Origin of the sequence: Gilliamella sp. Pra-s52 (assembly GCF_009795805.1) — a bacterium.
GTDB lineage: Bacteria > Pseudomonadota > Gammaproteobacteria > Enterobacterales > Orbaceae > Gilliamella.
In genome coordinates this window covers 57,672-110,262 of record NZ_WTEY01000007.1, presented here as the reverse complement: position 1 = coordinate 110,262, position 52,591 = coordinate 57,672, and the positions used below count along the sequence as shown (strand labels likewise).

Here is a 52,591-nt window from a genome sequence, read left to right as displayed (position 1 = left end):
CGAACTCAGAAGTGAAACGCCGTAGTGCCGATGGTAGTGTGGGTATTACCCATGTGAGAGTAGGGTGCCGCCAGACTTTTAAATATAGATAAACACACCAAATACGGTGGAGCGGTAGTTCAGTTGGTTAGAATACCTGCCTGTCACGCAGGGGGTCGCGGGTTCGAGCCCCGTCCGTTCCGCCACCTTATTTAGGGGCGTAGTTCAATTGGTAGAGCACCGGTCTCCAAAACCGGGTGTTGGGAGTTCGAGACTCTCCGCCCCTGCCAAAAAATAGCTATTTTGATTCAATTTTGTTCGCTTGATTACTTTTATTTATATAAATAAAAAATTTTTGTTTACAGATTGACTTAGTTAATTATAATTCCCGCCAACTAATTTTAAAACTAAAGGGGATAAAGCATGACTGATAGTTTTGTGAGCCAACAACGATTTTTTGATAATAAAAATTATCCAAGAGGGTTCTCTCGTCATGGGGATTTTACCATTAAAGAAGCACTTATTTTAGAAAAACATGGTTGTGCTTTTAGAGATCTTGATACAGAAGTAAAAAAACCAGCTACAGCTGAAGAAAAATCATTTTTAGCAGTTTGTAGAGGAAAAAAACAGGCATCGACCGATTTTGAAAAAACATGGTTAAAGTACCTTTCCCGAATAAATAAGCCAAAACGTTTTCATACATTATCAGGCGGAAAACCACAAGTTGATGTAATTGATGATTTTGTTGACACTGATGACTAATTCGTTAACCAATATTTTTGTGTAATTGAATTAGTAATCTATCCATAGAACGATAACTTAATGCTTCTGAGATATGTTTTCGTTCTATATTATTTGAGCTATCTAAATCCGCAATTGTCCTTGATACTTTTAATATTCGATGCCATGCTCTAGCAGATAAGCCCAATTTAATCAATGCCTGCTCTAGGTATTCACTATCTTCATTTGATAATTTACAATGGCATTGAATTTCTTTTGCACTTAATTGACTATTTAGTTTATTATTTCTTTTAAATTGAATATTTCTTGCTTGTAGAACTCGTTGTTTTATTGTTTCAGTTGATTCTGCTGTAATTGCTTTTTGACTTAATGTTCCTTTGGGTAATAATGGGACTTCAATGGAAATATCAAACCTGTCAAGAAATGGTCCTGATAATCGATTTAAATATCGAATAGTTTGTTGTGGAGTCGTTCTATTATGAGTCCCTTGATAATGCCCTGTTGGACTTGGATTCATAGCAGCTATTAGTTGGAACTTTGCTGGAAATTTTATTTTTGCATTGGCTCTCGAAATAATAATTTCACCTGATTCAATTGGTTCTCTTAAAGCGTCTAATACTTTTCTATTGAACTCAGGCAATTCATCTAAAAACAATATCCCATTATGAGCTAGTGAAATCTCTCCTGGTTTAGGGATTGTTCCTCCGCCAACTAGCGCTGCTGCTGATGTGCTATGGTGTGGCGATCTAAAAGGCCTCTTACGCCAGTTCTTAATTGTGCCATTTGGACTAACTAGACTTGTTATTGCTGCACTTTCAAGTGCTTCTTCATCTGATAATTGTGGTAATAAAGATGTTAAACGAGTAGCTAACATTGTTTTACCTGTTCCTGGGGGGCCAATTAATAATAAATTGTGTCCTCCTGCTGCCGCAATTTCTAATGCTCTTTTGGCGTGTTCTTGTCCGATTATATCTTGTAGACAGGCCAAGTTATTATCAACATCTTGATATTCACGATATTGAACACTTGGTAAATTAATCTGATTATATAAATATTGGCATAATTCTAATAAGTTGCTAGTAACCAATGTATTATTTTCGTGAATCAAAGAAATTTCAGATTGGTTTTCAGCTGAAATAATTAAGGTACGTTTATTCTTTTTAGAAGAAATAGCAGCAGGAATAGCCCCTTTTACTGCCCTGATATTTCCAGACAGAGCTAATTCACCTAAAAATTCATAATGTAATAAATTTTCTGTTGGAATTTGTTCCGTTGCGGCAAGAATAGCAATAGCTATAGGTAAATCGAAACGGCTTCCTTCTTTTGGTAGATCTGCTGGAGATAAGTTTACTGTTATTTTTTTAGTTGGAAAAGTAAAACCGCTATTAATAATAGCACTTCTAACTCGATCTTTAGCTTCTTTAACAGTTGCTTCAGGTAGTCCAACTAAAACAAAGCCAGGCAAGCCATTACTAATATGAACTTCAACGTTTATTAAAGGAGCCTGTATTCCAATAGATGCCCGAGTATAAATAGTTGCAAGAGACATAATTTTCAATCATTAACTAGTTTAATAGTATAATTATGATATTAGAAAATATCTATTAAACTATTAAATCATCTAATTAATGGGAGCTACCACACAATAAATGATTTGATTTTGTAATAATTTCAAATCTTTTTATTTAAAATCAGCTTTGAAATAAATAATGATATAAAAAATATGCAAGTATTACTTAATACTATTGATGGTCCTGTTGGTGTGTCATAAATAAATGAAAATATTAGTCCAGAAATAACTGATAACATACCTATTATTATTGCGATTAAAGCCATTGCTTCAGGATTCTTTGAATAATATTTTGCAGCAGCAGCTGGGATGATAAGCAAAGATGTTATAATCAATGACCCAACAAATTTCATTGCTAAACCTATTGTTAATGCTAATAGTAGTGTTAAAAGTAATTTTATGAGCTTTAAATTGACACCATGAGTGAAAGCTAATTCTTCGCTCACAGTAATAAATAAAATATTATTCCATTGCCAAAATAGCAAAGCGCCAATAAATATCACACAAACAGTAATTTGATAAAAATCTGAATATGTTACTGATAAAAGATCACCAAATAAGTATCCAATTAAATCAATACGAATATTTTTCATTAGGCTAATTACTACTAAGCCAAGTGATAATGCGCTGTGGGCTAAGATACCTAATAAAGTATCAATTGGAAGTTGTTTTTGAGTTTCTAACCACAGTAACCCTAAAGCTAATAAAATTGTCACAAAAATGACAGCATAAAATAAATTGATTTTTAATAAAAAACCAAATGTTATTCCCAGCAAAGCTGCGTGTGATAATGTGTCGCCAAAATAAGACATCTTTCGCCAAACAACAAAAGTACCTAAAGGCCCTGTTATACAGGATAGACATAACCCTGTTAATAAAGACGGTAATAATAATTCAATCATTATTTTTTCCATAGCTAGGCAGAATAGTTCGCCTTTTATTGTTTAATAGACGTTTTACAACAATCATGTTGGTGATTATGATGATGTTTATAGACAGCAATTTGTGGTGTTCCATGTTGGCCAAAAAGTGAAATAAATTCTGGGGCATTAGAAACGATAGCTGGTGTACCAGAACAACAGATGTGATGGTTTAAGCAAATTACCTCGTCCGTTTTTGCCATTACTAAATGAAGATCGTGAGAAACCATTAAAACACCACAATTAAACTCTTGTTTTGCATCAACGATTAAATCATATAATAACTCTTGTCCATTAACATCCACTCCTTGAGTCGGCTCATCAAGAATTAATAATTGAGGCCGCTTTGCCAGGGCTTGTGCTAATAATACACGTTGTAATTCACCACCTGATAATTGATGCATCGATTTATTGAGCAAATAGTCAGCTTTTACCATTAATAATGTGCTGAGAATATCTTCGTTATTTAATTGCCTATTTAAGCGCATAAAGCGTTCTACGGTAATAGGAAGCGTTGAGTTTAAATTGATTGATTGTGGTACATAACCAATCGTTAAATTAGGTGTACGCGTTATTGTTCCTGATGTATATGGAATCAACCCCAAAATAACTTTCACAAGGGTTGATTTACCTGCACCATTAGGTCCTAGTAATGTAATAATTTGATTAAGATAGATTGCTAAGGAAATATCATATAATATTTTTTGATGGTTAATTTCCACCGAAACTTTATGTAGTGAAATTAGTGGAGTCATATTATTGAGAACCTTGCTTACAAATATGTTATGTTATATTATAACAATAAAATAATTGTATTCTATCATAATTTATAAATTATAGGATAATGGTGTGAAAAAAAATATTCTACGAAATAATAGGCGAACTTCCTTATTCTTTATAATATTGGGTTTGTTAGTGTGTATTCAGTGTATAACTAATTATGCTAACGCAAAAGTTATTTCGTCTGTAAAACCAATAGGATTTATAGTAGAAGCAATCGCTTCAGGCGTTACAGATACAGATGTTTTACTTCCTGATGGTGCATCTCCACATACTTATTCTTTAAAACCGTCTGATCTGGTTAAGCTTAAATCAGCGGAGCTTGTGATTTGGGTTGGTGAGGATATGGAAAATTTTATGCCAACAATATTGAAAAGTATTGATAAAGAAAAACAAATTGAATTAATGGCGATACCAGAAATTAAAGGACTACTTAGAACTAGTCATGATACTCATGAGCATGAAGATCTTCAAGCTCATGATGCGCCTGATCAAGATCATCATGGTGAATATGATGAGCATATTTGGCTTTCACCTAAAATTGCTAAGGTTATTGCACATTCGATCCACGACAGACTTATTACCTTGTATCCAAATAAAAGAGCGTTGATTGATGAAAATATAGCCGAATTCATCATTAAGCTTGAAGAAACAGAACAAAACATTGCAAAAAAAATAATTACCGTACAAAATAGAGGGTATTTTGTGTTTCATGATGCCTATGGGTATTTTGAGACTCAGTTCGGATTGAAAAAACTAGGCAGTTTTACTATAAATCCAGCAGTTCAACCAGGTGTTCAGAAAGTTTATGCTATTCAGCAAGAGCTCAAAGAACACCAAGCAGTATGTATATTTAGAGAACCACAGTTTAGCCCTGCTGTTATTGAAAAATTAGTGAATGGAACAGATGTACGAGTTGGAGAATTGAATCCATTAGGAACGGGTATTGCTCTTTCCAAAGATGCATATTCACAATTTTTATTAAAATTAACAAAGCAACTGTTGGATTGTTTAGATAAAAACTAGTTTTAGTAATAAATAGTTAAGGTTAATTTTGGCAAGAAAAATAAAATCCTCTGATATTGAAAAAAGTAGTTTTAAATTTCCCTATTTTTCAGTATCGGGAGGACTTTTTATTGTTATCTTATTTTCTGTTTTGTGGCGTCCACTCAATTTGGATAGAACAGTTTATGTTCCTTTAACACCTCAAGCTGAAACTACGGTCAATAACAATACACAATCCTCTGCTACAGATGATGAAAAAGTTGAGATAGTAAATGGAAAGCCAGTTGTTGTTACTGAATCATCAGATGATCCTGAAGATGAAATCGCTAAAGACGAATTAGATGACATTGTTGATGATAAAGATAACTCTGTACAATATACTATTGTGCGTGGTGATACCCTGCATGATATCTTACTTCGTTATAATGTTAATCGAAATGATATCTATCAGTTAACGACAAAATTTAAGCAACTTGCAAATTTAAGAATAGGTCAGCAGGTTAGTTGGACAACTGATGATAATCATAATTTGCAAACATTTAGTTGGACAATCTCAAGTAATAACATTCGGATTTATGAAAAATCGGGAGATAAATTTGTAGAAAGCTCGGAGACAGTGGAGGCAGTCCCACAAGATATTGTTATAAAAGGTGAAATAAAGAATAGTTTTGTTTCTGATGCTCGAAAAAGCGGGCTAACAAGTAATGAAATAGCTATTATAACTCGTGCTTTGCAGTGGCGCTTAGATTTTCGTCGATTACAAATTGGGGATAAGTTTTCAGTTGTTTTAACACGAGAAATGCATGGTAAAAGTTTATCCAATAGTCAGTTGCTAGGTGTTCGTATTAAGAATGGAACTAAAGATTATTATGCTATTTTAGCTGATGATGGTAAATATTATGACATCAATGCTAATAGCTTATCCCAAAGTTTTTTCCGTTACCCTTTAGCAAAAAAAGCGCGTGTATCTTCTGGATTTAACCCTCGCCGTTTACACCCAGTTACAGGGCAAATAGCCCCACATAATGGTGTTGATTTTGCGGTATCGCGTGGTACACCTGTATTATCGGTTGGTAATGGTGAAGTAGTAATTGCAAAGTATAGTGGTTCAGCGGGTAACTATATTGCTATCCGGCATGGACGCCAATATATGACAACTTATATGCATTTGGATAAAATCTTAGTCAAACCAGGCCAACAGGTTAAGCAAGGTGATAAAATCGGATTATCAGGAAACACAGGCCGTTCTACTGGGCCTCATTTGCACTTTGAATTACACATTAATAATAAACCAGTTAATCCTTTAACGGCAAGCTTACCTATTTCGGAAGGATTAACTGGTAAGTCGAAGAAAGCATTTTTATCAAAAGCTAAAAATATTAGCTCACAGTTAACATTTTAAATTTATGTACTTTTTTATAATTAAATGTGCAATTTCCTGAGCTTTTTTACCAAAATAAGGGCAAGGTATCCCTAAAAAATTGTGTTATTATAGGCTAATTATTATTGAATAATAAATGTTAGGTGCAGTTTGAACACATCAACTAAAACAACAAAAAAACGATCTTCAAAAAAAACTAAAAAAAATAAAAATTCTACACTTTGGCGAAGATTTTTAGCATTACTATTTAAGTTATTTCTTGTCTTAACCTCTGTAGCTATTATTTATGGTATTTATCTCGATCAACAAATCAAAGAGCGAATCGACGGAGATGTTTGGGAATTACCTGCAGCAATTTACGGACAAATTATTGATCTTGAACCTGATAGTGAATATAGCCTAAACGATGTAGTTACAATATTGATTGGTGCACAATATCGCCAACAAGAAGCTAAAGCTACTCGTCCTGGTGAATTTATTGTAAGTAATGATGCAGTGGAAATTTATCGTCGTCCTTTTACCTTTCCTGATGGAGAAGAACAAGCATTTCGTGTCAAAATTACGTTTTATGACAATCGTATAGATCGTATCACCAATCTAGATACCGGACGCGATTTCGGATTGCTTAAAATTGATCCAAAATTAATTACTATGATGCGCTCGCCACATGGTGAACAGCGTTTATTTGTACCATTAAAAGAATTTCCTCATTCATTGTTACAAACATTGGTAGCAACAGAAGATAAGCGGTTTTACGAACATCATGGCGTAAGTTTATATTCTATTGGTCGTGCTATTTTTGTTAATTTAACAACAGGTCGTACCGAAGGAGGTAGTACCTTAACTCAACAAACAGTTAAAAACCTTTTTTTAACTAACGAACGCAGTTTAAGCCGTAAAATACGTGAAGCCTATATGGCACTAATTTTGGATGCTCGCTATAGCAAAGAACGTATTTTAGAACTTTATTTAAACGAAGTTTATTTTGGACAAGCAGGTAGTGAAGAAATTCATGGCTTTCCATTAGCAAGTCTTTACTATTTTGGTCGTCCAGTTAATGAGCTTACATTAGATCAGCAAGCAGTACTTGTAGGTATGGTTAAAGGTGCTTCATTATATAATCCTTGGACACAACCACAACAAGTTATTGAGCGCCGTAATGTGGTTTTAAAACTTGCACAGCAACAAGGTATTATTGATGATGAGTTGTATAACTTATTAAGTCAGCGCCCACTATCAGTTTTACCCAAAGGGGGCGTGATTTCGCCACAACCAGCATTTATGCAAGTTGTTCGTAATGAGCTTAGAAAACAATTAGGAAGCAAAGCGGATCACTTGTCAGGTATGAAAATTTTTACTACCTTTGATCCGGTTGCTCAATCTTCTGCAGAGCAGGCAGTAACCAATCAAATTGAAAATCTTCGAAAATCAACTAATAAAGAACTACAAGCTGCAATGGTTATTGTTAGTCGAGAAACAGGGGAAATTCGTTCAATTATAGGTAGTGCTGAACCTCGTTATCCTGGTTATAACCGTGCTTGGTTAATGCAGCGTGCAATTGGTTCATTAGCTAAGCCATCAACTTATTTAACCGCTCTTGGACAGCCGGATCATTACCAACTTAATACATGGCTTAATGATAACCCGTTATCTATTAAGCTTGATGGTGGGAAATACTGGGAACCTAAAAATTATGATCGTAAATTCCGCGATCGTGTTATGTTAGTGGATGCTTTAGCGCTTTCACTTAATGTCCCTACTGTTAATTTAGGTATGGAATTGGGGCTTGATGCAACAAAGAATACTTTACAATCGTTAGGAATACCTTCAGATCGTATACCGAACTTACCATCAAGATTACTTGGTGCTTTAGAATTAACACCGCTAGAAACTGCGCAGATGTTCCAAACGATAGCTAATAATGGTCAACGTTCTCCACTTTCTATTTTAAGATATGTATTGACAGATAAAGGAGAGTTAGTTTATCAAAGCTACCCACAACAGCTTCAGGCAGTATCTCAACAATCGGCTTATTTAACAACTTATGCTATGCAACAAGTGGTTAATTCAGGAACATCTCGTTCATTAAAAGCTAAATACGGCTCGTTTAATTTAGCTGCTAAAACTGGTACAAGTAATGACTCTCGTGATAGTTGGTTTACCGGAATTGACGGTAAAAATGTTGCTGTTATTTGGGTTGGTTTAGATGATCATTCTCCTATGAAATTAACAGGAGCAACTGGAGCCTTAAAAATTTATAGTGAATATCTACAAAATAACCCGCCCAAAAAATTGATATTACCATTACCTCAAAATATATTTATGGCGCCTATTGGTAGTGATGGGCAGTGGCAATGTGATGGGAGTGGTGTTCGCTCTTTACCTGTATGGACAATTAACCCTCAAAGTCTATGTGCTGGCAATAATCAATTAATGCCTGCTCAGCAAGCGCCAACTTGGGTTACTGACCTATTAAATAACTAGGTGAAACAATATGCCTGAATTACCAGAAGTTGAAACAAGTCGCCGAGGTATTTTGCCGTATTTAAAGGGACAGATTATCGACAAAATTATTGTTCGACAGCCTAAATTACGTTGGCCTGTTGATAGCGCTATAAGTAATGTGAACGGGCAAGTTATTTTAGATATCAAACGTCGTGCAAAATATTTATTATTACAGTTACCCAACAATTGGATAGTGATTCATCTTGGAATGTCTGGTAGTTTACGTATTTTACAGGCTCCACAAAAAGCAGAAAAACATGATCATATTGATTTAGTTTTAGAAAATGGCGTCATTCTACGTTACACCGATCCTAGGCGTTTTGGTTCTTGGCTTTGGGCAAATTCACTCGACGAAATACCTCAGTTACAACATTTGGGTCCAGAGCCTTTAAGTAATGAATTTTCTGCCGATTATTTATTTGAAAAAGCCCGAAATAGACGAATTCCTGTTAAAAGTTGGATTATGGATAACCACATTGTGGTTGGGGTTGGCAATATTTATGCTTCTGAATCGCTATTTATGGCAAAAATCAATCCAAATCGAAAAGTCAACTCTCTGAAATTAAAGGAATTTGGAAAGCTTATTGCCTCTATTAAACAAGTGTTGACCAAATCAATTGAGCAAGGGGGAACAACACTCAAGGATTTTCTTCAATCAGATGGCAAACCAGGATATTTTGCACAGAAACTACAAGTTTATGGTCGGGCTGGCGAACAATGCTTTATCTGCGGTACAGAAATAAAATCACAAAAGATTGGACAGCGTAACACTTTCTATTGTGAATATTGCCAAAAATAGACATATTCATTTTAATTTTAAATAAATCATTTCTTTTTTGTATAAAAATATCTTTTAAAACTCTTTAAACCTTATTTAAATAGGATTAGTATATTCAAATACAAAGAATAATTATGTAGTATAATAAAACAACTAATCTTATATCTTATAGAAATTTTTTATTTTAAATACTATAGACTTGTTGCCAGATATCGGCTATCTTGCCGTTGAAATTTGATATTTAGGGTTGATTAGGGATAATTATTAATTAGGTTTATATTCTTTTTATTGGTTTTTATTTAATTTAACTCAATGTATATTGTTTTTATTAAGGAATTTAAGATGATCAAATTTGCTTCTCGCTTTTTGACAACTTGCTTTTTTTTATTTTTTGCTACGATAGCTAATTCGGAAGTCAGAATTATTATTACCGATGGTATAAGTTCAGCTAAACCCATAGCTGTTGTCCCGTTTAAATGGATTGGAAATGGAGAACCTCCACAAATCATTGAAGATATTATAGCTTCTGACTTGCGCAACAGCGGTAAGTTTAATCCTATTGACGTTAATCGGATGCCCCAAAAACCAACAAAAGCTTCAGAAGTTACTTCTGCAGAATGGAATAGTCTTGGTGTTTCGGCGGTTGTAGTGGGAACGATTCAACCAGATGCATCAGGAAAATACCTTATAAATTATCAATTAGTAGATACAGTTAACCGTCCAGGTACTGTTTTGGCTCAAGACCAATTTTCTATTGAAAAACGTTGGGTTCGTTATGCTGCTCATACTGCTAGTGATGAAATTTTTGAATCCCTAACAGGTATCAAAGGAGCATTTAGAACTCGAATTGCTTATGTTGTTAAAACAACTAAAGGGCCTTTTTCTCACGAATTAAGAGTATCTGATTATGATGGATATGATCAAATAACTATTCATCGTTCTAAAGAACCTTTAATGTCGCCTACATGGTCACCAGATGGTAAAAAAATAGCTTATGTAACTTTTGAGGGTGGGCATTCTTCATTAGTTTTAAAAACATTGGACAGTGGTACTGTTCAAACAATTGCTTCTTTCCCTCAACACAATGGTGCACCCGCATTTTCCCCTGATGGTAGCAAATTAGCATTTGCGTTATCTAAAAGCGGTAGCTTAAATTTATATGTGATGAACTTAAGTAATAAAAAAATCACGCAAATTACTTCTGGGCGTAGCAATGATACAGAACCATCTTGGATGCCAGATAATGAAACTATTGTTTATACTTCTGACCAAGCAGGTCGTCCTCAACTATATAGCATCAACATCAATAATGGTTCGTCTGAAAGGTTGACTTGGGATAATACACAAAATCAGAATGCTCGCGTATCACCTGACGGCTCTTTTATTGCTATGATATCAACTAATAATGGTGAGCAGCATATTACTCGATACGATATGGACACAAAAACATATCAACGCTTAACTGACACTTTTTTAGATGAAACGCCGAGTATTGCACCAAATGGTACAATGATTATCTATAGTTCATCACAAGGATTAGGAACAATTTTAAATCTGGTTTCTACAGATGGTAATTTCAAAGCAAATTTACCTGCAACCGATGGGCAAGTAAAATTCCCAGCATGGTCGCCATATTTATAAGAGTGGATTAAAAAACACACAATATTGCAATTATTAAAATTGTGTAAAGTTTCAGGTCGTTATAATATATATTCCTAATCTTTCAGATTAGTGACTGTTATTACTTGGAATTTGGTTAGATATAAGTAATAATTTATTAAAATAAAGGAGTTAATACAATGCAATTTTCTAAATTTCTTAAAGTAACTGCAATAAGTTTACCATTAATTGTTGTCACTGCATGTTCATCTAATAGCAGTAATAACGCAGGTGGTAATTTAAACGGTACTTTGTCAAAAGAAGCTTTAGAGCAACTTCAAAAATTAGAGCAAATCAATACTGTATATTTTGATTTTGATAAATATAATGTTAAATCTGAATACACAACATTATTAAATGCACACGCTGTATTTATTCGTGCAAATAATATAAAAGTTGTTATCGAAGGTCATGCTGATGAACGCGGTACTCCAGAATATAACATCGCATTAGGTGAACGCCGTGCCGCTGCAGTAAAATCATACTTACAAGGTAATGGTGCTTCTGCAAGCCAAATGGAAATTGTTTCTTATGGTAAAGAAAAACCAGCGGTATTAGGTCATGACGAAGCTGCTTATGCTAAAAATCGTCGTGCTGTAGTAACTTATGCTGGATATTAATAGCATCTTGTAACGGCTGATTATTCAGCCGTTTTTATTTTCTAAGTTCACGCCGAGTTTAATAATATGCATAAAAAAATACTCATATTGTTCTTATTTCTTTTATTCACAGGTTATGGTTGTGCTACAGGGAGTTCTGATGTAGAGCGAACTATTCAATCTCAAGGGCAATTATTGATTCAAAATCAACAAGAAATTAGTGATTTACAGGCAGATGTAGATACATTACGCGGTCAGTTGGAAGAAACAAAATATCAACTTAATCAAATAATTGAACGCCAAAAAATGATTTTACAACAAATGTCCAATGGTTCTGGATTTTCATTAAATTCTAATTCTGACTCACAAGATAGTACTCCATTGCCATCTTCTGACTCGATTTCAGCAATATCTTCTTCGTCAGATTTATCAGGGTGGATAACTTCAGGTGATGACAAAGCTGATTATAATTTTATTATACAGTTTGTTAATGATGATAAACAAAATAATGAAGCTACTGCTGCATTTCAAAAATATTTAAAAGCTTACCCAAAGTCTAGTTACCGAGCCAACGTTAATTATTGGCTTGGTCAACTTTCGTATAAACAAAGCAAAAAAGATGATGCTTCATATTATTATGCAACTGTGGTAAAAGATTTTCCGTCTTCTCCAAAAGCAGCAAACAGTCTTTATAAAGTAGGATTAATTTTACTTGATAAAGGTGATACTAAAAATGCTAAAGCTGTTTTTCAACAAGTGGTAAATAAATATCCAAAGGATAAAAATGCTGTTGCGCTTGCAAATAAAAAGTTAGCATCACTAAAATAAAATGTATAAATAAAAAGCGGTTGAATAAAAATAGCAATAAAAGGGTTGCGTAGCATTATGATTATAAGTATTATAGCAACCCGAAATTACTTGAAAGATTCTTAATTAATGCCAAAGTAATTTTTTTCAAAATGGGTCGTTAGCTCAGTCGGTAGAGCAGCGGACTTTTAATCCGTTGGTCGAGCGTTCGAATCGCTCACGACCCACCATTTAGTTACACTATCTAGTTACATTCTTTAGTTATAATCCACAAGCAAATCATATTGCTATAACTACGCAAAGAAACACGATAAAAACGCTAGTGCCCGACAAATTTGTATGGAAAAATTAAAACAACATGCCGTGTTGGAAACTAAATTTTAAAATACTCAATCCTCGATCCACTAACAACCAAAATATTATACTCAATTCACTTTTCATAATTTATTCATCTTTTATTAATTGCATCGACTTTTCATAAATAATACAAACTATCAATAGAGTATCAAAAGCATTAAGTAAAATTGGTTAAAAAATATAAAATAAGTTGATAATGAAAATGATAACTATTATCATATGAGTGGCATAAAATTAAATAACACACCCCATAAGACAATAGGATAAACAATGAAATTAGTTAATCAATTAACCATATTGAGCTTATTAAGTACAGTTCCTTTTGTTACTCTCGCAAAAGAAGAAAAAGATGATACTGATATTGAAACTATGAAGGTTGTTGCAACCATTAAGGACAATAATGATCAACGAATAAAAAAATCATCAACCGCAACTAAAATATCTTTTGATATTAAAGATATTCCGCAAACAATTAATTCTGTTAATCTAGAACAAGAAAAAATATACGGAAAGAATGATCTTAATGTAATAGTCAACAAAATACCTGGAGTCGATGCGACCTATGATATGCGTGATGAAGGTATAAAAATTCGTGGTTTTTCTGCTAGTTCTGGAGATATCTATCGTGATGGTGTTCGTGCAAGTGGTCAGGTTAGGCAAAGCACAGCAAATATCGAACGCATTGAAATATTAAAAGGTCCTGCATCGGTGCTTTATGGGCGAGGTTCTGGCGGAGGAATCATTAATATGATTAGTAAACAAGCCAATTTTGATGCACCAACAACTTTAAGTTTACGAAGTGGTTCGTGGGATAAATATGGTGGTATGCTTGATATCAATCATATTTTACATGATAAACTTGCGATGCGTATGACGATTGATCACCAATCGGATCGTAGTTTTCGCAAAGGAATTAAACAAAGAGATACAATGATTTCACCAAGTATACTTTATGATAATTTGGATGGATTTAATTGGTTAGTACAATATACTCATGATAATTTGTGGCGTAGACCAGATAGAGCACCTGCTTATTATGAGCTACCTAAAGGTGTATCATTAAAAACGGCATATGCTCATCCAGATGACTATGTAAAAGATAAGTTTAAATCATTACGTTCGGTCATGGGATTTGAATTTAATTATGACTGGTCAATTAAACTAACCAATTTGTATCGTAAAGCTACTCAAAACTTTGATCATATTTATGCTGGTAGCTATTGTGATTCAAATGGTAAACTTAGCAATGGTAAAGTATGCAATTATCAAGGAAAATTGCAATTCCGACGTGCTTGGCAAGAAACCGCCAATATGACTTATAGTAATACAATTGACTTAATGGGTAAATTTAATACAGCAAATATTGCTCATGATATGTTAGTCGGTATTGAATATAACATAGAAAAACGTCAACCAAGATTAGCTTTGACTAGTGCTTATCCCGAATTGGTTGATCCATTTCACCCCCGTTGGCACACTAAAAAGCCACATTATAATAAATTAAATACTAAAACCAACCATAAAGCGACATCCCAAGGAATTTATTGGCAAGATTTAATCAGTTTTACAAAACAATGGAAAATGTTAACAGGGTTACGTTACGATAATTATAAATTTGCATCAAATGATAAATTAAAACATCAACATCGATCTTACGATGGTCACTCATTAAGCCCTAGAATAGGTTTAATCTGGCAACCTCTAGAGTCACAAAGCATCTATGCTTCTTACAGTAAAAATTTTTCTCCTTATGGTGGACGAGGACTTATTACACTTTCTACAGATTCAAAAACAGTCTATGACAATAAACCTCAATATTCACGACAATATGAGGTTGGTATCAAAAGTGATTGGTTAAATGATAAGTTTTCTTCGCAAATTGCTGTTTATGATCTTGAATTATACAATGTTCGCTACCAACCTGATTCAGTTAACGATCCTTATAATTGGCAGGTTAGAGGAAGTGATCGTAGTCAAGGTATTGAATTAAGTGTTATTGGTGAGTTGATGCCAAAATGGTATATTAATAGCGGCATTGGCTATCAACAAGCTAAAGTTCATAAAGATAAAAAATTACCCGCTAATAAAGGAAAATATTTACCTAATACAGCCAAAAATAGTGGTTATTTTAGTGTCCGTTACTTGCCTTATGCAAATTGGTTTACAGAACTAGAAATCAATTATAAAGGCTCAATGTATAATGATGATAAAAATCGACATAAACGTTCGGGATATGCTGTTTGGAATAGTGCGGTTGGTTATCAAACAAAATCTTATGATATAACGCTATCATTCACTAATTTATTAGGAAAAGAATATTGGCGTTCAAATAGCATGCCAGGCACACCAAGAGCCTTTTTGTTGACGGCAAGTTATAAATTATAGCCAAAAATAAAAAGAGGGAGTTTTCTCCCTCTTACTTTCAAAAAGATTATTGACCTTTAGCCGAAAGCTCAATAATTTTCATCGTAACTTCAAATGATTTCAGGAATGAAGATAATGGTAAAAACTCAAAGCAAGAATGGAAGTTGTGAGCACCAGTAAAGTAATTTGGTGTTGTAAGCCCTCTTGCTGAAAGTGCAGAACCATCTGTTCCACCACGCATAGCGATTGTTTTTGGTTGAATATCAAGAAGCTCAAATGATTGATAAATTAAATCAATACAGCGACGATTGTCACCTAAATAATTAGCAATATTGCTATAAGTATCGCTAATTTTACATTCAATTTTAGCTCTTGGATATTTAAGACTAATAAGATCGACGACTTGTTGAATATAAGCTTTACGTGATTCATATTTAGCTAAATCAAAATCACGAATACTCATTTTTAATGTTGTTGTGCTTTGATTACCCACAATATCATTAAACCAAAAATAACCCTCTTTACCCTCAGTATGTTCTGGTGTTTCAAAGCTATCAAAACAGTTGATAATATCGTTAGCGACACGAATAGGATTGATTAACACATTTTTAGCAGACATTGGATGAGCAGAAACACCCGCAATATCAATAGTGACAGAGCCTGCATTAAACGTCTCATACACAACCTCGCCCAGCTCACAACAATCAATAGTATAAGCAAAATCAGGTTTAAAACGGTTTAAATCAAGTTTTTTAGCGCCATTTAAGCCGACTTCTTCATCTGGAACAAAAGCCACATAGATATCACCATGAGAACAATTTTGTTGTTGTAACTGATCCAACATGGTCATTACGACAGCAATGGCCGCTTTATTATCTGCACCAAGTACACTAGTACCGTCTGTTACAATCAATTCATCATTTAGATATTTATTCAGTTCAGGATGTTCATCAACTTTAAACCAAATATTCTTTTCTTTATTTAAAAGAATATCTTGCCCAGTAAATATAACACGTTGAGGATTGATCTTATCTGATAAAGCAACATCGACAGTATCAAGATGAGCAACATAACCAATTTTTGGCGCATTAGGATTATTGCCCGGTAATTTTGCTGTAACAATGCTATGCTCATCAAGGTGAACATCTTGTAGATTAAGAGCGATCAATTCTTGTTGAAGTTGCTTAGCTAATTCAGTTTGTCCGGGCGTAGAAGGCACATGAGCACAGCCAAAAGTACTTTGGCTTGGTATACTGACATAACGCAAAAAACGCTCAACTAATTGTTCTTTAATATTCATCGTATTTGACTCCTTATGGTACTAATTACTTGCTGGTGGATAGACATAACCGCTGTCAAAACCAATTGGTAGACCAAGGAACCAAAAGAGTAGCAAGTTTATTGTTAATGCAATGAGTAGTGCTGCGGTATAAGGTATCATCATCGAACTTAATGTTCCTACTCCGGTATTTTTGCAGTATTGTTGGCAATAAGCAATAATCAACGGATAAAAAGCAAACATAGGCGTACTGACATTAACCGCCGAGCTGATACGATAAGCTGCTTGGGTTAATTCAGGTGAGATACCAACCGACATCAGCATTGGTACAAAAATTGGTGCTAAAATAGCCCACTTAGACGATGCAGAGGTAATTAACACATTTAACATACTTGTTAAAATTATTACCCCAAAGATTGTCACGACCGAAGGCAAGTGCAGTGCTTTTAAAAACTCAGCCCCACCAATAGCAATTAATGTCCCAATTTGTGAGTGAGAAAAAACATAAAGAAATTGTGCACAAAAGAAAGCAAAAACAATAAATGGAATAAGCGATTTGGTGATATTTTCCATTGCTTTTACAATATCGCGGGACGATTTAAACGTACCAGTAATAAAGCCATGAATTAAGCCTGGAATTGCAAAAAACACAAATAATAGTGGCACAATGATTTGCATAATAGGTGCTTTATTACTCGTCATACTTCCGTCAGGAGCACGTAATAAAGAGTTTTCTGGTAATAATAATAAAACTAAACCAATCGCAATAGCTAAAAAAACAATTGAAGCAATTTTAAAAGCACGGTTTTCAATAGGTGTAATTTCAGGTGAATTGGTAATATTGTCTGATTCTAGATCATTATTTAAAGGCATGGTCGCCTTTAAACGGGGCTCGACAATTTTATCGGTAACAAACCAGCAAGCAAGTAAAACAAAAAAAGTACCACCAAAACTCAAAAAGTAGTTACAAAGCACATTAACTTGATAAGAAGGATCGATAATTTGGGCAGAACTTTGAGTAAATCCTTGCATAATTGGATCGATAATTGACGGTGTATAACTTGAACTAAATCCACCAGCTAGCCCCGCAAATGACGCAGCAATCCCTGCTAGCGGATGACGACCAATAGCGTAAAACATCATCGCAGATACAGGCATTAAAATCACATAAGCCGAATCAGCCGCAATATGACAAACCATACTAACAAAAATAACTGACGGTGTGACTAATTTTTTAGGTGTAACAGCCAATAACTTCTTAAGCAGCACATGAATATAACCACTACTTTCAGCAATACCAATACCTAATGTTGCAACGATTGTAATGCCAAGTGGCGGAAAGGTAACAAAATTAGGTACCATCTTAGTAAAAAAGGTGACTAAATTCTCAGGCGCCAACATATTGACGACAACGAGTTTGTTTTGCGTGACTGGATTAATGTAATCAAAGTTTACAAAAGAAAGTAATAAAGAGGCAACAAAACAAATGACTAAAGCATAGAAAAACAATGTTGTGACATCAGGGATTTTGTTTCCAATTCGTTCAATAGTATTTAAAAAACCACCTGTTTTTATTGGTGATGAATTTGTTTTTTGGTTCATAAAAAATAAGATTAAATATTATTCGGATTGTTAATTTAACATATCTTTATTGTGTAGGTAAATAACATCATTAACTCTATTTTATAGTTAACCGTATATTTATCTAAAACTTTTTTATATTGTGATTGTTCACATAATTTTAAACTAAAGTTAATAACGCTAATATAATTGCTAATCAATATACTGCTTACTTACTTTATATATTATTGAGCAACTATTAAAATAGATATTAATAACATATTAATTTTATAAAAATTGCCATAAATTGGCTGGTAACATTCAGCGATTGCGCATGTTTTAAAAACCAAGTTTATTAAAAAAGCATGGTGATTTAAAGTAATAGTTTGTAGACTATGCATCATTATCCGTTTTAGGTTGTATACATAGTATATAAATCAGATATGAATCTTTTAAAATCTTTAGCGACTGTAAGTTCAATGACGATGGTTTCGCGCGTATTAGGTTTTGTGCGTGATGCCATTATTGCGCGCTTTTTTGGTGCGGGCATGGCAACGGATGCATTTTTTGTTGCTTTTAAACTTCCTAACTTACTACGGCGTATTTTTGCCGAGGGGGCGTTTTCGCAAGCATTTGTGCCAATTTTAGCCGAATATAAAAATCAACAAGGTATCGAAGCAACTCGCACATTTGTTGCCTATATTGCAGGTTTATTAACCTTAGTATTAGCGATTGTCACCTTAATTGGTGTTGTCACCGCTCCTTTTGTTATCATGCTCACCGCACCGGGGTTTATGCAAGAATCAACTGAAAAGTTTGAATTAGCAACCACCATGTTGCGCATAACCTTTCCTTACATCTTTTTTATATCGCTAGCCTCATTGGTTGGTGCAATATTAAATACTTGGAATCGGTTTTCTGTACCGGCATTTGTGCCAACTTTGCTGAATATCAGCATGATTATATTCACACTTTTTTTTACGCCTTACTTTAACCCACCAGTATTAGCACTGGCGGTATCGGTTGGTGTTGGTGGCATTTTACAATTACTCTATCAACTACCTTATTTAAAAAAGATTGGCATGTTAGTACTGCCTCGTATAAGTTTAAAAGATAGCGGTGTCTGGCGGGTATTAAAACAGATGGGGCCTGCAATTTTAGGGGTATCGGTTGGGCAAATATCTTTAATTATTAATACAATTTTTGCCTCGTTTCTTGTTTCAGGATCGGTTTCTTGGATGTATTATGCCGATCGATTAATGGAATTCCCTGCGGGGGTGCTGGGTGTGGCATTGGGTACTATTTTATTGCCATCGTTAGCCAAAAGCTTTTCAAAAGGCGATCATAAGCAATATTCAGAATTATTAGATTGGGGATTACGCCTCTGCTTTTTATTGGCCTTACCAAGCACGATTGCATTGGGGGTTATTTCGCGACCATTGATATCAACACTATTTGAATATGGACAATTTACCTTAAATGACACCTTAATGACACAGCGAGCATTAGTTGCTTACTCTATAGGACTACTTGGATTGATATTGATTAAAGTTTTAGCGCCAGCCTTTTATTCACGTCAGGACATAAAAACGCCCGTCAAAATTGCCATTATTACGCTAATTTTAACACAGCTAATGAACCTTGCTTTTATTGCCCCACTACAACACGCAGGTCTATCATTATCCATTGGCTTAGCCGCCTGCTTTAATGCTGGGTTATTGTATTGGCAGTTGCGTAAAAAGCAACTTTATCAACCGCAACCCGGTTGGTATGGATTTTTAATCAAAATCATCATAGCGGTAATTTTAATGTCTGCGGCATTATGGTTTGGTTCGCAATTATTACCCGACTGGTCAACAGGCTCAATGTTGGCTCGTATTGGACGATTATTTTTATTGGTCGTGGTTGGGATTGTTATCTATTTTGCGGCATTGATTGCCATGGGATTTAAGATAAAGCACTTTATTAAACGAATTGATTAATAAAAACGAATAAAGATCAATTAGAATAAAAATCATTAATTATAAAACTAATAAGGAAATAGGATGAATAACGTTTCTTTCTTTACACTACCCATTATAGGTAGTGCAGTTTATTTTTTATTGAGTTGTTTTTTTCACTGTGTTTCACATTTGTGTATTACCATTACGAATTTTCTTTTGACTCATTTTTGTTATTCTTCTCTAATATTTCATTTTATTTCTTTCAAGATATATTAGTAAACGCATTATGGATTTTTGGGGTGTTGTCGATTACTCTTCATTATGCCAATATTCATATTGTTAATAAAATCAATACAATAATCTTTATTTTTATGATGATTGTTTTTTCGACAATTGCTGCATTTATTCAACAAAGCATCATTATTTATTTCTACGATACACCTATTTTTCCAGTAATAATAATCGTTATCTCAACAACAATTTTTTGTCCTTTGCTATACAGCTTATTAAGTTACTATTTAACCAATTTCTTCAAAAGATACTTTATAAAAAGCAAACAGCCATTTGCAATTACAGCAACTAATAGCCCAAATATTCACTTTATTTTATTTTCAACGTTTATTTGTTTTATCTTGATTAAAGGATATTGGTTAATTGCTGATGCTTTTGGTTTTTCGCTTAGTTATGTTCAAGATTTTTTGTATCTTAGCGCAATATTGCTTGGGCTGTTTTTGTCTAAAAACTGTTTTAAAAAGCCCTTTAATAAAATTCAATCAGAACGGCTTATTAAAAGCATTTTTGTATCTGCCATAATGATTTTTATTTGTGTGATTTTTTATTTTGCCTCTATATACCATATGCCAATAAGGTTTTATATTAACGCCACTACCCTGATTCGTGTAGGTCGTAGCTTGCTCTTGTTGATATTACTTATTATGCTAATTGGTTTGATTCTTAATAAAGTGACTAACTATTATTTTTTAAAACAAAAATAATAAAAACACACCGTAACAAAATTTACCCTCTTTTCTTTTAAAAAGAGGGATAACATAAAATCAATGATTTAATGGTTTTGTATCATTTTTACAAAACCATTAAGCAACAAATTGAACACTAAATCTCAAAAATGTTAGTCAAAAATAGGTCAGGAAAGGTATTGATTTTATTGAAGTTTTTTAATAAGCTAGAAAATAAAAACTTTAATAAAATCAATATCTTTCCTGAATATCTTTTCTAGAATCTCATTCCCCCTATATTGTTATAATTAATGAACATCAATTGCTATTTTGCTGTTACCTAAAGTGGGTTATTTTAGGTATGCTTAGTTAAAAAATCCCTAATGCCTTGTTGTGATTTGAGTGTTCTTATATTTTGTAAAAGTTCCGACGCCTCGGCATAGTGCTGTTTTAAGTAAGCCAACCACTGCTTGATGCGTGCGGAGTGATACAAAGGTTTAACATCATCAATCGATGAAGCTGCATAGCGGATTAATATCGCCATTACTTGTTGCCAATTTAATACGGGTTGTTTAGTTCGAATCATGTTGGCCAAATTGGGAATGGTTAAAATGCCTCGCCCTAGCATAATGTCGTTAGTTTGGCTTTGGTTTATGCAATTTTTTGCATCTTCAATAGTAAAAATTTCGCCATTGGCTATAACGGGAATGTTTAATTGCTGTTTGATTTGGCCAATTGTTTGCCAGTCTATTTTTTCGGCTTTGTAGCCGTCTTCTTTGGTTCTGCCGTGAATCACGATTTCATTGGCGCCTGCATGTTCAATTGCGCTTGCAATGTCGTGACAATGCGCTTTGTTATTCCAGCCTAAGCGAATTTTGACTGATAATTGGTGTGATTTTCCGATTGCTTGCCTGACTTGGCTGACAATATTAAATATCTGTTCGGGATACTGTAATAAATAAGCACCACCGTGATTGCCGACCACCGTTTTGGCTGGGCAACCAAAATTGATGTCGATACCGTAAGAGCCTAATTCAATGGCTTTAATGGCGTTTTCTGCCATCCATTCGGGTGATTGTCCTAAAATTTGGACACGAACAGGTGTGCCTGATTGGGTTTTCCCATTATGGTAAAGTTCAGGGCATAGGCGGTAAAAAGTTCGATTAGATAATTTGTGATGTGTCACTCTAACAAATTCAGTCACACAATAATCAAATGAGTTAATTTCGGTTAATAGTTGCCTTACTTGATAATCAAGTACGCCTTCCATGGGCGCTAAAATAATTCGATTAATTTTCATTGAGAAACCTGATTGGTATTACCATTGCTACAAACACGGCAGTTAGGTTGTTTGGTTATTTTGATTTGGTTAAATTCCATTGTCATTGTGTCAATCATTAATAGACGTCCAATTAGGGGCTTTCCATATTGAGTGAGCACTTTTATGGCTTCTAAGGCTTGCATTGAGCCAAACATGCCAACCAGTGGCGCCATGACGCCTGTTTCAACGCAAGTAAGCTGATCTTTACCAAATAAGTGGCTTAGACAATGATAACAGGGTTCATCGGGTTGGTAAGTAAATACGCTTAGTAATCCTTCCATACGGATTGCCGCTCCAGAAACTAGCGGTTTTTTTACTTGAAAACAGCAACGGTTAATTTGTTCTCGGGTTGCTAAGTTATCGGTACAGTCGATGATAATGTCATGCTGTTTGATAAGCGATATGAGGTTGTTATCGTCGAGTTGCTTATTTACTGTGTCAATCAATATGTTGGTATTAATATTGACTAAGGTTTGTTTTGCAACGTCGACTTTGTATTGATTGATGGCATTTTCAGTATATAAAATCTGTCGATTTAAGTTAGATTTTGATACGGTGTCAAAATCCACTAACGTTAATTTGCCTACCCCCGAAGCGGCTAAATAAAGCGATGCCCCACAGCCAAGTCCACCTAAACCAATGATCAGGGCGGAACTGTTTTTTAATATTTGTTGTTTATCAATGTCAAAACCGTGTAATGTGATTTGTCTATCATAACGAAACAATTCTTGATCAGTGAGCTGTTGCATATGGTGTGATGATTGTTGTGAATATAAGTCGCATTATAACAGCTTGGCACGACAATATGCCAAGCTGTTAAGATTATTTGTCAAAACCTGATAAGAATTTTAAATATTCTTCTTTGGTCATAAGTGGAGTGTAGTTTGACATGAGTGTTTGTGCTGGCTGTGCGTCATCATAAAGTAAGTCGATGATTGTGCAGGCCATCATTTGGGCTGGGCGGATGTAAGCCATTTCTTCATCAAATACGGTGTAGTCTTTACCATGTAAAACCCCACGAACCGAACCAATCCATGGGTGGCTAACTGGCATAATGTGCGATAAATCGCCCGTATCGGTACTGCCTGTCATGTGGGGCGCAACCCAAACATTATCAGCACCAATAAGATCTTGTGCATTGCTTTGTAAAAAGTCATTCAGTGTTGGGTTGTTTTGTAAAGGTAAATAACCCGGTAGGTCTTTAATTTCACACGTTGCCCCAACCGCCATTGCGCCTGCTTTTAGTGCTTGGTTTATTCGTTCGTTCGCATCGATCATGGCAGGTACATTGCCTGCGCGCACATAGCTTTCCATTCTGACATCGCTTGGAATTACATTAACTAAATCACCGCCTTGGGTTATAATTGGGTGGAATCTAATGTAGTCTTTTTCTTGAAATGTTTCGCGAATGGCGTGTACGCCCATCATTCCCATCATTGCAGCATTTAAGGCGTTGACACCTGCGTGTGGTGCAGCCGCCGCGTGTGATGCTTCGCCTTTGTATTTAATTAATTTACCGATAAAACCATTGCTGGTTGTTGATATTTCAATAAATCCATTTTGGCGATCGTTAGGTACGCTAGTTAAATGTATTTGTAGTGCCATATCAACATCATCAAATTCACCACGCGAAATCAATTCTGGCTTGCCACCGATATAGTTGATTTTGCCTTCTTCAATTAGGCGATTACGATAAGTGATTTCAACATATTCTTCTGCAGGTACTGCAAATGGCACAACATCGCCCGCTAAAAATTGCATTGCACCCGAATCAATCAGCCCCATTGTTACGGCCATCATATTGGCAATTTGGGCATTGTGACCACAACAGTGCGCAGCGCCCGATGTTTCGTCAGCAGCAGGGTGATCGGCACAGATAATGGCATCAAGCTCGCCAATAATAGCAATACTGTATTTACTGCCTTTTCCCCCTTTTAAGCGTCCTTTAACGCCTGTTAGTGCTAATTTGTTTTTAAATGGAACACCCAGTTTTTCAAACGTTTCTTCGACTTTTTTGGCTGTTTTGTGTTCTTTATAACCAAGTTCAGGTTCTGCCCAAATTGATTCGGCAATTGCTTTGATATCGGCTTTGCGGTTTGCAATGGCGTTACAAACCTTTTTTTTAAGTTCTTCTTTTGTCATGATAAATCCTAATCTGAATTAGATCACACCTTCCCAATGCAAGGTGATTTGTGCAATGATTGCGGCAAAAATAAAAGTGCCTGAAAATACGGCTAATGATACAGGAATGATTCGCCATGAGATGTTTTTAAATAGTGCTAAATCTTTACCAATAGCTAGTCCAGCATAAGCTAGCACTGGAGTACAAACCGCCAATAATGAAACCTGATCAGTAATTGAAACAACTTGTTCATGATAAGGAAATATTGGCGATGAAGCCACTGCGGCTACGACTGATACCCATAAAATAACTGGAAATTTGTTTAATAATGGAACTTTGCCAACAAAATATCCGACTATTGATATCGCAACTAAGATTGATAATGCTTGTAATGACAGCATAAAATCAACTTTGTAACCTACAGTATTCCCAGCAGCCATAATAATGGCAACTAAGATCAGTAAAAATATTGTTTCTAACGTTTTCATTATAACGCTCCTTTTTTGTTACGTCGTAAGCGGGCAAATAGGTTATATAAGAAAGAGGCGAAAGGTAACGAAAATAGTGTATAAATATAAATGCCAACAATACTTGACATTAAGTTTGCGGTTGTTGCATAGGCTTTGATTTCACTAGCTATTTCTGGATAAAGGTCACTTATTGGTGCGAGTGATGCGGCCATCATACTGCCACTTCCAACTCCTGCACCCATAGCCAACGCATAAGGATGGAGGATATCTAATTTTGCCATTACACTAGCAAGTATGCTCATCCAAATAGCACCATAAAGTGTGCCACAAACATACATCGCCATAACGCCTCGACCTTCTGCTGAATCTAATCCATATTTGTCGGCAACAATGGCGATATTGGGTTCACGCGCGACAGAATAAGTTGCACCCACCGCTTCGCGTTTCATGCCTAGTAGCATGGCTAGTGGTAAACCTAATAAAATCGTGCCAGCAAAATGACCTAACTCTTGAAAAATTAATGCTAATTTTGCATCTTTTAAGATCATATCAATTTTAGGACCAACAGCAACCCCAAGTTTTGCGATAAGTAACATTAATGTCACTATCATGATGGCGCTGGCATTATTCATATTTTTTAGTTTTAATATTTTTAGTTTGGGAAGGCTAATTATTCCGCCAATAATCATGGCATATAACATTGGGTACACGGCAATAGTCCAGATAGATTGCCTACCGATGAACTCACATATTAAAACAACGACTAATGCTAGTAAATGTACTTTATAGTCTCGTAAAACATCCATTCTTACTCCTTAATTTATTTTTAAAATTTTTAAATTATTGTTGCCCCTAAGGTATTTTTAAAATGATTTAATGCCCATTGATGGCCGATTGGATCAAAACTAGCAACAGCATTTTGATGAATGAATATTTTATATCCTAAATTATAGGCATCTACCGCTGTATGCAATATGCAAATATCAGTACACACACCCGTTAAATGGACGTGTTTGATGTTTCTTTCACGTAGCCGCAAATCAAGGTCTGTTCCACAAAATGCTGAGTAGTGGCGTTTATTGATCCAATAAACATGATCAGTATCTTTATATTGTTGATAAAGTTTATTTAAACGACCAAATAGTTGTTGTCCTAAAGTGCCGATAATATTATGAGGAGGAAAGAGAGAATCTTCAGGATGAAATTTATCAGAAGGATCATGGGCATCGATAGCAAAAACGACAAAATCATCATTTTTTATAAATGATTCTGTTATGTTTAACATTTCTGTTTCAATTTTTTGACCAACCAGACCTGTTGTTAACGTTCCGTTATCAGCAACAAAATCATTCGTATAATCAATTGAAATTAAAGCCTTCATATCAAATATGATTAATTTATTAAATAATGTTAAAGCTTATTAATAAATACTTGATATGACAAGTTATTTTCAATGAGTAATTTGATTCTATGTTTTTACATAATTAAGATGTAATTAGTATCTTTTTGAATTTAATCTATTTTATAAAAACTTTTATAAAGTAAATTTATTTTCAAAAACTAGCTATAAATAAATTAAATGATAATTATTTTAAATCATGGTCTTTATACCCTGATAAATTGCTCTATAATAATTATCATTTTGTTAATAGTTTACAGGATATTTTAATGAGAACAATTTATTGCGGACAACTCAATGCAAGTCATATTAATCAAGAAGTTAATCTATGTGGCTGGGTTAATAAACGTCGAGACTTAGGTGGTATGATTTTTATTGATATGCGTGATCGTGAAGGTATTGTACAAGTTTTTTTCGATCCTGATTATCAACAAGCATATCAACTTGCTGGTGAACTTCGTAATGAATTTTGTATCCAAATTAAAGGTAAAGTAAGAGCCCGTCCCGAAGGTCAAATCAATAAAGATATGGCCACAGGCGAGGTTGAAGTGTTGGCGACAGAATTAACGATATTTAATCGTAGCGATGTTTTACCACTTGATTTCAATCAAAACAATAGCGAAGAACAGCGTCTAAAATATCGTTATATCGATTTACGTCGTCCTGAGATGTCAGCTATTTTTAAAACTCGGGCTAAAATTACTGCATTTGTGCGTTCGTTTATGAACGAACATGGCTTTTTAGATATTGAAACCCCTATGTTAACCAAAGCAACGCCTGAAGGCGCTCGAGATTACTTAGTTCCAAGCCGAATTCACAAGGGCGAGTTTTATGCCCTTCCACAATCACCACAGTTATTTAAGCAATTGTTAATGATGTCAGGTTTTGACCGTTATTATCAAATTGTGAAATGTTTTCGTGATGAAGATTTGCGAGCCGATCGTCAACCTGAATTTACTCAAATTGATGTCGAAACGTCATTTATGACAGCCGAGCAAGTGCGCGAGGTTATGGAACAGATGATTCGTGAACTTTGGTTACATGTTAAAAATGTGGATTTAGGTAAGTTTCCTATTATGACTTTTGCCGAAGCGATGCGTCGTTATGGTAGTGATAAACCAGATTTGCGTAATCCGCTCGAAATTATTGATGTAGCTGATTTAGTTAAAGATGTTGATTTTAAAGTGTTTTCAACACCAGCAAATGATCCGAAAGGACGTGTAGCATTACTTTGCGTTCCAAATGGTGCTCAATTAACGCGTAAACAATTGGATGAATATACGCAGTTTATTTCCGTGTATGGTGCTAAAGGTATGGCATGGATTAAAGTAAACGAACGTAGTAAAGGGTTAGAGGGTGTTCAAAGTCCTGTTGCAAAATTCTTTAATGAGTCGCAAATGGAAGCGTTGCTTGATCGTGCTAATGCAAAAGATGGCGATATCTTATTATTTGGCGCAGATAGCTATAAAGTTGTTAGTGATGCGTTAGGTGCATTACGTTTAAAAGTTGGTAAAGATTTAGGCTTAACTGACGAAAGTAAATGGGCAGTACTTTGGGTTGTCGATTTCCCTATGTTTGAAGAAACTGACGAAGGGCTAAGTGCTATGCATCATCCATTTACTTCGCCAAAAGACTTTACGCCAGAAGAGCTTATCAATAATCCTGAAAATGCAGTTGCAAATGCCTATGATATGGTGATTAATGGTTATGAAGTTGGTGGTGGTTCTGTCCGTATTCACCGTAGCGAAATGCAACAAGCTGTCTTTTCTATTTTAGGGATTAATGAACACGAACAACGTGAAAAGTTTGGTTTTTTACTTGATGCATTAAAATATGGTACGCCACCACATGCAGGACTGGCATTCGGTTTAGATAGATTAACAATGCTGTTAACCGGTACTGATAATATTCGTGATGTGATTGCATTTCCGAAAACAACAGCCGCAACGTGTTTACTTACTGATGCACCAAGTCCAGCCAATGTCGCTGCATTAACTGAACTTGGTATTGAAGTGAGTAAAAAGCAGTAATATTTAATGAAAAAATTCAAAAATCCTGAATCTGTTCTGGTAGTAATCTACTGCCAGACAACAAAGCGTTGTCTTATGTTACAGCGGCAAGATGACCCTAATTTTTGGCAATCAGTGACAGGTAGTATGGAAGCTGACGAGTTACCAAAAGAAACAGCGATTCGTGAAGTTTTTGAAGAAACTGGTATTAATATTATTGAACAAAACCTTGAGTTAATTGATGCAAAACGTACCATTGAGTTTGACATTTTTCCACAATTTAGACATAAATATGCGCCAGAAGTTAAGGTAAATAAAGAGCATTGGTTTTATCTGCCACTTATTAATGAGATAACGCCTATACTTACTGAACATTTAGCTTATCAGTGGCTAACGATTGATGATGCTGCCAAGCTTACTTTATCACCCAATAATAGTGAGGCTATTGGTAAAATCTATAATTTGATTAAATCTAATTAAGAGGCTGAAAATGAAATTGAGTCTATCTGCGGTTGTGTTGTCTTGTTTATGTTGTTTTGTTTTAACCAGTCATGCTGAAATAAATATAAAAAAATGCCAACCTAATCAAAATGACTATATTATTTTTGATGATTACGATTCAAATATAGCTGAAAAAATAATTGATTTTAAATTACATAATCAACCAGAAAAGCGGGAAAGCAGTATCATTAAGATATTTGCTAATGAAAATAACGATGATCGAAATGATTGGATAGCTTCTTTTTTATTTGATGATCAATCTGAGCAATATCTATTTTATCAAGTTGATCAGGATAACTTTGTTGAGGTTGACAAAAAACAATTTGAGGCTTTATTACCGAAAATCGTTGAGTGTAATTTAAATAAGCAAGTACCTATATATAGCGAAAATTTTGATGAAGATTAGTTAAATTCAAAGATATGTTAATAGTAAAGTAAAAAATATTTTTGGATAGGTTAACTGAGAATGAGTCAGTAACAGGGAGTAATGTTAGATGAATTTTTCAAATTTTAGAGATTTTTTAGATTATCTTGAGCAGCAAGGTGAATTAAAAAGAATTTCTTTCCCTGTTAATCCTTATCTTGAAATGACAGAAATTGCGGATCGTGTTTTACGTAATGAAGGTCCGGCCTTATTATTTGAGAATCCAATTGGTTATGATATGCCTGTTTTATGCAATTTGTTTGGTACAGCTAAACGTGTTGCGATGGGAATGGGACGTGAGGATACTTCTGCTTTACGTGAAATTGGTGAGTTATTGGCATTTTTACGTGAACCTGAACCCCCAAAAGGTATAAAACAATTTTTTAATGTATTACCTAAATATAAACAAGTCTTAAATATGCCGGTTAAACATCGTTCATCAGCACCCTGCCAAGAGATGATTTTTAAAGATGATGAAGTGGATTTGACTCGTTTACCTATTATGCATTGCTGGCCCGATGATGTAGCACCACTGTTATCTTGGGGGCTAACAATAACCAAAGGTCCTTATAAAGAACGGCAAAATTTAGGTATTTATCGTTTGCAGTGTTTAGGGAAAAATAAATTAATCATGCGTTGGCTTTCTCATCGTGGTGGTGCACTTGATTTTGCCGAATGGCAACAGGTTCATCCTAATGAAAGATTTCCTGTTAGTGTTGCTATTGGCGCTGATCCCGCAACTATTTTAGGTGCAGTGACACCAGTGCCTGATACGTTACCTGAATATGCTTTTTCTGGGTTATTAAGAGGTAGCCGAACAGAAGTGGTTAAATCGTTATCCAATGATTTAGAGGTTCCAGCTAGTGCAGAAATAGTTCTTGAGGGTTACATTGATCCTAATGAATTGGCATCAGAAGGTCCATATGGTGATCACACGGGTTATTATAATGAAATTGAACAATTTCCTGTATTTACTGTGACGCACTTAACTCGTCGTAAAGATGCGATTTATCATTCTACTTATACCGGTAGGCCACCAGATGAGCCTGCAGTTATGGGGCTTGCTTTAAATGAAGTGTTTATCCCCATTTTACAAAAACAATTTCCTGAAATTGTGGATTTTTATTTGCCACCTGAAGGGTGTTCATATCGTATTGCGATTGTTACAATTAAAAAACAGTACCCTGGTCATGCTAAACGTGTCATGATGGGGGTTTGGTCTTATTTACGGCAATTTATGTATACCAAGTTTGTCATTGTTTGTGATGATGATATTAATGCGCGTGATTGGAAGGATGTGATGTGGGCTATTTCAACTCGTATGGATCCTCATCGAGACACCACATTTATTGATAATACTCCAATAGATTATTTGGATTTTGCTTCACCTATTTCGGGATTAGGATCTAAAATGGGGCTAGATGCTACCAATAAATGGGCTGGTGAAACTAATCGAGAATGGGGAAAATTAATTAAAAAAGATCCAAAAATCGTCGCTCGTATTGATGAGATTTGGGATAAATTAGGTTTGTAGTATTTTGTTTATTAAAAGAATAAATTACTAAGCTTGATATAAAATATAATTTTAAAAAAGGATAGCGATTAAACAAAACTATTTCCTTTTGTTGTATTTATGTATAATTATTACTAATGTCATTATATTTAAATAAATATGAAAAAAATCAAAATTTTATTGGTAGTATTGTTATCCATTCCTTATGGTGTAATGGCTGCAGGTTATAAAACACAATCGAACAGCACGCAATTAAAGTTGCAAGAGACAGAGTCATTGCTCCCTTCTTTACGTTTGTCTGCAGAAAAAGGAAACGCGGAAGCGCAGTATTCATTAGGAGGTATCTATAAACAAGGTGCAGGTGTTGAAGCAAGTGATGTTCGTGCCTTTTTTTGGTATAAAAAAGCCGCTGAGCAAGGGTTAGCTAAAGCACAAAATAACTTAGCATTTATGTATCAAAGTGGTCTAGGGACTAAACGTGATTTAAATGCGGCATTTAAATATTTTAAATTAGCCGCAGATCAAAATTATGCATTGGCTAAATATAATCTGGCTTTAATGTATAAAGAAGGGGAAGGTGTCGAAAAAAACACATCAACTGCAGTTGATTACTTTTCACAAGCTGGTGATGCTGGTATTTATGACGCTTATCTAAACCTTGGTATTATGTATTTTTTTGGTGATGGCGTAACAAAAGATCGTATGACTGCCGCTGATTGGTTTAGTAAAGCAGCTAAAAATAATATTTCCGAAGCACAATATTATTTAGGGCTAATGTCTGAAAATGGCGACGGCTTAACCCAAGATTATGTGGCTGCTAACTATTTTTATACACAAGCGGCCGAACATGGACATGTGCTAGCTATGTATAATTTAGCTATTATGTATGCAACAGGCACGGGTTCTAAACCCGACAATACGCAAGCGGCATATTGGTTTACCAAGGCTGCCGAAGCAGGCAATGCTGATGCCCAATACAACATTGGCGTAATGTATGATGTAGGTGGCGGTGTTGATAAAGACGAGCAAAAAGCCGTTGAATGGTATTTAAAAGCAGCAGATCAAGGCAGTGTTGATGCTCAGTATAATTTAGGTATTAAATATCTAGAAGGCGAGGGAGTTGATAAAGATCTGGAACGCGCCATCTATTGGTTTACTAAAGCTAGTGAGCAAGGCGACCAAGACGCTAAAGCTTATTTAGATAATTTATTACCTAAAAAATAAAAAAGGCTAGTGCCTTTTTTATTTTTTAACCCGAGTTTCGCATACCTGCCGCAATCCCTGAAATAGTAATCATAAGTCCTTGCTCTACTATAACGTTTTGATGTTCACCGTGTGTGCGTGAACGACTCAATAACTCTGCTTGTAGCAGATTTAATGGTTCAATATAAGTATTTCGCAAAGCCACTGATTCTGCAATCCAAGGTAGATCAGACATTAAACTGATATCATCTGTAATGGTTAGTACAGTATTGATATCCTGAGTCAATAAATTCCTTAATTCTTCTCCTAATGGCCATAAGGCTTGATCGACTAAACGCTGTTCGTAATATTCGTGTATATTTGGTGCGGCTTTGGCGTAAACCATTTCAAGCATACCTAAACGAGCATTAAAGAAAGGCCAATTGTCATACATTTCTTTAAGAAGATCTTTTTTACCTCTCTCAATAACTGCTCTAAGAGCGTTACCTGCACCAAGCCAAGATGGCACCATTAAACGGTTTTGTGTCCAAGCAAAAATCCATGGAATAGCACGTAAACTTTCTATCCCTCCACCTGTTCGACGTTTTTGCGGTCTTGAACCTAGTGGTAACCTACCTAATTCAGCCTCAGGAGTTACTGCTCTAAAATAATCAACAAATTCAGTTCGTTCACGTACATAACTACGATAACAGTTGCATGAAATTTCAGACATTTCGTCCATGATATCGCGCCATGCTTGCTTAGGTGCAGGTGGTGGCAATAAATTAGCTTGTAAAATTGCTGATGTATAAAGCATTAAACTACTGAGAGCAACTTCAGGTAGACCAAGTTTAAAACGAATCATTTCGCCTTGCTCTGTAACTCTAAGTCCACCTTTTAATGAACCTGGTGGTTGTGAAAGTAGCGCAGCATGAGCAGGTGCTCCTCCTCGACCAATTGAACCTCCTCGTCCATGGAATAGCACCAAATTAGTATTATATTTCTCAAATAAGTTAACTAGTTCTTCTTGTGAGCGATACTGTGCCCAAGATGCCGCAAGTGTACCGGCATCTTTAGCCGAATCAGAATAGCCTATCATCACCATCTGTTTGCCGCGAATTTTATCGCGATACCAAGGAATATCCAGTAATTTTTGCATAACCAATTTAGCATTGTTTAAGTCTTCTAATGTTTCAAATAATGGTGCAACTGGAATATTTTTTTGGCAATCAACGATTTTCAATAATAAGTAAACGGCTAAAACATCAGAAGGCGCTTTAGCCATTGATATTACATAAGAAGCGATTGATTCTTCTCCTGCTTTTTTGATAACACGACAAGTATCTAAAACTTCTTGAACCATTTCAGTTGGTTGCCAGTTATATGGGAGCAATGGTCGATTAGACTGTAACTCAGTTAATAAAAAGGTTTGTTTTTCTTCTTCTGACCATTGGGCATAGCGACCTAAATTAAGTTCTTTGGTTAATGCGTCTAAGGCTTCTGTGTGGACTGAACTGTCTTGACGGATATCTAATCTAACTAATTGTAAGCCAAAACTTTTTATACGTCGTAATGTATCAAGTAATGGTCCATGGGCTATGGTTGACATGCCATTATCAATTAATGATTCATAACAGATATAAAGTGGTGTCCATAGTTGTTGATTTTTAATTAAAATATTACTAGGCGGTAATACTCGTTCATTATTTAGCAATGCTTCAATATAATTGTGAGTTTTAATTAAGCGTACTCGTAATTGTTTCATTACTGCGCGATAAGGTTCTGAAACAGTCCTATTACTTTCATCTAATAGTTCAATAACTGATTCGTTGCATTCTGTCATCGAAAGTTCACGAACAAGTATTTGAATATCGGCTAAAAATAATTCAATAGCTTTTAATCTAGCTTGTAGCATTACTTTTTCTGTGACTTTTGCTGTTACATTAGGGTTTCCATCACGATCTCCGCCCATCCATGAGGTGAATTTGACTGGCACATGATCAACCGATAATTGTTCATCAAAAGCATCAACTAACTGGTCATTGAGTTCTCGCAAAAATAGGGGCACACCTTCCCATAAGCTATCTTCAATGACTGAAAATCCCCATTTTGCTTCATCAATTGGCGTTGGGCGTTTTTTTCGGATTTCATCGGTATACCATGCCTGACAAACTAGCTGTTTTAAGCGACGCATGATCCGTTCTATTTCATAGTCGGCTAAATCATTATGATCGAGTTGGGATAAACAACTGTTAATAGCCGTATAAGTATTTATCATTGTTCGGCGATTGATTTCTGTTGGATGAGCTGTCAATACTAATTCAATGGATAGTTCGTTAATTGCGTTTGTAATCGTTTCTTTGGAAAAGTTAAGGTTTTTTAGTGTACTGAATAATTCAGTCATTTTTTTAGGACTACTAGATGCTTCACCATGGGGCGAAATACCATAATACTCAGCAGCCGTATTGACTAAATTCAAAAACTGATTAAATGCGCGAGCAACATGCAATAAATCATCATCATTGAGATTTTCAATTAAATTGAGTAGTTCATGATGTGCTTGTGTATTTCCTTTTTGAGCCAACTTCGATAATTTTCTTATTTTTTCAACTAAATCAAAGGTCTCATTACCAGTGGCACGTTTGATTGCATTGCCTAATAAAGTACCTAGCATATTGACATTACTTCGCATTGAGGAGTATTGGTTATTCATGATTTTCTCATCTTAGATTTTATTATCCCTAAGTACTTAAGCTGTATGGCTCAAATGACAACTTAACAAAATAGGTATAATCATTAGTTAATTTGATTAGGTTATATACTTTATAACAATGTTGCTTTGAATTTAAATAATAAAATTTTATGGTTTTTATTTTTTTTAGTTGTTTTAATTATATTGACCACAAAAGATCGACAAATAAAAAGCGCTATTTAATTTTGTTGTGGTCATCGAAATACCACTTAAAAAGTCTATTTTCAATGAATACGGTGTGGCAAACTGTATCTTGATATGATTTGGGTATATACTAACGCCATATATTAATACATATTGGATTATTTAATGATCGCTGTTTTTTATATCGCATCGATTATTGCTGTCGTTGCCAGTGTAAAAGTGATTAGTAGCTTACGGATAGATAAAGCAATTTTATATCTTGTTATTTCACTTTTTGCTTCATCCTTCATATTTATTCAACTTGGCGCCTATTTTTCTGCCATTTTGTATATCCTGCTATTTATTGGTGGTTCGGTAACACTTTTTTTACTTGTTGCTTCAATTTTGAAAATTAGCGTTGATAATGTAGAAAATAATAAACACGGTATTAGTCCTAAAATTTGGTTAGGACCATTAATCTTAGCTTTCATTTTACTCGTTGTCCTTATTTATGGTGTAGTAAATGCTAATTATTCAGAACTAAAAGAATCTCATGACTTAATGCATGAAATGTCTATGTATGCATATATTTTGATGGCTGAATTAGCCGTATTTTTATTATTTGGTGCAGCCGTCATTGCTTATCATTTTACGCATCGGCTTATGTCGGAGAAATAATATGATTCCACTTACGTATTGCCTTATTTTTGCTTCTATTTTATTTGTTATCGGACTATTAGGCGTCATGATTCGGCGTGACTTTTATTTTTTATTGCTAAGCCTTATCATTATGAATAATGGTGCAATAGTTGCATTGTTTGCAGCGAGTTGTTATTGGCAACAATTTGATGGGCAATTACTTGCTATATTGGCGGTAATTACAACCTTATCTGAAGTTTGTGTCGGCCTTGCATTAATGATCAAACTATTCTACCGTCGAAAAATATTTAATATTGATTCATTGAGTGAAATGAAAGGATGAATTTACTTTATTTAACTATTATTGTTCCCTTGCTCTCTTTTCTAATATTAGTTTGTTTAGGGAGACATATTCGAACCATTGATGTAATGATTATAGGCATTATATCAATGCTAATTATTGCAATAATTACTGTATTTTCTTGTATCGATTTTGCTTCAAATACAGTACCTGATATGGTCTTAATTTATACCAGAACATTGTGGAATTGGTTTGCTGTAGGTGATTTCATAGTACCTATTTCTTTAACGTTGGATGGGTTATCGCTAACTTTTTTAGTTTTAATCTCATTTTTGGGCTTCTTGATTTACTTCTTTGCAGCTTGTTATTTGACGTCAAGCAAAGATATTTATAATTTTTATGCTTATAGTAATTTATTAATTGCCAGTATATTAACTATCGTATTAGTTGATAATCTATTTGTTATGTTAATTGGCTGGGAAGGCGTGAGTATAAGTACTTACTTACTTATTGGTATCTATTATAAACAAGCTCGTAATGGTTATGCAGCAGTAAAGGCATTTATCCTTATGCATTTAACTGATATCTTTTTAATTATTGGCATATTTTTACTGTATCAAACAGTTGAAACATTCAATATCCATGATGTTTTGAATCAGGTGCATGAGAACTTAGCCGTAGATTCAGATATTATATTTTGGATAACTTTCATGCTGTTCCTTGGGGCCATGAGTAAGTCAGCACTATTTCCTATGCATTCATGGTTTGTTCAAACAACGTTAGCTCCAATGCCTGCAGTAGCTTTATTACAATCTTCAACGGTGATTTTAGCTGGAGTGTATTTAGTTTTAAGGCTAAGTAGCTTATTTATGATGTCGAGTGATGTACTTGCTATTATATCGATGATTTCATCGTTGACTATCTTATTTGCTAGTTCTATTGCTTTAGTGCAATATGATATTAAAAGAATTATCACCTATATCAATTTATCGCAAATTAGCTATCTATTCTATGCTTTTTCAACGCAGAGTTGGAATTTGTCTCTTAGTTGCTTAATTAATTATGTTGTAACAAGCACATTACTAATTTTATCTTCATCAATTTTAATTAAAAAATGTCAAGGTGAACGTGATATAAGTAAGCTTGGTGGGTTAATTAAATCGTTTCCAATGCTGTATGCGGTATTTTTATTTATCATGTTATCTCTTAGTGCTATGCCTTGGATTTCATCGTCATTTTATATCAAGGGAGACATTATATTGGGCTTAATGGCTCAAGATAAATTAATATCTGGAACCATTGGTTTATTAGGTATTTTACTTTCTAGTTTGAATATTTGGCGTTTAATTTCAATGGTCTTTTATCACAAACAAAAACAGCATCATTTTGCAATAACCAAATGGATAATCTATTGTCCAATTTTTATATTATTGGTATTCCCTACTGCTTTATTTATTTATTTTCCATTACCCGTTCAAGGTATAGTGCCAATAGCTGAGTTAGACACAGATGGACAGTTGTCTTTCCAGATACTGTTAGCCGCGGTGACGGGGTTAAGTATTTTGATCGCTTATGTTTTATATGTGCGCCCAAATAGCGAAGTAAAAGAAGTGCTACATACACCAATGATTAAGTTCTTTTTACGATTATGTAATAGCGACTGGCATTATGATTATGCATTGCATACGCTATTTGTTAAACCTTATATCTATTTAGCTAACTTGTTAAAAAAAGATCCGTTAGCTTTGTGGGATGGTTGGGTTATGTGGAGCATTAGGAAAGTAAACGCATTTATCGTTGACCTAGAAAATGGACAAATTCGGTGGTATATGCTGTCAATGGTTATAGGTAGCATTATCATATTAATGTTACTGATTTTTATTTAAAAAAGGTGTAATCATTCATGTTATTATGGCTTGTCTTTTTACCTGTAATAGGCGGATTTATTGGTTGGTTATGCCACGTATGTTTACAAAGAGGTGTTGTTTCTACCAATGTACAAATGCGTTGGTCAAAATTACCAATCATTGTGGCATTTATTACTATTTTTCTCACATTATCAATGACAATAATATTATGGATAGATGCTATAAATGTATTAGATCAAGGTGAAAACTGGACAAAAGAAGTGAATCTAGAATGGATCCCCTTGTTAGGTATTCATTTTCATCTTGTTTTAGATGGCCTATCTACAGTTGTTATCACTTCAACCCTATTTATTGTACTATTGACGATTGTCTATTCTAGTAAAGAAAGTCTAAACAATCTTGGCTTATTTTATTTCTGTTTATTGTTTATGACATCAGCTATTATGATACTGTTTGTCATCACTGACTTATTTCTTATGTTTTTATTTTGGGAAGCTGTGGCAATTCCCATCTATTTTTTAATTTCTTTATGGGGACGACGAGACTCAAGCTCACAATTACGTTTTAATGGTACTAGCAAATTTTTGATCTATACCCAACTAAGCAGTCTAATCATGCTAATCTCAATTGTTTCATTAGCCTTGATCAACTGGAACTTAACCGGGCATTGGACGTTTGATTATCAAGTATTAATCAAAACTCCAATTTCAAGTTATACCGAATTTTTACTTATGTTAGGATTTTTGGTTGCTTTTATTGTACGTATTCCTTTTGTTCCTTTTCATAGCTGGTTTATTGAAACCCATATTGAATCTTCAACCACAGGCTCAATGATGGTTAGTGGATTATTACTAAATACAGCTTCGTTTGGTTTATTACGATTTGTTATACCATTATTTCCTAATGCTTCAGTCACGATTATGCCACCGATGTTAGTTTTTGCTTTAATTACAGTTGTTTATGCGGCCTTACTTGCATTTAATCAAACCGATATTAAAAAACTTATTGCTTATATTCATATCGCATTGATGGGGTTTGTTACGGCAATTATTTATAGTGGTTCTGTGATTGCTTATCAAGGGGTTGTTATACAAATGATAGCCGTCAATTTAGCCATCGTTGGTATGTTTATAATTAGTGGATTATTAGTTGAAAGTTATTCCACCAGAAATATAAACCAATTTGTTGGGCTTAAAGAGCGAGTACCTTACCTATCTTCGTTTACTTTATATTTTATTTTGGCTGTATTAGGTATTCCTGGTACGGCGAATTTTGTGGGTAATTATATGATGCTACTTGGTAGTTATAACACCTTCTCTTTTTATACAATTTTGTTAGTAATTGGCTTATTATTGGTATCTATTTCATTTATTGTTCGCATGCAGCCAATTTTTTATGGTTCTGTTGATAAAGTACCTACAGCAAAGCATCTACTTAGTAAAAAAGATGTTTTATTATTATCAAGCGTTTTAATTGCCCTTATATTTATAGGCTTGTATCCTCAAGTGGTCTTAGACAGGTCTTATTCTGTTGTGAATCAAACACAACAATATATAGCCACAGAGCGAGTGGGAGAATAATTACTTATGATAGCTTTGTCACCGATTTTTGTATTAAGTTTTGCCATCATTGCTTTATTATTCTCATTATTTATTTTTAAAATAAATACCAAATGTTGCACCATTTTAACCGTATGCGGATTATCCTGTGCCTTGATGTGTTCTGTAACAATTGGTTATAAAATTTCGTTTAGTACTCAAGTTATTACTGATATCAGCAGTGATAATATGCAAATATCGGTACCTGCTTCAGAGCCTATTAAAGAACCTAATTCATCAAGTGAAGAAACAATTGCAATTGATACAGTACCAAGTGAAGAGAGTGGATCAGCGAATGGAAATGAGAGCATAAATATTAACGATAATATCGATAATAACAATAATTCTAATAATAACAATACGGATACTGACACAGCTACAGATATTGAAACTAATGCTAATTCTAGCATTGATGATAATTCAACAAATGAGTGGAGAGCACATCATATCACTGCGCTTTTTACCTGTGATGGCTATGGGTTACTTTATACCAGTTTGATTTTAATGATATCTATTGCGGTTGCATGTTTTGCTTATCGTTGGTTTAAGCAAGAGCAAAAACATCATGGGTTATTTTATTTAATTTTACTTTTTATGACATTAGGTGGTGTAACGCTCGTATACTCAAGCCATTTAATTGCATTTTTTATTGGTATTGAACTGTTATCGATCCCATTTGTAGGATTAATTGGTTACCAATATACGCAAACACATTCATTAGAGGCGGCTGTTAAATACATGATATTATCGGCTGTTGCGAGTGTATTTTTATTGATGGGAATAGCCTTTTATTATGCAATGACAGGGGAACTAACTTTTAGTGGATTAAGTTATCAGCTTTCAACGATGTCTTACCCAAGCACATTATTACTGATAGGTGTTTGCTTAATGCTAGTGGGTATTGGTTTTAAATTGTCACTCGTCCCATTTCAACTTTGGTTACCAGATGTTTATCAAGGCGCTCCAACAGTTGTCGCTTTATTATTATCAACAGTTGGGAAAGTTGCCGTTTTTTGTGCTATAGCAAGACTGTTTTTATTGGCACCTATTGTTAACAATGAAACCATCCGTATTATTTTAGTCGTTATGGCTTTTTGCTCTATTTTGTGGGGTAATTTGTTGGCGCTAATGCAAAGTAGCTTAAAGCGATTACTTGCTTATTCATCAATAGCACATTTTGGTTATTTATTAACAGCACTTATTGCAGTGCAATATCAAGTACTTGCATTAGAAACTATTGGTGTTTACCTAATTGGATATATTTTAGCTAATATCTGTATTTTAGGCGCGATCAGTTTAGATTCTCATTCTGATGAACTTCAAGATCATGAAAACGAAATTGAGCTATCAGGACTTTTTTGGCGAAGACCTATTCTCGCATTAGCCATGGGCGTAGGATTTTTATCTCTAGCTGGTGCTCCGCTAACGGCTGGATTCATTGGGCGATTTTTACTGGTGTTATTAGGCGTAACCGCAGAATTATGGTGGTTAGTTGCTGCTATTGTTATTGGTAGTACATTGGGACTTTACTTTTATGCTCGCTTAATCATCAATCTTTATATCAGACCAGTTAGCCGTGATGGGCAAATATTAAGTGGCTCTTCAATTAAATTAAAATGGACGAATATTCGAATCAGTGAATTAATTATTGTTCTATGCGCTTTATTAACAATGCTATGTGGCATTTATCCTAAATGGTTATTTAACTTAGTGAGTATTGCGCAATATTTAACGACATAATTAACATTTATTTGCTATCATCATGCTGTTGGAGGGTAGATGTTAATCAAAATACCAAAATGCCTGGCTTTATGTTAAACACGATTTTTTCTGAAGCTTTTTGATAAGAAATAGTTAATAATAGATTTATTTATTGTGTTATAATTCCGAACTTTAATATTTTATTTAAATCAAGAGGACCTATATGGACTTTTTAATTTCTAATGCTTATGCCGCAGATGGTAGCCAACCTGGTGGTGATTATTTTCTTCCGATTATGTTAGTTGTGTTTGGTCTATTTTTCTATTTTATGATTATGCGCCCACAACAAAAACGCGCCAAAGCACATCGTGATTTAATGGCGTCAATCTCAAAAGGTGATGAAGTATTGACCAGTGGTGGGATTATTGGTCGCGTGTCAAAAGTTAACGACAACGGTTACATCGCATTAGAATTAAATGATACAACTGAAATTGTGATCAAACGTGACTTTATCACATCAGTTTTACCAAAAGGAACAATGAAATCACTATAATAGAGATTTATCTATTATGTTCATTGTGTTAATTACCTAATCCTACAAGAGAATATGTCGTGTTAAATCGCTATCCTTTGTGGAAATACATTATGTTGGTCGTTGTCATTTGCCTCGGCCTTCTGTATGCACTTCCAAATATTTATGGTGAAGATCCCGCTATACAAATTTCAGGCTCAAATACTGCTGAAATCAATGTCACTACACAAGATAAAGTCAAAAAAGTTTTGAGTGATAATGATATTAAAATTAAATCAATAGTTTATGAAAATAAATCGATTTTAATTCGTGTTAGTGATAACGATACACAGCTTAAAGCTAAAGAGCTTATATCTCAAGCGTTAGGTGAAGAGTATATTGTTGCATTAAATTTAGCGCCAGCAACACCCAAATGGCTTACAATGCTAGGTGCTGAACCAATGAAACTAGGGCTTGATTTGCGTGGTGGTGTTCATTTCTTAATGGAAGTTGATATGACAACTGCATTAAGTAAACTTACAGAACAATCTATTGAAAACATAAAAGCTGAATTTACAGCTAGCAAATTAAATTATAAAGCGATCAATAAAGACCGTAATGAGCAAATTATAATACAATTTGATAATACTGAAGATCGTAATAAAGCTATTGCTAAAATCAATAGTTTACAAGATTTCAAGGTTATTTCTCAAAGTGACAGCAGCATCATTATTAACATCAGTGAAAGACGGTTACAACAAGCAAAAAATGATGCTGTACAACAAAACACAACCATTTTACGCAATCGCGTTAACCAACTAGGTGTTGCCGAACCGATTGTACAACGCCAAGGCGCGGATCGGATAGTGGTAGAATTACCGGGCATACAAGACACCGCGTTAGCCAAGCGTATTTTGGGTGCGACAGCGACACTTGAGTTTAGACAAGTTAACGAAGATAGCACTCCTGATCTGCCAGCTATTCTAAATGGTGATATGCGCATTCCGTATGGTTCCGAAATAAAATATATGGAAAGCGGTCGCCCAGTGTTACTTTATAAACGAATTGTACTAACAGGGGATCATATTACTGATTCATCATTTCGCACAAGCCAATATGGTCAACCTGAAGTTGCTATTACACTTGATGGTTCAGGCGGTAAAAAAATGTTGAGTTTTACCCAAAAGAATCTTAATAAAGCGATGGCAACCTTATTTGTTGAATACAAAGACACAGGGAAACGTGATGAAAATGGCAAACCAATTCTTGAAAAACAAGAGCGTGTTATCAACGTAGCAACAATTCAAGGTATTTTTAGTGACCGTTTCCAAGTAACGGGTATTGGCAGTATTGATGAAGCCAAAAATTTATCGTTATTATTACGAGCAGGAGCTTTAATTGCGCCAATTCAAATTATTGAAGAGCGCACTGTTGGACCATCAATGGGGCAAGAAAACATAACCCAAGGTCTCGAATCTTGTGTATGGGGCTTGGCGGTTTCAGTCATCTTTATGTTAGTGATGTATCGCCTATTTGGTCTATTTGCAAGCCTTGCATTGGTTGCTAATTTAATTTTAATTGTTGGTGCCATGTCCTTACTTCCTGGCGCAACGCTCAGTATGCCGGGTATTGCGGGTATTGTATTAACCGTTGGTATGGCTGTTGATGCCAATGTGCTAATCAATGAACGGATAAAAGAAGAGCTCAGTAATGGACGAGGAGTACAGCATGCGATTAATGAAGGGTATTCAGGAGCGTGGAGTAGTATTTTTGACGCCAACCTAACCACATTAATTACAGCAGTTATTCTTTATGCTGTTGGTACAGGCTCAATTAAAGGCTTTGCCATTACATTAGGTATCGGTATCGTAACATCAATGTTTACATCGATTGTTGGTACTCGTGCATTAGCCAATCTTATTTATGGCGGACGCCGTGTTAATAAGTTATCAATTTAGAGGTTTATTGTGAGTATTAATAAAAAAGAAAATCATGATGTTAGAGAATTAAATCATGGTCGCAGAGTCCTCGACTTTTTAAAATTTGGCTTTATTGCTTTTGTCATTTCAATGCTATTAGTGGTAGCTTCTTTTGTGATTATTTTTGTTAAAGGATTTAATCTAGGACAAGATTTCACGGGTGGCACCACAGTAGAGCTTACCGTAACAAAAGTGGTTAATCTTGATGATCTTCGTAATAGCTTACGCAATGCTGGTTATCATGAACCGATAGTACAATATTACGGTAGCAGTAAGGATATCATTATTAGGTTACCTTCGGCCAAGCAAGAAGATGATAGTACCTCATCGGTGATTGATAATGCATTAGGTGCGAAAATTTCTAACTTAATACATAAAGATATTGATACTGATGCTCAAATTAAACGTATTGAGTTTGTCGGTCCAACAGTGGGTGCAGAACTTGCGCAAGATGGTATATTGGCAATTTGTGCCGCATTAGTGTGTATTTTAATCTATATTGCCTTCCGTTTTGAATGGCGGTTTGGTACCGGTGCCGTAGTTGCTTTAGCGCATGATGTCATCATTACAGCAGGTTACTTATCACTATTTGAGCGCGAATTAGATTTAACGATCATCGCTGCAATGTTATCGATTATTGGTTATTCACTTAACGATACTATTGTTGTCTTCGACCGAATTCGTGAGAATTTTAGAAAGATTCGACGTGCAGAGCCTTACGATGTTATCAACATCTCGTTAACCCAAACATTGCACCGAACGCTAATGACATCAGGTACAACACTTGTTGTTGTCATTATCCTGTATATCTTTGGCGGTTCAATGTTAAAAGGCTTTTCTGAAACATTAGGTGTAGGTATTGTACTTGGTACAATCTCATCAATTTATGTGGCTGCGTATATGTCACTTAAATTGGGCGTAAAACGTGAACATTTTATGCCACCTAAAATTGAAGCAGAAGGTGCAGATCAACCTTCAATATTGCGTTAATTATATTAACTCTGCCATTGATTGGCAGAGTTTTATTAGCCTGTTTTTCAAACAAATAACATCAAATCGATTGACACTTATTATTTAGTTGCATATTATTAGCGACAGTTTTATCCCTTTCTATTTGGGGCCATAGCTCAGCTGGGAGAGCGCAACGCTGGCAGCGTTGAGGTCAGGGGTTCGATCCCCCTTGGCTCCACCAATTCAATATCCGGTAAGATTCTTTTAACTAACTCAAAAACAATGCAAAACCTCCAAAAAATCGGTCAGGAAAGCCATTGATTTTATTGAAGTTTTTTGTTTTTCTGTTTCTAAATAAAATCAAATAGTTAGATAAATATTGTTGAACGCTGACAATTAACAATAAAAAAGCCCGCTTAAAAAGCGGGCTTCCACACAGTTAATTTGATTTTAATTCAAATTCTAATGACCTTTAAACTTCCAAATAATTCAAAATACCTTCAGCCGCTTTGCGCCCCTCACTAATTGCCGTTACCACTAAATCTGACCCTCGAACGGCATCGCCTCCGGCAAAAATTTTAGCATTAGTGGTTTGGTAGCCGTTGGTTTCTGGGGCGATGATTCGGCCTTGTGCATCAAAATCAACACCGTGCTCTACTAACCAAGGCATGGCGTGGGGTTTAAATCCAAATGCCATTACAACCGCATCAGCAGGTAAGACAAATTCTGAACCTGCAATCACCATCGGTGAACGTCGACCTTTTGCATCGGGTTCGCCGAGTTCTGTTCGAACCATTTTTATACCCGTGACTTGTCCTGTACTATTAATTTCAATACTGAGTGGCTGTACGTTAAATTGGAACTGTGCGCCTTCTTCTTTGGCGTTTTTCACTTCGCGCTTTGAGCCGGGCATGTTGGCTTCGTCTCGACGATAGGCACAGGTCACTTCAGTTGCACCTTGGCGAATGGAGGTGCGTACACAGTCCATTGCCGTATCACCACCGCCAAGTACAACAACACGCTTATTTTTCATGTCAATGTAAGGTGTATCTTGGCTTTGCTGATGTTGCATAATGTGCTTGGTATTGGCAATTAAAAACGGTAAGGCATCATAAACGCCGTTGGCGTTTTCGTTTTCAAGCCCTGCTCGCATTGATTGGTAGGTACCTGTGCCAACAAATACGGCATCGAATTCATTGATTAAGTCGGCTAATTGTACGGTTTTGCCCACTTCGGTATTTAGTCTGAATTCTATGCCCATTTCGGTAAAAATATGGCGTCGGTTAATAAGGACTTCTTTGTCTAATTTGAATGCAGGGATGCCAAATGTTAATAGTCCGCCAATTTCGGGATGGCGATCAAACACCACTGGCGTTACACCATTGCGAACTAAGACATCGGCGCAAGCAAGACCAGCGGGTCCTGCGCCAATAATGGCAACTTTTAAGCCTGTTTGTTCTACATTATTGAGGTTTGGCTTCCAGCCCATTTTGAATGCTTCATCAGTGATATAGCGTTCAATATTACCAATGGTGACAGCGCCAAATTCAGCATTTAAGGTGCAAGAGCCTTCACAAAGGCGATCTTGTGGGCAGACGCGACCACAAACTTCAGGCAGGCTGTTGGTTTGGTGTGAAAGTTCAACCGCTTCTAATATTTTGCCTTCGTTAACCAGTTTTAACCAATTGGGAATATAGTTATGTACAGGGCATTTCCATTCACAATATGGGTTGCCACAAGCAAGGCAACGATCGGCCTGCGCTTGTGATTGTGAGGCTGAAAATCCTTCGTAAATTTCAACAAATTCAATTTTGCGAATGTTTAACGATTTTTTAGGCGGATCAACACGTTGTAAATCGATAAACTGATAAACATTTTGACTCATTTTCGTGTTCTCCTTATTGTGCCTGAACACGCAGTTCTGCCGATGAGCGACTGCGGTGCCCAAGTAATGCTGTTACATCACTGGATTTTGGTTTGACTAATACAAATTGTTTAGAATAATCATTCCAATTTGCCAAAATTTCTTCTGCGCGTGATGAATGGGTAAGTTGAGCATGCTCCATAATTAGACCACGAAGGTGTTCTTCGTGAATGGCGTAATCTGCCACATTTAACATTTCAACTAGCTCTTTATTAATGCGGTTGTGCAGTTCGCCGTCAGCATCTAAGATATAAGCAAACCCACCAGTCATACCCGCACCAAAGTTAACGCCAGTTTTACCCAGTACGCAAACAATGCCGCCTGTCATATATTCACAGCCGTTATCGCCAATGCCTTCAACAACGCTAATTGCGCCAGAGTTGCGGACAGCAAAACGTTCGCCTGCTCGCCCTGCGGCAAATAATTTACCGCCTGTTGCTCCATATAAGCAGGTGTTGCCTGCGATAGTGGCTTCATGACTTAAAAATGCCGACCCTTGTGGTGGGCGAATGACAATGCGTCCGCCAGCCATGCCTTTACCAACATAGTCATTGGCATCGCCTGTTAGGGTTAAGTTTACGCCACCGGCATTCCATACGCCAAAACTTTGCCCCGCTGTGCCGTTAAAGTTTAGCAAAATTGGGTCGGTGACTAAGCCTTGATCGCCATATTTTTGGGCAATGTAGCCAGATAGGCTTGTGCCCACCGAGCGATCGGTGTTTTGTATATCAAAATAGAAGCTTTTGCTTTGGCGTTCATCCACCGATTGTTGGGCTTGGGTGATGATTTCTTTGTTTAGCACGCCTTTGTCAAATGGCTTGTTATCTTCAATACAGTAAACTGGTTTGCCTTCAAGTGGAGTTGCTGTTTGAAGCAGTCCTGATAAATCCAGTTTTTGTTGTTTAGCGGTTATACCATCAAGCTCTAAGAGTAAGTCAGTTCGCCCAATTAAATCGACAATTCGACTTACGCCAAGTTCAGCCATGACTTCACGTGTATTGCGAGCAATAAAGCGGAAGTAGTTGATAGCCTTTTCTGGTAGGCCATGATAGTGGTGGCTACGCAATTTTTCGTCTTGGGTTGCAACGCCCGTTGCACAGTTATTTAGGTGGCAAATACGTAGGTATTTACAACCTAAGGCAACCATTGGGCCTGTTCCAAAACCAAAACTTTCAGCACCTAATATCGCGGCTTTGACAATGTCAGTACCGGTTTTTAAACCACCGTCGACCTGTAGGCGTATTTTGTGTCGTAAGCCATTGGCAACAAGAGATTGTTGGGTTTCAACCAAGCCAAGTTCCCATGGTGAGCCAGCATATTTGACCGATGTTAACGGGCTAGCACCCGTTCCACCATCGTAACCCGAAATGGTGATTAAATCGGCATAGGCTTTTGCAACGCCTGTTGCGATAGTACCAACACCCGGTTCAGAAACTAATTTGACCGAAATCATGGCATTTGGGTTGATCTGTTTTAAATCAAAGATTAATTGCGCTAAATCTTCAATCGAGTAAATATCGTGATGAGGCGGTGGCGAAATGAGTGTGACACCCGGTACAGAAAACCGTAATTTGGCAATATAAGGGGTGACTTTGTCGCCCGGTAGTTGTCCACCTTCACCCGGTTTCGCTCCTTGGGCAACTTTGATCTGAATTACATCAGCACTCATCAAATAGCTTGGTGTTACCCCAAAGCGTCCTGATGCAACTTGTTTAATTCGGGAAACTTTTATGGTGTTATAACGAGCAGGATCTTCACCCCCTTCGCCAGAATTTGAGTAGCCACCTAATGTGTTCATGGCTTGGGCAAGCGATTCGTGTGCTTCTGGACTGAGCGCACCAATTGACATAGCGGCCGAGTCAAAGCGTTTAAATAACGATTCTTCGGGTTCGACTTGTTCAAGTGGAATGGCGGCGTTTTCAGGCGGGTTGAGCTTTAATAGATCACGTAATGTAGCCGCTGGGCGGTTATTTACAATATCAGTATAACGTTTGTAATCTTCATAACTGCCATTATTGACTGCTTTTTGCAGTGATTGTACAACATCAGGGTTATAAGCGTGATATTCGCCACCGTGAACAAATTTTAGTAATCCCCCTTGGTCTAATGGTTTACGACGTAACCATGCCTGTTTGGATAAATTGAATTGATCTTGCGCAAAATCATCAAAATTCGCACCACTAATACGGTTAGTTACCCCTTGGAAACAAAGCTCAACGACCTCTTTGTGTAGTCCTACCGCTTCGAACAATTTTGAACAGCGATAAGAAGCAATAGTCGAAATGCCCATTTTAGACATAATTTTGTATAAGCCTTTATTAATTCCATTGCGGTAATTGGTTATTACTTGACGGTGAGTTTTGTTGATTGTGCCATTATCAACCATTTGTGCTAAGGTTTCGTAAGCTAAGTAAGGATAAATGGCTGTGGCACCAAAACCAAGCAGTACGGCAAATTGATGTGGGTCACGGCAACTTGCTGTTTCTACAATGATATTGGCATCGCAACGTAAATTCTTTTCAACCAAACGTTGTTGTACCGCACCCACTGCCATTGGTGCTGGAATTGGCAGGCGATCGGCTGCGATGTTTTTATCTGATAATATGAGTAATACGGTTCCATTACGCACTTTTGCTTCGGCATCGCCACATAACTGTTCAATGGCATCGCGCAGGCTACCGTCAATTTCATAGGTGATATCTAATGTTTCTGATTTGTAGTAGCGTGATTCTAATGCAGTTAATTGTTTAAAATCAGAATAAACTAAAATAGGAGATTTGAACGCAACACGGTGAGCTTGTCCTTCGGCTTCGGCAAAGACGTTCATTTCTCGACCAATGCTGGTGGATAGCGACATAACATGTGCTTCACGTAATGGGTCAATGGGTGGATTTGTGACTTGTGCAAATTTTTGGCGGAAATAGTCATAGATTAGACGAGGTCGGCTTGATAATACCGCAAACGGTGTATCATCACCCATTGAGCCTGTAGCTTCTTGTCCGTTTTCACCAAGTACTCGAATGCATTGGTCGAGTTCCTCGGCGTTGTAACCAAATTGTTTTTGGTAGGTTGCTAGTAAGGTATCGTCATAATCACGCGATCCGATATTATCGTCAGACAAGCTTTCAAAAGGAATAAGTCGTTTGACGTTTTTTTCCATCCATTCTTTATAAGGATGGCGTTTTTGTAAGTCGTTGTCTGTTTCTGACGATTGTAAAATGCGACCTTCTTCGGTGTCGATAACTAACAATTCCCCCGGACCAACACGCCCTTTGGTGACCACTTCGTCTGGTTGATAGTCCCAAATACCGATTTCAGAAGCGCAGGTAATGAGTTTGTCAGTGGTAATAACATAACGAGCAGGACGAAGTCCATTACGGTCTAAGTTACAGGCGGCATAACGACCATCAGACATGACAATTCCTGCTGGGCCATCCCATGGTTCCATATGCATTGAGTTGAAATCAAAGAAGGCTTTGAGATCTTCGTTCATGTCAGGATTATTTTGCCATGCGGGTGGCACAAGTAAGCGCATGGCTCGCACAATGTCCATGCCACCAACTAAAAACAGTTCAAGCATATTATCTAATGAGCTTGAATCAGACCCCGTTACATTGACAAACGGTGCTGCATTTTGTAAGTCTGGAATGAGTGGCGTTTTAAATTTATACGATCTGGCTTGCGCCCATTGACGGTTGCCTTCAATGGTGTTGATTTCGCCATTGTGAGCAAGGTGTCGAAAAGGTTGCGCTAAAGGCCAACGGGGTACAGTGTTGGTTGAAAATCGTTGATGGAATAAGCATATTGCTGTTTCCATGCGGATATCGGCTAAATCTAAATAGAATCGAGGTAAATCTTTTGGCATACATAAGCCTTTATAGATATTGACCTGATTCGAGAAGCTACAAACGTAAAAGGTGTCGTCTTGAACTCGCTTTTCAATACGACGGCGTACCATATATAAGCGACGCTCTAAATCAATTTTTGTCCAACCCGCTGGAGCGTTGACAAATACTTGTTCGATTTTTGGTAGTGATGATAATGCTATTTCGCCAAGTACGCTTTTATCAATCGGTACTTCACGCCAACCTAGGATTGATAGGGTTTCCTCAGCAAGCTCTTGTTCTACTATATCACGACTAGCTTGTGCTTCAGCTTCGTTTTGACTTAAAAATAGCATACCAACGGCGTAATTGGTCGCTAATCGCCAGCCTGCTTCTTGGGCGACGACTCTAAAAAAACGGTCGGGTTTTTGTAATAAAAGCCCACAGCCATCGCCGGTTTTTCCGTCAGATAAAATTGCGCCACGGTGTTGCATTCTGGCCAAGCCGTGAATTGCTGTACGCACCACTTTGTGACTTGGTTGCCCTTCAATATGTGCAATTAAACCAAATCCGCAGTTATCTTTTTCATGATGCTGGTTATATAACATATCATTGCCTCTAATTCATCGCTTTTGTCATTTTGAGAAGGTATAGGCATTAATCCCATATTGGCTACAAAATTAAAGAAAAATAGTATTTTGGTCAAATAAATATTACTTATAAGTCAACCTTTTAATAACTAATATGGACGTTATTAATAAAGCTAATAATTGTATTTATCGTAATGATTTTTAACGTTTTTATTATTTAAAGCCATGTTTTAGTAATCTGTGGAGATATTTTTGATATAAGTTGTTTTTCTTTTTGTTAAGAGGTTTAAGGTAATTATCACGTTTCTGTAAAAAAGTTAGAACAGGCTTAACGACTAAATGTGAGTTATGTTTATTAGTTATATTACTGTATATTTTATGATTTTAATGTATGGCAAAAATAAATTATAACGATAAATTGAAAATATTTTTACTAAATCCTTGCTAATATGTTTAATTAGGTGTTTAATTATTACTCAAATTACTATGGGCATACTGTTGAAGGAGTTAGTTCTTTAATAGTGATGCTAATTAATTGATTGATGATTAACGTCAAATAAATCTAAAAATTACCTTACCATTAGTGATGCTTATAGGTGAGGTATTCGTACTGAAATTTATCATTTATTTATTATGATTGGCTAATAAAATTGTCCATGTTCTATTTTTGTAGAGGTAATAGGGATGGTGCATTATAGCTTAATTTGTGCAAAACAAATTAAAATATCTATTTACGAATAAATTGAGTAATAATAACTATATTCAAATAATAAAGAAATTTAGGAAAATCGCTATGAAATATTTTGCTTGGTGCATTTCGCTCTTAGTGGGATTAATGAGCTTAGGTCAAGAAATGCTGTGGTTTAGAATCATTAGCTTTAAGATGGGGGGGGCACCTTATGCTTTTGCTTTGGTACTATTCTTTTTTCTATTAGGTATTGCTTTTGGTGCAAATCGAGGTAAAGCAATTTGTTCACGTTATTCAAACCTACTATTGGCTGGTGGGTTGGTGCTAATTTTTGCCGGCGTTATTGATATATTGATTCCATTTATTATTCAAAAAATAAATCAACCACATGATTTTGCTCTATGTCTAGGTATATGTTGTGTTTTAATATTTGTCGTTGCGGCTTTAAAGGCAATATTATTTCCAATCGTACACCATTTAGGTACAAATATTACCAATGGTAACGTTGGCGCTTCTGTATCTAAAGTCTATTTTTTTAACATTATTGGCTCAACGCTTGGTAGTTTATTAATCGGGGGGGTTCTCCTCGATTATATCTCTATTTCATCAATGTTTATTCTAATCGGTATTGTTTGTATCTTATTAGGTAGCTTGATGATGATTAAAAAATCAGTATTTTCTGTTATCGCTGCTGCTATAATTGGTATTGGTTGCTTTTATTTTGTAGATAAACATGTTGATTATATTTTCAGTAATACCTTCCAACAAGATATATCTGTCAATTCTTATATTGAAAATCGCTATGGCATAATTCATGTTGTCAATGACAACAAAGATGGAAGAAAAAATATTGTGCTAGGAAATAATATCTATGATGGTATCATAAATATAGATCCTGATAATGATATAAATGACCTAAATCGACTTTATTTATTAGCGGCAGCTCATCCAAATCCTAAAAAAATCCTTGTTATTGGTGTGAGTGCGGGAGCTTGGACTCGAGCCTTATCAAGTTTTC

Annotated in this window: 39 protein-coding genes and 4 tRNA genes (1 of these 43 running past the window's edge); 29 read left to right on the top strand and 14 right to left on the bottom strand. The window is 35.6% G+C overall.

The features are described 5' to 3' along the window. Positions 1 to 108 precede the first annotated feature (108 nt). The 3 genes from GQ594_RS07050 to GQ594_RS07040 all read left to right on the top strand — a co-directional run bounded on the left by GQ594_RS07050 (position 109) and on the right by GQ594_RS07040 (position 741). Positions 109 to 185, top strand: a tRNA-Asp gene (locus tag GQ594_RS07050). A gap of 8 nt (positions 186 to 193) precedes the next feature. Then, positions 194 to 269 (top strand) — tRNA-Trp (locus GQ594_RS07045). Positions 270 to 402: 133 nt separating this feature from the next. Beyond that, positions 403 to 741: a DUF413 domain-containing protein gene (locus GQ594_RS07040; protein ID WP_160401023.1), complete on the top strand. Its 339-nt coding sequence runs from the start codon at positions 403 to 405 to the stop codon at positions 739 to 741. Positions 742 to 745: 4 nt separating this feature from the next. Here the strand turns inward: GQ594_RS07040 and GQ594_RS07035 are convergent, their stop codons facing one another. The 3 genes from GQ594_RS07035 to znuC form a co-directional block, all read right to left on the bottom strand. Beyond that, positions 746 to 2,269 carry a YifB family Mg chelatase-like AAA ATPase gene (locus tag GQ594_RS07035; RefSeq protein ID WP_160411878.1) on the bottom strand — a complete coding sequence of 508 codons (1,524 nt, stop codon included), beginning with the start codon at positions 2,267 to 2,269 and terminating at the stop codon, positions 746 to 748. Between the two features lie 122 nt (positions 2,270 to 2,391). Continuing rightward, the gene (znuB, locus tag GQ594_RS07030) at positions 2,392 to 3,192 is read right to left on the bottom strand and encodes a zinc ABC transporter permease subunit ZnuB (RefSeq protein ID WP_160401025.1); all 801 of its coding nucleotides are present in this window, start codon (positions 3,190 to 3,192) and stop codon (positions 2,392 to 2,394) included. A 35-nt stretch (positions 3,193 to 3,227) separates the two neighbouring features. Continuing rightward, a complete protein-coding gene (znuC, locus tag GQ594_RS07025) occupies positions 3,228 to 3,965 on the bottom strand; it encodes a zinc ABC transporter ATP-binding protein ZnuC (protein ID WP_160411879.1) in 738 nt (245 codons plus the stop codon). Between the two features lie 160 nt (positions 3,966 to 4,125). Between znuC and znuA the strand changes: the two genes are divergently transcribed. The 9 genes from znuA to GQ594_RS06980 all read left to right on the top strand — a co-directional run bounded on the left by znuA (position 4,126) and on the right by GQ594_RS06980 (position 15,466). Continuing rightward, on the top strand, positions 4,126 to 5,016 hold the full coding sequence (znuA, locus tag GQ594_RS07020; RefSeq protein WP_202112503.1) for a zinc ABC transporter substrate-binding protein ZnuA: 891 nt from the start codon (positions 4,126 to 4,128) through the stop codon (positions 5,014 to 5,016). Positions 5,017 to 5,044: 28 nt separating this feature from the next. Then, complete coding sequence (gene mepM / locus GQ594_RS07015) at positions 5,045 to 6,397, top strand: murein DD-endopeptidase MepM (protein ID WP_160411880.1); 1,353 nt, start codon at positions 5,045 to 5,047, stop codon at positions 6,395 to 6,397. A gap of 129 nt (positions 6,398 to 6,526) precedes the next feature. Next, positions 6,527 to 8,860 (top strand): bifunctional glycosyl transferase/transpeptidase, encoded by a 2,334-nt coding sequence (gene mrcB / locus GQ594_RS07010; RefSeq protein WP_202112504.1) that lies wholly within the window; start codon positions 6,527 to 6,529, stop codon positions 8,858 to 8,860. Between the two features lie 10 nt (positions 8,861 to 8,870). After that, complete coding sequence (mutM, locus tag GQ594_RS07005; protein WP_160411881.1) at positions 8,871 to 9,680, top strand: bifunctional DNA-formamidopyrimidine glycosylase/DNA-(apurinic or apyrimidinic site) lyase; 810 nt, start codon at positions 8,871 to 8,873, stop codon at positions 9,678 to 9,680. Positions 9,681 to 10,004: 324 nt separating this feature from the next. Next, on the top strand, positions 10,005 to 11,300 hold the full coding sequence (gene tolB / locus GQ594_RS07000) for a Tol-Pal system beta propeller repeat protein TolB (protein ID WP_442903532.1): 1,296 nt from the start codon (positions 10,005 to 10,007) through the stop codon (positions 11,298 to 11,300). A 158-nt stretch (positions 11,301 to 11,458) separates the two neighbouring features. Further along, positions 11,459 to 11,938, top strand: coding sequence for a peptidoglycan-associated lipoprotein Pal (gene pal, locus GQ594_RS06995; RefSeq protein WP_160411883.1), 480 nt, complete (start codon positions 11,459 to 11,461; stop codon positions 11,936 to 11,938). 66 nt (positions 11,939 to 12,004) lie between these two features. Further along, complete coding sequence (gene ybgF, locus GQ594_RS06990) at positions 12,005 to 12,745, top strand: tol-pal system protein YbgF (protein WP_160411884.1); 741 nt, start codon at positions 12,005 to 12,007, stop codon at positions 12,743 to 12,745. Positions 12,746 to 12,878: 133 nt separating this feature from the next. Then, positions 12,879 to 12,954 (top strand) — tRNA-Lys (locus GQ594_RS06985). A 397-nt stretch (positions 12,955 to 13,351) separates the two neighbouring features. Beyond that, positions 13,352 to 15,466, top strand: a complete 2,115-nt coding sequence (locus tag GQ594_RS06980) for a TonB-dependent receptor (RefSeq protein WP_160411885.1) — start codon at positions 13,352 to 13,354, stop codon at positions 15,464 to 15,466. A 46-nt stretch (positions 15,467 to 15,512) separates the two neighbouring features. Here the strand turns inward: GQ594_RS06980 and pepT are convergent, their stop codons facing one another. Together pepT and GQ594_RS06970 are read right to left on the bottom strand one after the other, a co-directional pair. Then, positions 15,513 to 16,745, bottom strand: a complete 1,233-nt coding sequence (gene pepT / locus GQ594_RS06975) for a peptidase T (protein WP_160411886.1) — start codon at positions 16,743 to 16,745, stop codon at positions 15,513 to 15,515. Positions 16,746 to 16,766: 21 nt separating this feature from the next. Further along, entirely contained in the window at positions 16,767 to 18,326 is a 1,560-nt protein-coding gene (locus GQ594_RS06970) for an AbgT family transporter (protein WP_160411887.1), read from the bottom strand. A gap of 401 nt (positions 18,327 to 18,727) precedes the next feature. On the opposite strand from GQ594_RS06970, the gene murJ reads away from it, so the two are divergent. Together murJ and GQ594_RS06960 are read left to right on the top strand one after the other, a co-directional pair. Continuing rightward, on the top strand, positions 18,728 to 20,266 hold the full coding sequence (murJ, locus tag GQ594_RS06965; RefSeq protein WP_160401034.1) for a murein biosynthesis integral membrane protein MurJ: 1,539 nt from the start codon (positions 18,728 to 18,730) through the stop codon (positions 20,264 to 20,266). A gap of 260 nt (positions 20,267 to 20,526) precedes the next feature. Next, the gene (locus GQ594_RS06960) at positions 20,527 to 21,222 is read left to right on the top strand and encodes a hypothetical protein (RefSeq protein ID WP_160411888.1); all 696 of its coding nucleotides are present in this window, start codon (positions 20,527 to 20,529) and stop codon (positions 21,220 to 21,222) included. A gap of 316 nt (positions 21,223 to 21,538) precedes the next feature. On the opposite strand, the gene dusC is transcribed toward GQ594_RS06960, so the two are convergent. From dusC to GQ594_RS06930, 6 genes are all read right to left on the bottom strand, one after another. Then, a complete protein-coding gene (dusC, locus tag GQ594_RS06955; RefSeq protein WP_160411889.1) occupies positions 21,539 to 22,483 on the bottom strand; it encodes a tRNA dihydrouridine(16) synthase DusC in 945 nt (314 codons plus the stop codon). Next, the gene (locus GQ594_RS06950) at positions 22,480 to 23,253 is read right to left on the bottom strand and encodes a molybdopterin-synthase adenylyltransferase MoeB (protein ID WP_160411890.1); all 774 of its coding nucleotides are present in this window, start codon (positions 23,251 to 23,253) and stop codon (positions 22,480 to 22,482) included. Before GQ594_RS06950 ends, dusC begins: the two co-directional genes overlap by 4 nt. A gap of 73 nt (positions 23,254 to 23,326) precedes the next feature. Beyond that, entirely contained in the window at positions 23,327 to 24,646 is a 1,320-nt protein-coding gene (locus GQ594_RS06945; protein WP_160411891.1) for an amidohydrolase, read from the bottom strand. 18 nt (positions 24,647 to 24,664) lie between these two features. Further along, positions 24,665 to 25,114 (bottom strand): hypothetical protein, encoded by a 450-nt coding sequence (locus GQ594_RS06940; protein ID WP_065626618.1) that lies wholly within the window; start codon positions 25,112 to 25,114, stop codon positions 24,665 to 24,667. Further along, positions 25,114 to 25,902, bottom strand: a complete 789-nt coding sequence (locus tag GQ594_RS06935; RefSeq protein ID WP_160400501.1) for a DUF3100 domain-containing protein — start codon at positions 25,900 to 25,902, stop codon at positions 25,114 to 25,116. Before GQ594_RS06935 ends, GQ594_RS06940 begins: the two co-directional genes overlap by 1 nt. A gap of 29 nt (positions 25,903 to 25,931) precedes the next feature. Then, the gene (locus GQ594_RS06930; protein WP_160411892.1) at positions 25,932 to 26,477 is read right to left on the bottom strand and encodes a cysteine hydrolase family protein; all 546 of its coding nucleotides are present in this window, start codon (positions 26,475 to 26,477) and stop codon (positions 25,932 to 25,934) included. A gap of 287 nt (positions 26,478 to 26,764) precedes the next feature. On the opposite strand from GQ594_RS06930, the gene aspS reads away from it, so the two are divergent. The 5 genes from aspS to GQ594_RS06905 all read left to right on the top strand — a co-directional run bounded on the left by aspS (position 26,765) and on the right by GQ594_RS06905 (position 32,166). After that, positions 26,765 to 28,525, top strand: a complete 1,761-nt coding sequence (aspS, locus tag GQ594_RS06925) for an aspartate--tRNA ligase (RefSeq protein WP_160400503.1) — start codon at positions 26,765 to 26,767, stop codon at positions 28,523 to 28,525. 6 nt (positions 28,526 to 28,531) lie between these two features. Continuing rightward, the gene (gene nudB / locus GQ594_RS06920) at positions 28,532 to 28,984 is read left to right on the top strand and encodes a dihydroneopterin triphosphate diphosphatase (protein WP_160400504.1); all 453 of its coding nucleotides are present in this window, start codon (positions 28,532 to 28,534) and stop codon (positions 28,982 to 28,984) included. A 10-nt stretch (positions 28,985 to 28,994) separates the two neighbouring features. Beyond that, complete coding sequence (locus GQ594_RS06915) at positions 28,995 to 29,411, top strand: hypothetical protein (RefSeq protein WP_160411893.1); 417 nt, start codon at positions 28,995 to 28,997, stop codon at positions 29,409 to 29,411. 88 nt (positions 29,412 to 29,499) lie between these two features. Beyond that, entirely contained in the window at positions 29,500 to 30,963 is a 1,464-nt protein-coding gene (gene ubiD / locus GQ594_RS06910) for a 4-hydroxy-3-polyprenylbenzoate decarboxylase (protein ID WP_160411894.1), read from the top strand. Positions 30,964 to 31,101: 138 nt separating this feature from the next. Next, positions 31,102 to 32,166 (top strand): SEL1-like repeat protein, encoded by a 1,065-nt coding sequence (locus tag GQ594_RS06905; protein ID WP_160411895.1) that lies wholly within the window; start codon positions 31,102 to 31,104, stop codon positions 32,164 to 32,166. Between the two features lie 25 nt (positions 32,167 to 32,191). On the opposite strand, the gene ppc is transcribed toward GQ594_RS06905, so the two are convergent. Further along, positions 32,192 to 34,837 carry a phosphoenolpyruvate carboxylase gene (ppc, locus tag GQ594_RS06900; protein ID WP_160411896.1) on the bottom strand — a complete coding sequence of 882 codons (2,646 nt, stop codon included), beginning with the start codon at positions 34,835 to 34,837 and terminating at the stop codon, positions 32,192 to 32,194. Between the two features lie 348 nt (positions 34,838 to 35,185). On the opposite strand from ppc, the gene GQ594_RS06895 reads away from it, so the two are divergent. From GQ594_RS06895 to GQ594_RS06855, 9 genes are all read left to right on the top strand, one after another. Beyond that, on the top strand, positions 35,186 to 35,677 hold the full coding sequence (locus GQ594_RS06895) for an NADH-quinone oxidoreductase subunit J family protein (RefSeq protein ID WP_160411897.1): 492 nt from the start codon (positions 35,186 to 35,188) through the stop codon (positions 35,675 to 35,677). A gap of 1 nt (position 35,678) precedes the next feature. After that, positions 35,679 to 35,981 (top strand): NADH-quinone oxidoreductase subunit NuoK, encoded by a 303-nt coding sequence (nuoK, locus tag GQ594_RS06890; RefSeq protein ID WP_160411898.1) that lies wholly within the window; start codon positions 35,679 to 35,681, stop codon positions 35,979 to 35,981. After that, positions 35,978 to 37,825 (top strand): NADH-quinone oxidoreductase subunit 5 family protein, encoded by a 1,848-nt coding sequence (locus tag GQ594_RS06885; protein ID WP_160411899.1) that lies wholly within the window; start codon positions 35,978 to 35,980, stop codon positions 37,823 to 37,825. Before nuoK ends, GQ594_RS06885 begins: the two co-directional genes overlap by 4 nt. A gap of 17 nt (positions 37,826 to 37,842) precedes the next feature. Further along, on the top strand, positions 37,843 to 39,387 hold the full coding sequence (locus GQ594_RS06880; protein WP_160411900.1) for a complex I subunit 4 family protein: 1,545 nt from the start codon (positions 37,843 to 37,845) through the stop codon (positions 39,385 to 39,387). 6 nt (positions 39,388 to 39,393) lie between these two features. Further along, entirely contained in the window at positions 39,394 to 41,145 is a 1,752-nt protein-coding gene (locus GQ594_RS06875; protein WP_160411901.1) for an NADH-quinone oxidoreductase subunit N, read from the top strand. A 184-nt stretch (positions 41,146 to 41,329) separates the two neighbouring features. After that, positions 41,330 to 41,659 carry a preprotein translocase subunit YajC gene (gene yajC / locus GQ594_RS06870; protein WP_160400514.1) on the top strand — a complete coding sequence of 110 codons (330 nt, stop codon included), beginning with the start codon at positions 41,330 to 41,332 and terminating at the stop codon, positions 41,657 to 41,659. A gap of 59 nt (positions 41,660 to 41,718) precedes the next feature. Beyond that, a complete protein-coding gene (secD, locus tag GQ594_RS06865; RefSeq protein ID WP_160411902.1) occupies positions 41,719 to 43,575 on the top strand; it encodes a protein translocase subunit SecD in 1,857 nt (618 codons plus the stop codon). Positions 43,576 to 43,590: 15 nt separating this feature from the next. Then, positions 43,591 to 44,586, top strand: coding sequence for a protein translocase subunit SecF (secF, locus tag GQ594_RS06860; protein WP_160411933.1), 996 nt, complete (start codon positions 43,591 to 43,593; stop codon positions 44,584 to 44,586). Positions 44,587 to 44,712: 126 nt separating this feature from the next. Continuing rightward, positions 44,713 to 44,788: transfer RNA gene (locus GQ594_RS06855), tRNA-Ala, on the top strand. Positions 44,789 to 45,019: 231 nt separating this feature from the next. Here the strand turns inward: GQ594_RS06855 and GQ594_RS06850 are convergent. Together GQ594_RS06850 and gltB are read right to left on the bottom strand one after the other, a co-directional pair. After that, entirely contained in the window at positions 45,020 to 46,432 is a 1,413-nt protein-coding gene (locus GQ594_RS06850; RefSeq protein ID WP_160411903.1) for an FAD-dependent oxidoreductase, read from the bottom strand. A gap of 13 nt (positions 46,433 to 46,445) precedes the next feature. Continuing rightward, the gene (gene gltB / locus GQ594_RS06845; RefSeq protein ID WP_160411904.1) at positions 46,446 to 50,903 is read right to left on the bottom strand and encodes a glutamate synthase large subunit; all 4,458 of its coding nucleotides are present in this window, start codon (positions 50,901 to 50,903) and stop codon (positions 46,446 to 46,448) included. 775 nt (positions 50,904 to 51,678) lie between these two features. Here gltB and GQ594_RS06840 point away from each other — a divergent pair. After that, on the top strand, positions 51,679 to 52,591 hold the 5' portion of the coding sequence (locus tag GQ594_RS06840; RefSeq protein ID WP_160411905.1) for a hypothetical protein. Its footprint extends 623 nt past the window's final position; only the first 913 of its 1,536 coding nucleotides appear in the window; the start codon lies at positions 51,679 to 51,681; its stop codon lies beyond the right edge, outside the window.

Bases quoted from the DNA above. Each gene is read 5' to 3' on its own strand.
- GQ594_RS07040 (WP_160401023.1), top strand. From the start codon at position 403: ATGACTGATAGTTTTGTGAGCCAACAACGATTTTTTGATAATAAAAAT.
- GQ594_RS07035 (WP_160411878.1), bottom strand. From the start codon at position 2,269: ATGTCTCTTGCAACTATTTATACTCGGGCATCTATTGGAATACAGGCT.
- znuB (WP_160401025.1), bottom strand. From the start codon at position 3,192: ATGATTGAATTATTATTACCGTCTTTATTAACAGGGTTATGTCTATCC.
- znuC (WP_160411879.1), bottom strand. From the start codon at position 3,965: ATGACTCCACTAATTTCACTACATAAAGTTTCGGTGGAAATTAACCAT.
- mutM (WP_160411881.1), top strand. From the start codon at position 8,871: ATGCCTGAATTACCAGAAGTTGAAACAAGTCGCCGAGGTATTTTGCCG.
- pal (WP_160411883.1), top strand. From the start codon at position 11,459: ATGCAATTTTCTAAATTTCTTAAAGTAACTGCAATAAGTTTACCATTA.
- ybgF (WP_160411884.1), top strand. From the start codon at position 12,005: ATGCATAAAAAAATACTCATATTGTTCTTATTTCTTTTATTCACAGGT.
- GQ594_RS06980 (WP_160411885.1), top strand. From the start codon at position 13,352: ATGAAATTAGTTAATCAATTAACCATATTGAGCTTATTAAGTACAGTT.
- pepT (WP_160411886.1), bottom strand. From the start codon at position 16,745: ATGAATATTAAAGAACAATTAGTTGAGCGTTTTTTGCGTTATGTCAGT.
- GQ594_RS06970 (WP_160411887.1), bottom strand. From the start codon at position 18,326: ATGAACCAAAAAACAAATTCATCACCAATAAAAACAGGTGGTTTTTTA.
- murJ (WP_160401034.1), top strand. From the start codon at position 18,728: ATGAATCTTTTAAAATCTTTAGCGACTGTAAGTTCAATGACGATGGTT.
- dusC (WP_160411889.1), bottom strand. From the start codon at position 22,483: ATGAAAATTAATCGAATTATTTTAGCGCCCATGGAAGGCGTACTTGAT.
- GQ594_RS06950 (WP_160411890.1), bottom strand. From the start codon at position 23,253: ATGCAACAGCTCACTGATCAAGAATTGTTTCGTTATGATAGACAAATC.
- GQ594_RS06945 (WP_160411891.1), bottom strand. From the start codon at position 24,646: ATGACAAAAGAAGAACTTAAAAAAAAGGTTTGTAACGCCATTGCAAAC.
- GQ594_RS06940 (WP_065626618.1), bottom strand. From the start codon at position 25,114: ATGAAAACGTTAGAAACAATATTTTTACTGATCTTAGTTGCCATTATT.
- GQ594_RS06935 (WP_160400501.1), bottom strand. From the start codon at position 25,902: ATGGATGTTTTACGAGACTATAAAGTACATTTACTAGCATTAGTCGTT.
- GQ594_RS06930 (WP_160411892.1), bottom strand. From the start codon at position 26,477: ATGAAGGCTTTAATTTCAATTGATTATACGAATGATTTTGTTGCTGAT.
- aspS (WP_160400503.1), top strand. From the start codon at position 26,765: ATGAGAACAATTTATTGCGGACAACTCAATGCAAGTCATATTAATCAA.
- nudB (WP_160400504.1), top strand. From the start codon at position 28,532: ATGAAAAAATTCAAAAATCCTGAATCTGTTCTGGTAGTAATCTACTGC.
- GQ594_RS06915 (WP_160411893.1), top strand. From the start codon at position 28,995: ATGAAATTGAGTCTATCTGCGGTTGTGTTGTCTTGTTTATGTTGTTTT.
- ubiD (WP_160411894.1), top strand. From the start codon at position 29,500: ATGAATTTTTCAAATTTTAGAGATTTTTTAGATTATCTTGAGCAGCAA.
- GQ594_RS06905 (WP_160411895.1), top strand. From the start codon at position 31,102: ATGAAAAAAATCAAAATTTTATTGGTAGTATTGTTATCCATTCCTTAT.
- ppc (WP_160411896.1), bottom strand. From the start codon at position 34,837: ATGAATAACCAATACTCCTCAATGCGAAGTAATGTCAATATGCTAGGT.
- GQ594_RS06895 (WP_160411897.1), top strand. From the start codon at position 35,186: ATGATCGCTGTTTTTTATATCGCATCGATTATTGCTGTCGTTGCCAGT.
- nuoK (WP_160411898.1), top strand. From the start codon at position 35,679: ATGATTCCACTTACGTATTGCCTTATTTTTGCTTCTATTTTATTTGTT.
- GQ594_RS06885 (WP_160411899.1), top strand. From the start codon at position 35,978: ATGAATTTACTTTATTTAACTATTATTGTTCCCTTGCTCTCTTTTCTA.
- GQ594_RS06880 (WP_160411900.1), top strand. From the start codon at position 37,843: ATGTTATTATGGCTTGTCTTTTTACCTGTAATAGGCGGATTTATTGGT.
- GQ594_RS06875 (WP_160411901.1), top strand. From the start codon at position 39,394: ATGATAGCTTTGTCACCGATTTTTGTATTAAGTTTTGCCATCATTGCT.
- yajC (WP_160400514.1), top strand. From the start codon at position 41,330: ATGGACTTTTTAATTTCTAATGCTTATGCCGCAGATGGTAGCCAACCT.
- GQ594_RS06850 (WP_160411903.1), bottom strand. From the start codon at position 46,432: ATGAGTCAAAATGTTTATCAGTTTATCGATTTACAACGTGTTGATCCG.
- gltB (WP_160411904.1), bottom strand. From the start codon at position 50,903: ATGTTATATAACCAGCATCATGAAAAAGATAACTGCGGATTTGGTTTA.